The sequence below is a fragment of the Micromonospora sp. DT41 genome (genome assembly GCF_049841715.1).
Classification (GTDB): domain Bacteria; phylum Actinomycetota; class Actinomycetes; order Mycobacteriales; family Micromonosporaceae; genus Micromonospora; species Micromonospora profundi.
In genome coordinates, this window is sequence record NZ_JBNCKU010000006.1 from 284,257 (window position 1) to 338,086 (window position 53,830).

Annotated in this window: 50 protein-coding genes and 2 tRNA genes (1 of these 52 cut by a window edge); 20 read left to right on the forward strand and 32 right to left on the reverse strand. The window is 71.9% G+C overall.

The window, feature by feature from the left end; all coding sequences use genetic code 11:
- From ACLQ23_RS14195 to ftsY, 3 genes are all read right to left on the reverse strand, one after another.
- On the reverse strand, positions 1-656 hold the 5' end (the start) of the coding sequence (locus ACLQ23_RS14195) for an ammonium transporter (RefSeq protein WP_355593691.1). The gene continues 757 nt to the left of window position 1, outside the view; the window shows 656 of its 1,413 coding nt (coding positions 1-656); the start codon lies at positions 654-656; the stop codon falls past the left edge of the window.
- 289 nt (positions 657-945) lie between these two features.
- On the reverse strand, positions 946-1,809 hold the full coding sequence (locus ACLQ23_RS14200) for an aminoglycoside phosphotransferase family protein (protein WP_192580334.1): 864 nt from the start codon (positions 1,807-1,809) through the stop codon (positions 946-948).
- A 6-nt stretch (positions 1,810-1,815) separates the two neighbouring features.
- Positions 1,816-3,006 (reverse strand): signal recognition particle-docking protein FtsY, encoded by a 1,191-nt coding sequence (gene ftsY, locus ACLQ23_RS14205; RefSeq protein WP_355593689.1) that lies wholly within the window; start codon positions 3,004-3,006, stop codon positions 1,816-1,818.
- Between the two features lie 83 nt (positions 3,007-3,089).
- Here ftsY and ACLQ23_RS14210 point away from each other — a divergent pair, with 83 nt between their 5' ends.
- From ACLQ23_RS14210 to ACLQ23_RS14230, 5 genes are all read left to right on the forward strand, one after another.
- Positions 3,090-4,802: an alkaline phosphatase D family protein gene (locus ACLQ23_RS14210; RefSeq protein WP_355593687.1), complete on the forward strand. Its 1,713-nt coding sequence runs from the start codon at positions 3,090-3,092 to the stop codon at positions 4,800-4,802.
- A 26-nt stretch (positions 4,803-4,828) separates the two neighbouring features.
- Entirely contained in the window at positions 4,829-5,269 is a 441-nt protein-coding gene (locus ACLQ23_RS14215; protein ID WP_355593685.1) for a MarR family winged helix-turn-helix transcriptional regulator, read from the forward strand.
- A 134-nt stretch (positions 5,270-5,403) separates the two neighbouring features.
- Positions 5,404-6,993 (forward strand): MDR family MFS transporter, encoded by a 1,590-nt coding sequence (locus ACLQ23_RS14220; RefSeq protein ID WP_355593683.1) that lies wholly within the window; start codon positions 5,404-5,406, stop codon positions 6,991-6,993.
- A complete protein-coding gene (locus ACLQ23_RS14225; RefSeq protein ID WP_355593681.1) occupies positions 6,990-7,484 on the forward strand; it encodes a universal stress protein in 495 nt (164 codons plus the stop codon). Before ACLQ23_RS14220 ends, ACLQ23_RS14225 begins: the two co-directional genes overlap by 4 nt.
- A gap of 43 nt (positions 7,485-7,527) precedes the next feature.
- A complete protein-coding gene (locus tag ACLQ23_RS14230) occupies positions 7,528-8,049 on the forward strand; it encodes a DinB family protein (RefSeq protein WP_355593679.1) in 522 nt (173 codons plus the stop codon).
- A gap of 7 nt (positions 8,050-8,056) precedes the next feature.
- On the opposite strand, the gene ACLQ23_RS14235 is transcribed toward ACLQ23_RS14230, so the two are convergent.
- From ACLQ23_RS14235 to ACLQ23_RS14245, 3 genes are all read right to left on the reverse strand, one after another.
- Positions 8,057-8,677 (reverse strand): HAD-IA family hydrolase, encoded by a 621-nt coding sequence (locus ACLQ23_RS14235; protein WP_355593677.1) that lies wholly within the window; start codon positions 8,675-8,677, stop codon positions 8,057-8,059.
- Positions 8,677-12,291: a chromosome segregation protein SMC gene (gene smc, locus ACLQ23_RS14240; protein WP_355593675.1), complete on the reverse strand. Its 3,615-nt coding sequence runs from the start codon at positions 12,289-12,291 to the stop codon at positions 8,677-8,679. Before smc ends, ACLQ23_RS14235 begins: the two co-directional genes overlap by 1 nt.
- A 347-nt stretch (positions 12,292-12,638) precedes the next feature.
- A complete protein-coding gene (locus tag ACLQ23_RS14245) occupies positions 12,639-12,833 on the reverse strand; it encodes a hypothetical protein (RefSeq protein ID WP_007456482.1) in 195 nt (64 codons plus the stop codon).
- A 371-nt stretch (positions 12,834-13,204) separates the two neighbouring features.
- Between ACLQ23_RS14245 and ACLQ23_RS14250 the strand changes: the two genes are divergently transcribed.
- Both ACLQ23_RS14250 and ACLQ23_RS14255 read left to right on the forward strand, forming a co-directional pair.
- Positions 13,205-14,278 carry a CAP domain-containing protein gene (locus ACLQ23_RS14250; protein ID WP_355593673.1) on the forward strand — a complete coding sequence of 358 codons (1,074 nt, stop codon included), beginning with the start codon at positions 13,205-13,207 and terminating at the stop codon, positions 14,276-14,278.
- 114 nt (positions 14,279-14,392) lie between these two features.
- Positions 14,393-15,235, forward strand: coding sequence for an endo alpha-1,4 polygalactosaminidase (locus tag ACLQ23_RS14255; RefSeq protein WP_355593671.1), 843 nt, complete (start codon positions 14,393-14,395; stop codon positions 15,233-15,235).
- Between the two features lie 47 nt (positions 15,236-15,282).
- On the opposite strand, the gene ACLQ23_RS14260 is transcribed toward ACLQ23_RS14255, so the two are convergent.
- The 9 genes from ACLQ23_RS14260 to rsmD all read right to left on the reverse strand — a co-directional run bounded on the left by ACLQ23_RS14260 (position 15,283) and on the right by rsmD (position 23,266).
- Entirely contained in the window at positions 15,283-17,502 is a 2,220-nt protein-coding gene (locus ACLQ23_RS14260) for an MMPL family transporter (RefSeq protein ID WP_355632879.1), read from the reverse strand.
- Positions 17,503-17,723: 221 nt separating this feature from the next.
- Positions 17,724-18,581, reverse strand: a complete 858-nt coding sequence (gene mutM, locus ACLQ23_RS14265) for a bifunctional DNA-formamidopyrimidine glycosylase/DNA-(apurinic or apyrimidinic site) lyase (protein WP_355593667.1) — start codon at positions 18,579-18,581, stop codon at positions 17,724-17,726.
- The gene (gene rnc, locus ACLQ23_RS14270) at positions 18,574-19,503 is read right to left on the reverse strand and encodes a ribonuclease III (protein ID WP_355593665.1); all 930 of its coding nucleotides are present in this window, start codon (positions 19,501-19,503) and stop codon (positions 18,574-18,576) included. Before rnc ends, mutM begins: the two co-directional genes overlap by 8 nt.
- Complete coding sequence (locus ACLQ23_RS14275; protein WP_355632882.1) at positions 19,500-20,465, reverse strand: phosphate acyltransferase PlsX; 966 nt, start codon at positions 20,463-20,465, stop codon at positions 19,500-19,502. The genes rnc and ACLQ23_RS14275 overlap by 4 nt, the downstream gene beginning before the upstream one ends.
- A gap of 135 nt (positions 20,466-20,600) precedes the next feature.
- Positions 20,601-20,774 carry a 50S ribosomal protein L32 gene (gene rpmF / locus ACLQ23_RS14280; RefSeq protein ID WP_030335284.1) on the reverse strand — a complete coding sequence of 58 codons (174 nt, stop codon included), beginning with the start codon at positions 20,772-20,774 and terminating at the stop codon, positions 20,601-20,603.
- A 5-nt stretch (positions 20,775-20,779) separates the two neighbouring features.
- Positions 20,780-21,343: a YceD family protein gene (locus tag ACLQ23_RS14285; protein WP_355593663.1), complete on the reverse strand. Its 564-nt coding sequence runs from the start codon at positions 21,341-21,343 to the stop codon at positions 20,780-20,782.
- Positions 21,344-21,453: 110 nt separating this feature from the next.
- Positions 21,454-21,951 (reverse strand): hypothetical protein, encoded by a 498-nt coding sequence (locus ACLQ23_RS14290; RefSeq protein ID WP_210906964.1) that lies wholly within the window; start codon positions 21,949-21,951, stop codon positions 21,454-21,456.
- Between the two features lie 272 nt (positions 21,952-22,223).
- Positions 22,224-22,706 carry a pantetheine-phosphate adenylyltransferase gene (gene coaD / locus ACLQ23_RS14295; RefSeq protein ID WP_355593661.1) on the reverse strand — a complete coding sequence of 161 codons (483 nt, stop codon included), beginning with the start codon at positions 22,704-22,706 and terminating at the stop codon, positions 22,224-22,226.
- Entirely contained in the window at positions 22,703-23,266 is a 564-nt protein-coding gene (rsmD, locus tag ACLQ23_RS14300; RefSeq protein ID WP_355632876.1) for a 16S rRNA (guanine(966)-N(2))-methyltransferase RsmD, read from the reverse strand. The genes coaD and rsmD overlap by 4 nt, the downstream gene beginning before the upstream one ends.
- Before the next feature lie 304 nt (positions 23,267-23,570).
- Between rsmD and ACLQ23_RS14305 the strand changes: the two genes are divergently transcribed.
- The gene (locus tag ACLQ23_RS14305) at positions 23,571-25,079 is read left to right on the forward strand and encodes a cell wall anchor protein (RefSeq protein WP_425880719.1); all 1,509 of its coding nucleotides are present in this window, start codon (positions 23,571-23,573) and stop codon (positions 25,077-25,079) included.
- Between the two features lie 322 nt (positions 25,080-25,401).
- Entirely contained in the window at positions 25,402-26,370 is a 969-nt protein-coding gene (locus ACLQ23_RS14310) for an LPXTG cell wall anchor domain-containing protein (RefSeq protein WP_355630969.1), read from the forward strand.
- 350 nt (positions 26,371-26,720) lie between these two features.
- On the opposite strand, the gene recG is transcribed toward ACLQ23_RS14310, so the two are convergent.
- Both recG and ACLQ23_RS14320 read right to left on the reverse strand, forming a co-directional pair.
- Positions 26,721-28,919 carry an ATP-dependent DNA helicase RecG gene (gene recG, locus ACLQ23_RS14315; RefSeq protein WP_355630966.1) on the reverse strand — a complete coding sequence of 733 codons (2,199 nt, stop codon included), beginning with the start codon at positions 28,917-28,919 and terminating at the stop codon, positions 26,721-26,723.
- The gene (locus tag ACLQ23_RS14320) at positions 28,916-30,529 is read right to left on the reverse strand and encodes a DAK2 domain-containing protein (RefSeq protein WP_355630964.1); all 1,614 of its coding nucleotides are present in this window, start codon (positions 30,527-30,529) and stop codon (positions 28,916-28,918) included. The genes recG and ACLQ23_RS14320 overlap by 4 nt, the downstream gene beginning before the upstream one ends.
- A gap of 297 nt (positions 30,530-30,826) precedes the next feature.
- Between ACLQ23_RS14320 and rpmB the strand changes: the two genes are divergently transcribed.
- Positions 30,827-31,018 (forward strand): 50S ribosomal protein L28, encoded by a 192-nt coding sequence (gene rpmB / locus ACLQ23_RS14325; RefSeq protein ID WP_011905179.1) that lies wholly within the window; start codon positions 30,827-30,829, stop codon positions 31,016-31,018.
- Between the two features lie 127 nt (positions 31,019-31,145).
- Here the strand turns inward: rpmB and ACLQ23_RS14330 are convergent, their stop codons facing one another.
- Both ACLQ23_RS14330 and ACLQ23_RS14335 read right to left on the reverse strand, forming a co-directional pair.
- Complete coding sequence (locus tag ACLQ23_RS14330; RefSeq protein WP_355593649.1) at positions 31,146-31,607, reverse strand: GNAT family N-acetyltransferase; 462 nt, start codon at positions 31,605-31,607, stop codon at positions 31,146-31,148.
- A gap of 29 nt (positions 31,608-31,636) precedes the next feature.
- Positions 31,637-32,569 (reverse strand): thiamine-phosphate kinase, encoded by a 933-nt coding sequence (locus ACLQ23_RS14335; RefSeq protein WP_425735912.1) that lies wholly within the window; start codon positions 32,567-32,569, stop codon positions 31,637-31,639.
- A 153-nt stretch (positions 32,570-32,722) separates the two neighbouring features.
- Between ACLQ23_RS14335 and ACLQ23_RS14340 the strand changes: the two genes are divergently transcribed.
- Together ACLQ23_RS14340 and ACLQ23_RS14345 are read left to right on the forward strand one after the other, a co-directional pair.
- Complete coding sequence (locus tag ACLQ23_RS14340) at positions 32,723-32,956, forward strand: Lrp/AsnC ligand binding domain-containing protein (RefSeq protein ID WP_007456453.1); 234 nt, start codon at positions 32,723-32,725, stop codon at positions 32,954-32,956.
- 9 nt (positions 32,957-32,965) lie between these two features.
- Positions 32,966-33,649 carry a DUF3515 family protein gene (locus tag ACLQ23_RS14345; protein ID WP_355593645.1) on the forward strand — a complete coding sequence of 228 codons (684 nt, stop codon included), beginning with the start codon at positions 32,966-32,968 and terminating at the stop codon, positions 33,647-33,649.
- 102 nt (positions 33,650-33,751) lie between these two features.
- On the opposite strand, the gene ACLQ23_RS14350 is transcribed toward ACLQ23_RS14345, so the two are convergent.
- A complete protein-coding gene (locus tag ACLQ23_RS14350) occupies positions 33,752-34,852 on the reverse strand; it encodes a D-alanine--D-alanine ligase family protein (protein WP_306272541.1) in 1,101 nt (366 codons plus the stop codon).
- 161 nt (positions 34,853-35,013) lie between these two features.
- The gene (locus ACLQ23_RS14355) at positions 35,014-35,232 is read right to left on the reverse strand and encodes a hypothetical protein (RefSeq protein WP_355593643.1); all 219 of its coding nucleotides are present in this window, start codon (positions 35,230-35,232) and stop codon (positions 35,014-35,016) included.
- A gap of 276 nt (positions 35,233-35,508) precedes the next feature.
- On the opposite strand from ACLQ23_RS14355, the gene ACLQ23_RS14360 reads away from it, so the two are divergent.
- Positions 35,509-36,354 carry a helix-turn-helix domain-containing protein gene (locus ACLQ23_RS14360; protein WP_355593641.1) on the forward strand — a complete coding sequence of 282 codons (846 nt, stop codon included), beginning with the start codon at positions 35,509-35,511 and terminating at the stop codon, positions 36,352-36,354.
- Between the two features lie 5 nt (positions 36,355-36,359).
- A complete protein-coding gene (locus tag ACLQ23_RS14365) occupies positions 36,360-36,560 on the forward strand; it encodes a DUF397 domain-containing protein (RefSeq protein ID WP_355593639.1) in 201 nt (66 codons plus the stop codon).
- A gap of 165 nt (positions 36,561-36,725) precedes the next feature.
- On the opposite strand, the gene ACLQ23_RS14370 is transcribed toward ACLQ23_RS14365, so the two are convergent.
- The 5 genes from ACLQ23_RS14370 to ACLQ23_RS14390 all read right to left on the reverse strand — a co-directional run bounded on the left by ACLQ23_RS14370 (position 36,726) and on the right by ACLQ23_RS14390 (position 41,700).
- Positions 36,726-37,775, reverse strand: coding sequence for an ROK family protein (locus ACLQ23_RS14370; RefSeq protein ID WP_355593637.1), 1,050 nt, complete (start codon positions 37,773-37,775; stop codon positions 36,726-36,728).
- 264 nt (positions 37,776-38,039) lie between these two features.
- A complete protein-coding gene (locus ACLQ23_RS14375) occupies positions 38,040-38,828 on the reverse strand; it encodes a putative protein N(5)-glutamine methyltransferase (RefSeq protein ID WP_355630958.1) in 789 nt (262 codons plus the stop codon).
- A 4-nt stretch (positions 38,829-38,832) separates the two neighbouring features.
- Positions 38,833-39,951: a cystathionine gamma-lyase gene (locus tag ACLQ23_RS14380; RefSeq protein WP_425735896.1), complete on the reverse strand. Its 1,119-nt coding sequence runs from the start codon at positions 39,949-39,951 to the stop codon at positions 38,833-38,835.
- A 7-nt stretch (positions 39,952-39,958) separates the two neighbouring features.
- Positions 39,959-40,966: an NAD(P)H-dependent glycerol-3-phosphate dehydrogenase gene (locus tag ACLQ23_RS14385; RefSeq protein ID WP_355630953.1), complete on the reverse strand. Its 1,008-nt coding sequence runs from the start codon at positions 40,964-40,966 to the stop codon at positions 39,959-39,961.
- Positions 40,963-41,700, reverse strand: coding sequence for a lysophospholipid acyltransferase family protein (locus tag ACLQ23_RS14390; protein WP_355593629.1), 738 nt, complete (start codon positions 41,698-41,700; stop codon positions 40,963-40,965). Before ACLQ23_RS14390 ends, ACLQ23_RS14385 begins: the two co-directional genes overlap by 4 nt.
- 127 nt (positions 41,701-41,827) lie before the next feature.
- Between ACLQ23_RS14390 and cofC the strand changes: the two genes are divergently transcribed.
- The 5 genes from cofC (at position 41,828) to ACLQ23_RS14415 (ending at position 47,512) form a co-directional block, all read left to right on the forward strand.
- Positions 41,828-42,475: a 2-phospho-L-lactate guanylyltransferase gene (gene cofC / locus ACLQ23_RS14395; protein ID WP_355593627.1), complete on the forward strand. Its 648-nt coding sequence runs from the start codon at positions 41,828-41,830 to the stop codon at positions 42,473-42,475.
- A 22-nt stretch (positions 42,476-42,497) separates the two neighbouring features.
- On the forward strand, positions 42,498-42,695 hold the full coding sequence (locus tag ACLQ23_RS14400) for a cold-shock protein (RefSeq protein ID WP_355593625.1): 198 nt from the start codon (positions 42,498-42,500) through the stop codon (positions 42,693-42,695).
- A 285-nt stretch (positions 42,696-42,980) separates the two neighbouring features.
- Positions 42,981-45,101: an RNA degradosome polyphosphate kinase gene (locus ACLQ23_RS14405; RefSeq protein ID WP_425735911.1), complete on the forward strand. Its 2,121-nt coding sequence runs from the start codon at positions 42,981-42,983 to the stop codon at positions 45,099-45,101.
- A 24-nt stretch (positions 45,102-45,125) separates the two neighbouring features.
- Positions 45,126-46,646 carry a CHAD domain-containing protein gene (locus ACLQ23_RS14410; RefSeq protein ID WP_425880720.1) on the forward strand — a complete coding sequence of 507 codons (1,521 nt, stop codon included), beginning with the start codon at positions 45,126-45,128 and terminating at the stop codon, positions 46,644-46,646.
- A complete protein-coding gene (locus ACLQ23_RS14415; protein WP_425880721.1) occupies positions 46,634-47,512 on the forward strand; it encodes an NUDIX hydrolase in 879 nt (292 codons plus the stop codon). The genes ACLQ23_RS14410 and ACLQ23_RS14415 overlap by 13 nt, the downstream gene beginning before the upstream one ends.
- A gap of 78 nt (positions 47,513-47,590) precedes the next feature.
- Here the strand turns inward: ACLQ23_RS14415 and ACLQ23_RS14420 are convergent, their stop codons facing one another.
- The 4 genes from ACLQ23_RS14420 to leuC form a co-directional block, all read right to left on the reverse strand.
- A complete protein-coding gene (locus ACLQ23_RS14420; protein ID WP_355630947.1) occupies positions 47,591-49,516 on the reverse strand; it encodes an endonuclease/exonuclease/phosphatase family protein in 1,926 nt (641 codons plus the stop codon).
- Between the two features lie 143 nt (positions 49,517-49,659).
- The gene (locus tag ACLQ23_RS14425; protein WP_355593615.1) at positions 49,660-50,352 is read right to left on the reverse strand and encodes an HU family DNA-binding protein; all 693 of its coding nucleotides are present in this window, start codon (positions 50,350-50,352) and stop codon (positions 49,660-49,662) included.
- Between the two features lie 172 nt (positions 50,353-50,524).
- A complete protein-coding gene (gene leuD, locus ACLQ23_RS14430) occupies positions 50,525-51,112 on the reverse strand; it encodes a 3-isopropylmalate dehydratase small subunit (protein ID WP_355593613.1) in 588 nt (195 codons plus the stop codon).
- 14 nt (positions 51,113-51,126) lie between these two features.
- On the reverse strand, positions 51,127-52,572 hold the full coding sequence (gene leuC / locus ACLQ23_RS14435; protein WP_355593611.1) for a 3-isopropylmalate dehydratase large subunit: 1,446 nt from the start codon (positions 52,570-52,572) through the stop codon (positions 51,127-51,129).
- A 49-nt stretch (positions 52,573-52,621) separates the two neighbouring features.
- Between leuC and ACLQ23_RS14440 the strand changes: the two genes are divergently transcribed.
- Positions 52,622-53,308, forward strand: coding sequence for an IclR family transcriptional regulator (locus tag ACLQ23_RS14440; RefSeq protein ID WP_053652407.1), 687 nt, complete (start codon positions 52,622-52,624; stop codon positions 53,306-53,308).
- A gap of 165 nt (positions 53,309-53,473) precedes the next feature.
- Here the strand turns inward: ACLQ23_RS14440 and ACLQ23_RS14445 are convergent.
- Together ACLQ23_RS14445 and ACLQ23_RS14450 are read right to left on the reverse strand one after the other, a co-directional pair.
- A tRNA-Glu gene (locus ACLQ23_RS14445) sits at positions 53,474-53,546 on the reverse strand.
- Positions 53,547-53,754: 208 nt separating this feature from the next.
- Positions 53,755-53,827 (reverse strand) — tRNA-Glu (locus ACLQ23_RS14450).
- Between the last annotated feature and the right edge of the window lie 3 nt (positions 53,828-53,830).

The window sequence follows — 53,830 nt, forward strand, 5'->3', positions numbered from 1 at the left end:
GCGCCGAGCGCGACCAGCGGGATGTTGTGCGGCTTCATGCCCTCCCGCGGCCAGCCCAGCCGCTTGCCGAGCACCAAGGCCACGGCCAGGGCTGCCGCACCGGCGTTGATGTGCACCGCGGTGCCACCGGCGAAGTCCAGCGCGTGGATGTCACCGCCGATGATGCCGCCGCCCCACACCCAGTGGGCGACGGGGAAGTAGACAAGGGTGGCCCAGCCGAAGGCGAACAGCAGCCAGCCGGCGAACTTGGCCCGGTCGGCGATGGCACCGCTGATCAGCGCGACGGTGATCACCGCGAAGACCATCTGGAAGGCCATGAACACGTAGAGCGGAACCCCGATGCCGCTGGGGTTCTCGGCCGTGGCACCCCACAGGTCGGTCTCGGCGAGGAAGGTCTTGGTGCCGAGGTACGCGCTCGGGTCGCCCCAGAATCCGTTCACGTCGGTCCCGAAGGCGACGCTGAAACCGTAGAACCACCACAGAATAGAGATGAGCCCGATGGCGGAGAAGCTCATCATCATCATGTTGAGTACGCCCTTGGCCCGGTTGAGGCCGCCGTAGAACAGCGCCAGTCCGGGGGTCATGAGCAGCACGAGCGCGGTCGAAACCAGCAGCCAAACGGTATTGGCGCCGTCGATCGTCGGTGCTTCAGGCACGCTGGCCTCCTAAAGGTGAAGTCCTCCTTCGCGGCTTTCCGGGGCAGCGTCGCCCGTAGGCCGGTTGCGCGGAAGCTTCGCGGCCGGCTGTTTCACGCAGGGTCTCGTGGTGGTTTCCGTTTCGTGACGGGTTGTTTCGTACGTGTCACGGAGTCTGCACAGTCGTCGGCATGGACGGTGGTGGATCATCCGGACGGCGGATGTCGATGGCCGACCGGCGACGCCCATCGACCGACGCGCCCGCCGAGACCGGCCGGGCATCGACCGGCCGGCGCTCAGCGGCTGACGGTCAGCGGAGCGCGTTCTCCAGGGCGTGCCGCTCGTAGTCGAGCAGCCGCAGGTCGCGCATCGGCCGGCGCAGGTGCCCCTTGTGCACGATCCGCACGAACGCCGGCTCACCGGCGGCGGCCATCCGGCGGATGCCCTCGACGTGGTCCACGATGCGCTTGCGGATGGTCCGGATCAGCCGGTGCCGGTCACGGGGGATCAGCCCGTACGCGTCGGCGAAGAGTCGCAGCCGGCGCGGACGGTCCGGACGCTTCCAGCCCAGCGTGATCGAGTCCCGGTCCGCGAAGATCGGAACCCAGGTCCACGCCGCGTACGCCACGTCGTAGATCCGGGCGCCGGGCGAGGCGAGGTCGAAATCGATGAGCCCGAGCGTGCCGTCCGGCCGCCAGATCACGTTGTGTGGCGCGGCGTCGTGGTGGCAGATCACCTCGGTGTCCGGTGGCGGAGGGCCGAACGAGCGCCAGACCGCGCCCGGTGGCGGGGTGAAGCCGTACTGCGCGTCGTGGAACATCCGCAGCATCGTGGCGACAGTGACAAGCGCCTCGTCGGTGACCCAGTGCGGGGCCAGCGGATACTCTCCGCACTCCCCCTCCAGGTACGACAGCACCTCACGGTTGCGTTCGTCCATGCCCAGGGCCCGGGGTGCGCCGGTGAACCCGACGTACTCCAGGTGCCGCAGCAGGGCGTGCACGGACGGGGTCCACGGCCCGGCGTTGCGGCGGACCGTGTCCCCGACGCGGACGACGGTGCTCACGTTGCCGCCGTGCAGCGGGATCTCCTGCGAAGTCACGTACGGTCTCCCGAGGCGCTGCGAGGGGTGGCCGGGGTCACGCCAGCCCGCGTACGCGCGATCGTCAGTGGTCACCCGAGACTACGCGTCCCGTCCGGCCGGCTCGGTCCCCAGCAACGCGTCGACGAACTGCGCCGGGTCGAACGGGGCGAGATCGTCCTTGCCTTCGCCGAGCCCGACGAGCTTCACGGGGATGCCGAGCTTGCGCTGCACGGCGATCACGATGCCGCCCTTCGCGGTGCCGTCGAGCTTTGTCAGCACGACGCCTGTCACGTTCACCACCTCGGTGAAGACGCGTGCCTGTTCCAGGCCGTTCTGGCCGGTCGTGGCGTCCAGGATGAGCAGTGTCTCGTCGATCGGGCCCTGCTTCTCGACCACCCGCTTGACCTTGCCCAGCTCGTCCATCAGGCCGATCTTGTTCTGGAGGCGGCCGGCGGTGTCGATGAGCACGGTGTCCACGCCGGTGTCGATGCCGCGCCGGACGGCGTCGAAGGCGACGCTTGCCGGGTCGGCGGCCTCCGGGCCGCGGACGGTCTCCGCGCCGACACGCTCGCCCCAGGTCTGCAACTGGTCGGCAGCGGCGGCCCGGAAGGTGTCGGCGGCGCCGAGCAGCACGGTACGGCCGTCGGCGACGAGCACCCGGGCGATCTTGCCGCAGGTGGTGGTCTTACCGGCGCCGTTGACGCCGACCACCAGCACGACCGCCGGCACGCCGTCCTTGGGGGCGGTACGCAGCGACCGGTCCATGCTCGGGTCGAGGGCGTTCACCAGCTCGGCGGCGAGCAGCGCGCGCAGCTCACCGGCCGAGCGGGTGCCCAGCACGCGGGTGCGCTCGCGCAGCCTGTCGACGATGTCGCGGGTCGCGTCGACGCCGACGTCGGCGGTGATCAGGCTGTCCTCGATCTCCTCCCAGACGTCCTCGTCGAGGTGGTCGCGGGCGAGCAGGCCGAGCAGGCCCTTGCCGAAGACGTTCTGCGAGCGGGACAGCCGGGAGCGGAGCCGGACCAGCCGCCCGGCTGTCGGCTCGGGCACCTCGACGGTGGGCGCGGGCGCCTCGATCACCGGCGGTGGCTCGACCAGGACGCCGGTGGACAGATCGGACTCCGGTGCCTCGACCGGCGGGCCGGCGAGATCCTCCTCGGCGCGTGTGTCGACCTCGGTGCGCGGCAGCGGTGGCTCGGGCCTCCGGCGCAACCGGGGCACGACCAGCCCGACTGTGCCGGCGATCAGCACACCGAGCAGGACCAGAGCGAGGACGAGATATTCGGCCATGCCGGAATCCTGTCAGATGCCGGCGGCGGCGTCCCAGCCACCGCACCCGGCTGCTTTCACGAACCGGCGGTAGGCTCGGCCGCATGCCCGCCGCACACCTCCTGATCGGCCCTCTGCTGCGGCGCGTGGTGGACACCCGGGCGACGGTCTGGGTGGAGACGGCGGCGCCCGCCGTGGTCACCGTCCGCGCCGCAGACGGCGCCACCGGCTCCGCACCCACCTTCTCGGCGTACGACCACCACTACGCGCTCGTGGTGGTGGAGGGTCTCACCCCGGACAGCACGACGACGTACGAGGTGCTTGTCGACGGCGAGGTGGTCTGGCCGGTGCCGAGCAGCGGCTTCCCGCCGAGCGTGATCCGCACCCGGGCGGCCGACGACCGGGACCAGCCCGTCAACCTGATCTTCGGCTCGTGTCGGGAGACCACCCAGCACTCCACCACCCGCAAACTGCCGCCGGACGCTCTTGACGCGTACGCCCGGCGGTTGATGGCCGACCCGGAGTCGAATTCGCTGCCGGACCTGCTGGTGCTGCTCGGCGACCAGGTCTACGCCGATGTGACGTCGCCGACTGTGCGCCGGCTGCTGCGCCGTCGCCGGCGTCGTCCGAAGGGCGCTCCGGCCGACCAGGTGGTGAGCTTCGACGAGTACACGAAGCTCTACCTGGAGTCCTGGCGCGATCCGGAGATCCGCTGGCTGCTGTCCACCGTGCCGAGCGTGATGATCTTCGACGATCACGAGATCATCGACGACTGGAACACGTCCGCGTCGTGGCGGGCGGACGTGCGCGAGCAGCCGTGGTGGGCCGAGCGGATCGGCAGCGGGCTCGCCTCCTACTGGGTCTACCAGCACCTGGGCAACCTCTCCCCCGACGAGATCGCCGCCGACCCGGTCTTCGCCAAGGTCGCGGCCGCCGAGGACGCCACCGGTGTGCTCCGTGAGTTCGGTGCCCGGGTCGACAAGGAATCCGACGTGGCGCACGACACCGAGCGCTGGCGCGCGGTGCAGTACCAGTGGAGCTACGCGCTCGACCTGGGCCGGACCCGGCTGGTCATGCTGGACAACCGGTGCAGTCGGGTGCTTGAGCCGGGCAAGCGGGCGATGCTGCCGCCCGGTGAGTGGGCGTGGTTCCTCGACCAGGCGCACGGCGTCTACGACCACCTGGTGGTCGGCAGTTCGCTGCCGTGGCTGCTGCCGCAGGGCATCCACCACATCGAGGCGTGGAACGAGAAGCTTGCCGACTCGCGCCGGCCGTGGGTGGCACGCGGAGCGGAGAAGCTGCGCCGGGCGCTCGACCTGGAGCACTGGGCGGCCTTCCGCCGCTCCTTCGAGGCGCTCGCGGAGACGTTCGCCCGGATCGGCACCGGCACGCCGAGGAAGTCCGGAGCGCGGGTCGGCGCCGGCCCGGCGTACGCCCCACCGGCGTCGATAAGCGTGCTGTCCGGGGACGTGCACCATTCGTACGTGGCGCGGGCGCGGTTCGCCGACCCGGCGGTGATCACTCCGGTGCATCAGCTCACCTGCTCGCCCATCCACAACCAGGTGCCCGCCGGGATCCGCCCGTTGATGCGTCTGGGCTGGTCGTCCGGCCCGGCGGGGGCGACCCGGGCGCTGGCCCGCTCGGCTGGCGTCCGTCGTCCGGGCGTGCGCTGGCGCAAGCTGGCCGGGCCGTACTTCGGCAACGCCGTCGGCACCCTGACCCATCAGGGTCGCCGGGCCGACGTCGTCATCGAGGGCACCACTGGCGAGGGGCACCTGCGTCGGGTGATGAACCGGCGGCTCTCCGGCGACGGCTGATCAGGCCCCGCCGTAGTCTCTAGCCCGTGGACGAGCACCTTCCGGAGCCGATCCGGGCAGTCGAGCACGAGTTGACAGCCCTGCTGCGTCGAGGTCGGGCGGTCTCCTGGGAGATCGCCCGGGAGGTGCACCCGAACCTCGAACCGAACACGTACGGGCTGCTGCTCTGGCTGCGGCGCAGTGGCTCGATCCGGTTGACCGAGCTGGCGGCGCGACTCGGTGTGGGAAAGGGCACGCTGAGTCGGCAGATCAACGGGCTGGAGGCGCTGGGTCTGGTCCACCGCGACCCCGACCCGAGTGATCGGCGGGCCGCGCAGATCAGGTTCACGGAGGAGGGTCGGCGCCGGTTCGACGCCGCCCGGGCGGCCCGCGTGGGCGAGTTCCTGCGCACCCTTGACGACTGGCCGGCCCGGGACGTCGAGGAGTTCGCCCGCCTTCTCGGCAAGTTCAACGACTCCTGGCAATGACCTCCGCGGGTGGAGGAATGACGCTCACGCCTGACAAGTTGTTGCTTGAGGCAACCATGACATCGGGTTGCTTCAGGCAACCCTCCGAGGCGGGCGAGCCCCGGTGACCCCCACTCCGCATGGAGGCAACAACGATGAGCCAGGCGACAGCGCCGACAGCGGCGCCCGGCGTCGTGGACATGACCCACCGGCAGATCCTGGAGGCTCTCTCCGGCCTGCTGCTGGGCATGTTCGTCGCGATTCTCTCCTCAACTGTGGTGTCGAACGCACTGCCGCGGATCATCACCGAACTGCGCGGCGGCCAGTCCGCGTACACCTGGGTGGTCACCTCTGCCCTCCTCGCGACCACCGCAACAACCCCTATTTGGGGCAAACTTGCCGATCTGGTCAGCAAGAAGACACTCGTCCAGTTGTCGCTGGTGATCTACGTACTCGGCTCCGTGCTGGCCGGGGCGGCGCAGGGCACCGGCGAGCTGATCGCGTGCCGGGTGCTGCAGGGCATCGGCGCGGGCGGTCTCACCGCACTGGCCCAGGTGATCATGGCCACCATGATCGCGCCGCGTGAGCGTGGTCGCTACAGCGGCTACCTCGGTGCGGTGATGGCGGTCGGCACCATCGGCGGCCCGCTCATCGGTGGCGTGATCGTCGACACCTCGTGGCTCGGCTGGCGCTGGTGCTTCTACGTCGGCGTGCCGTTCGCCATCGCCGCGCTCGTCGTCCTCCAGAAGACGCTGCGCCTGCCGGTGGTCAAGCGCAAGGCCCAGATCGACTGGTGGGGCGCCACGCTCATCACGGCGGCCGTCTCGGTGCTGCTGATCTGGGTCTCGCTCGCCGGCAACCAGTTCGCCTGGGCCTCCGGGCAGAGCGTCGTCATGGTGCTCGGCGCCCTGGTGCTCGCCGCGCTGGCGATCCGGGTGGAGACCCGGGCCGCCGAGCCGATGATCCCGCCACGGCTGTTCCGCAACCGCACCATCGTTCTCGCCGTCGTCGCCAGCATCGCGGTCGGCGTGGGCATGTTCGGCGCCTCGGTCTTCCTCGGCCAGTACTTCCAGATCAGCCGCGGACAGAGCCCGACCATGTCCGGCCTCATGACCCTGCCCATGATCCTCGGCCTGCTTGTCTCCTCGACGCTGAGCGGCCGGATCATCACCCGCACCGGGCGCTGGAAGCGGTTCCTGGTGCTCGGCACGGCACTGCTCACCGCCGGTTTCGCGCTGATGGGCACCCTGCGGGCCGACACCAGCTTCACCCTGCTCTCCGTCTACATGGCGTTGATCGGCATCGGACTGGGCATGACCATGCAGAACCTGGTCCTCGCCGTGCAGAACACCGTCGACCCGCGCGAACTCGGCGCGGCCAGCTCGGTGGTGGCGTTCTTCCGCAGCCTCGGCGGCGCGATCGGCGTCTCCGCGCTCGGCGCGGTGCTCGCCCACAAGGTCAAGGACTACACGGCAGCCGGCCTGTCGCAGCTCGGCATCCCCGCGTCCAGCTCCGGCAGCGGCGGGAGCCTGCCCGACGTGCACGCCCTGCCCGGCCCGATCCGGCTCGTGGTGGAGAGCGCGTACGGCCACGGAGCCGGCGACATCTTCCTGGCCGCCGCCCCCTTCGCGCTCATCGCGCTGATCGCGGTGACCTTCATCAAGGAGGTGCCGCTGCGGCAGCACAACAGCTCACCGACGACAGGCGACGTGGAGCGGGAGCCGACTGTGGAGGTGGCGGCATGAGCGTGGGAGCACCGGACCGCGAGGAGTTCGGCCCTCGGACCCGTCCGCTGCCGTTCGAGCGGGGCACGGACGGGCCCCGGGTCGTCCTGGTCGGCGTGGACGGCACCCGCACCTCCGAGCGGGCCGGCGCGTACGCCGCCGGCCTGGCCCGCCGGCAGGGCGCTGCCCTCGTGGTGGTCTTCGTGAGCTCGCCCAGCGGGTTGACAGCCCTGGTGCCCGGAATGGACGCCGCCGCGGTCCAGCGCACCCACGACGAGCTGGCCGACGAGTTGCGCCGCGAGTGCCGGCGCGGAGCCGAGGAGTGGAAGCTCCCGGTGACCTTCCTGTGCCGGCGCGGCGACGCGTACGCCGAGCTGTGCGCGGCGGCCGACGAGTGCCAGGCCGACATGGTCGTGGTGGGCGCCTCCGAGCAGGCCGGTCACCGGCTTGTCGGCTCGGTCGCGACCCGCCTGGTCCGCACCGGCCGCTGGCCCGTCGTCGTGGTGCCCTGAAAACCCGTCGCGGCTGTCGGCCGTACTAGGCAGGATGCCGCGCATGACCTGGACCGCACCGGAGATCACCCGGACCCCCGAACCGTACGTCGGCGACGAGCGCACCATGCTCGAAGGCTGGCTCGACTACCACCGGCAGACGCTGCTGCTCAAGTGCGCCGGGCTGACCGAGGAGCAGTTGCGCACGCCCAGCGTGGAACCGTCCACGCTGACCCTGCTCGGCCTGGTCCGGCACCTGGCCGAGGTGGAGGCCTGGTGGTTCCGGGAGAGCTTCGCCGGGCAGCAGGTCGACTACCCGTACTTCACTCAGGAGAATCCGGACGCCGATCACGACGTCAGCGCCGCCGACGCCGAAGCGGACTTCGCGATCTTCCAACGCGAGGTGGCGCTTGCCCGGGAGGCGACCGCCGGTCGTTCCCTCGACGAGACCTTCGTCGAGATCGGCTCCAAGAAGCGCACCTTCAACCTGCGCTGGGTCTACGTGCACATGATCGAGGAGTACGCCCGGCACAACGGGCACGCCGACCTGATCCGGGAAAGGATCGACGGCGCCACCGGCGACTGACAGGCGCTCAGTAGTCCAGGGCCGCCCGCAGGTAGCGCAGGTCGGCGTGACCGCCCCAGCGGTGCGCCGACAGGCCGGCCGCGCGGGCGCCCCGGATCGCCCAGTCCTCGTCGTCGACGAACAGGACCCGGGCCGGCGGGGTCCGGACGGCCACGCACGCCGCCTGGAAATACTCCGGCGCGGGCTTGTGCACGCCGAGCGTCGAGGAGTTGACCACCACGTCCACCTCGTCGGCGAGGTCGAGCGCGGCGAGGTCGGCGTCGAGCAGGTCGGTGGCGTTCGTGGCCAGACCGACCCGGATCCCTGCGGCGCGCACCTCCCGGACGAAGTCGAGCACCTCGGTGTCCACCTCACCCCGGTAGCGCTGCCACTGCTCCACTGCCGCGCGAGCCCGGTCGGGGCCACCGGCCGGCTCGGTGAGCGCGTCGGCCACGCTGCTCATCCAGTCGGCGTGGCTGACCTGCCCGGTGAGCACCGGCTGGAGCCGACCCCACTGCATCGCGATCTCGCTGAGCACACCGTCGGCAAGGCCGTACTCCCGTTCCACCCCGGCGGCGACCGCCGGATCCCACCGGCGCAGCACGCCATCCAGATCCAGCAGGAGCGCCGTCGCGCGTTCCCGAGCCACTACCCGTTCTCCTCGCCGCGGCTGTGCCGCTGGTCGTCCTCGTCGGCCCGGTTGAGCCGTTGACTGATCACCTGGGTGACCCCGCTGCGCATGGTCACGCCGTAGAGCGCGTCGGCGATCTCCATGGTCCGCTTCTGGTGTGTGATGACGATGAGCTGGCTCTTCTCCCGCAACTGTGCCAGCAACGTGATCAACCGGCCCAGGTTGACGTCGTCCAGGGCCGCCTCCACCTCGTCCATGATGTAGAACGGGCTGGGCCGGGCGCGGAAGATCGCCACCAGCATGGCCACCGCTGTCAGCGACCGCTCGCCACCGGAGAGCAGGGACAACCGCTTGATCTTCTTGCCCGGCGGGCGGGCCTCCACCTCGACACCTGTGGTGAGCAGGTCGTCGGGGTCGGTGAGGATCAACCGACCCTCGCCGCCGGGAAAGAGCACTGTGAACACCTGCTCGAACTCCCGCGCCGTGTCGGCGAACGCGCTGGCGAAGACCTCAAGGATCCGCTCGTCCACGTCCTTGACCACCGTGAGCAGATCCCGCCGGGTGGCCTTGAGGTCCTCCAACTGCTCGGAGAGGAACTTGAAGCGCTCCTCAAGCGCGGCGAACTCCTCAAGGGCCAGCGGGTTGACCTTGCCCAGCAGGGCCAGCTCCCGTTCGGCCTTGGCGGCCCGCTTCTCCTGCACCGGCCTCTCGTAGCGGACCGGCTCGGGCACCGGCAGGCCGTCGCGTTCGGCTGTCGCGACGTCGACAGGGGTCGGTGGGACGGGCTGGGTCGGCCCGTACTCGGCGACGAGGGTCTCCACGTCCAGCCCGAAATCCTCGGCCGCCTTCGCCTCCAACTGCTCGATGCGCAGCCGCTGTTCGGCGCGGGCCACCTCGTCGCGGTGCACCTGGCTGGTCAGCCGCTCCAGCTCCGCGCCGAGTCGCTTGGCTGCCCCGCGTACCTCCTGGAGTTCCGCCTCGCGGGCGGCCCGTTCCCGCGCCACCTCGTCGCGGTGCTCCTCGGCCGTAGCGATCGAGGTGGTGAGCCGGGTGAGCGCCTCCCGGGCGCCACCGGCGACGGCGCGGGCGATGCCCGCGCCCCGGGTGCGCGCGGCCCGCCGGGCTGCGGCGCGCTCCCGGGCGGCGCGCTCCGCGGTGGCCTGCCGGGCCAGCGAGTCGGCCCGGCCGGCGATCGAGGAGACCCGCTCCTCGGCGGTACGCACCGCGAGCCGGACCTCCATTTCGTTCTGCCGGGCCTGCGGCACCATGGCGGCGAGCTGGTCCCGCTCCTCGGTGGAGGGCTCGGCGTCGACGGGCGTCTCCTCGGCCAGGCGCAGCCGCTCCTCCAGCTCGGCGAGCGCTTCGAGGTCCCGCTGTCGGGCCGCCTCGGCGCGGGCCCGGGACTCGCCCAACCGGTCGGTCTCCGCCTTCGCCGAGCGGGCCGCCGCGCCCAGCTCGGCCAGCCGGCGGGCGGCGGCGTTGCGGTGGCTCTCCGCCTCGCGCTTCTCGGCGGCTGCGTGCTGCACTGCCTCCTTGGCGGCGGTCACCTCGGCGCGCGCCTCGACGAGTTGCTCGCGCAGCTCGGCACCGGAGCGTTCGGCGGCGAGCCGGTTGGTACGCGCCTCCTCGACGGCCGCCTGCACCTCGATGTAGCTCGGCGCCTTGGCCGACCCACCGGCCGCCGCGTACGCCCCGACCACGTCGCCGTCGGGGGTGACCGCGCGCAGCTCGGGGTTGCCGGCGACCAGCTCGGCAGCGGCGGCGAGGTCGTCGACGAGCGCCACGTCGCGCAGCGCCCGGTGCACAGCGGGGCGCAGCTCGGCCGCGCACTCGACGAGGTCGGGCGCCCAGCGGGCACCGTCGGGCAGCTTCGGGCGCAGCGCGTCGGCGGAGCCGGTCATGCCGGGCCCCGCCGGGCTGCCGACGAGCAGGCCTGCCCGCCCGGCGTCGGAGATCTTCAGCAGGCGCATCGCCTCGACGGCCTCGTCCACACCGCTGATGGCGACCGCGTCGGCGAGCCCGCCGAGCGCTGCGGCAAGCGCGGCCTCGTGCCCCGGAGCGACGGTGAGCAGCCCGGCGAGGCTGCCGAGCAGGCCCGGTACGTCCCCGGCGCGGGCCAGCAGCGCGCCGGCGCCGTCCTTGCGCCGCAGACCGAGTGCCAGCGCCTCCTCCCGGGCCTTCCAGGTGGCGGCGTCCTTCTCGGCGGCCCGCTCGGCGTCGGCGAGCGACCGGACGCCTGCCTGCGCCCGCTCCTGCACCGCGACGGCCTCGGCGTGCCGGGCGTCCAGGTCGGCGTTGTCCCGGTCCGCCTCGGTGGACTGCGCGGCCACCGCGTCCAGGTCGGCCTGTGCCTTCTCGGCGCGGCCCAGCGCGTCGGCGTGCGCCACGGCGAGCCGTTCGATCTCCTCACCGGCGCTCGTGGTGCGGGCACGGGCCGAGTTGACCTGGCCGGTGAGCCGGGCCATGCCCTCGCGCCGGTCGGCGATGGCCTTGGCGGCGGCGACAAGCTCCCGCTCGGCGGCGGCGAGCTGCCGTTCCAGCTCCTGACGGTGCTCGACGGCCTCGGCCAGCCGGATCTGGTCGTCGGTAAGTGCCGCGCGCAGCTCCTCCTCCTGCTCGCGGACCCGCTCCGACTCGGCCTCCAGCTGGTCCGGGTCCCGGCCGGGGCGCTCGTCGTCGCCGGTGGCGCTGAGGTGCCGCAGCCGCTCCCGGGCCAGCTGTTCGATCGAGCGGAAGCGTTCCTGGAGGGCGGACAGCTTGTACCAGGTGTCCTGGGCGGCGGCGAGCAGCGGAGCGTCCTCGGCCAGCGCCGCCTCCAACTCGCCGAGCCGGCCCTGCACCTCGGTGTGCTCGCCCTCGATCTGCTCGCGCCGCTCCCGCAGCGCGGTCTCGTCGGCGATCTCCCGGTCGAGGGTGGTCCGCAGGGTGGCGAGGTCGTCGGCGAGCAGCCGGAGCCGGGCGTCGCGCAGGTTGGCCTGGATGGCGGCGGCACGGCGGGCCACCTCCGCCTGGCGGCCCAGCGGCTTGAGCTGGCGGCGCAGCTCGGCGGTCAGGTCGGTCAGGCGGTTGAGGTTGACCTGCATGGCGTCGAGCTTGCGCAGCGCCTTTTCCTTGCGCTTGCGGTGCTTGAGGACGCCTGCCGCCTCCTCGATGAACGCGCGGCGGTCCTCCGGCTTGGCGTGCAGCATGCCGTCGAGCCGGCCCTGGCCGACGATGATGTGCATCTCCCGGCCGATGCCGGAGTCCGACAGCAGTTCCTGGATGTCGAGCAGCCGGCAGGAGTTGCCGTTGATCTCGTACTCGCTCTCGCCGGAGCGGAACATCCGGCGGGTGATCGAGACCTCGGTGTACTCGATTGGCAGCGCGCCGTCGGTGTTGTCGATGGTGAGGGTGACCTCGGCGCGGCCCAGCGGCGCGCGACCGGCGGTGCCGGCGAAGATCACGTCCTCCATCTTGCCGCCGCGCAGCGCCTTGGCGCCCTGCTCGCCGAGCACCCAGGCGATGGCGTCCACGACGTTGGACTTGCCGGAGCCGTTGGGGCCCACCACGCAGGTGATCCCGGGCTCCAGCTTCAACGTCGTGGCGGAGGCGAAGGACTTGAAGCCCCGCACCGTCAGACTCTTGAGATACACCTTCTCGATCCTCGTCCGGTGGCCGCCGTACCGTCGCCGGCTGCGGGGACCTGGGTGAACCCGCAGACTAACCCGATGGCGGGAGCCGTTCGGCACGCGACCCGCCCCGGGTCGTGCCGGCAGTGGGCCGGACCGCCTCTGCGGCTGTGACCGGAAAGACAAAGCGCATTCATGATCAGCCCGCTGGTACGCGTATTTCCGGAAACCGACCGGGTGGATGACGCGGCACCGAATACAAGATCACGAATCATCGGCAGTGGAAAAGGGGCCGGACAGCGTTGCGCGCCGGCACGGAGGTGTCGGCGCGCATTTTTGCGGTGGTGCGATTCAGTTTTCCGACCCGGAGATCAGGTCAGCGCCGGCTCGGCGAGACGAAGCAGATCGTCCGCTTCCGCCGCTGCCGCCGCGAGCCGATCATTGTCGGCACGCAGACGCGTGATCTCGAACTCCAGTGCCTGAACCCTGGCACGCAGTCGGGTGACCTCGTCGAGCAGACGCCGGTCGGGCGCTGCACCTACGTGGCCGTAGAGGGCCTTCGCCATGCTGACTCCTTGATATGCGCTGCCGGAAAGGCCGGCCAACGCGCGCCCATTTGTACGCGGCTGCCATTCCAGGTGTATCTGGGCATGACCGGGCGCGACTGGCGACACCTATATATTGAGCCGCTAACCCCTCGTTCGTCAAGTTCTCGCAGGCCGTAGATCATCTCCACGTCGACCTGTCCACTTGTCGGGGGGGCTGCCACAAGGCACGGACACGCTCTGTCCGGACACCTTTACTGTACGCCCGGATTCCCGGAAGTCCGCCCCTCGGCGTCCGACTTCCCCTTAACTCTTCCTTAGCCACGTTGCCGCAGCTCGTTGGCGAGTCGTAGCGTCACCCCGGCCAACAACCGACCCCGTGGAGGCATGGCGTGCACGGCTGGACCGACCCGATGGACCCGAACGGCGCACCCCGGCGCGCCGAGCGGCCGACCGACGAGCCGGACTGGCTGAGAGATCGCCCGGAGCCCCGCTCGGCCTACCTCTTCGGCGACGACCCCGACCAACCCGGCGACGATTGGCACCACGCGGAGCCCACCGCCCGGTGGCAGCCGGCGCCCATGGAGGAGCCCACCGCCGCGGAGGCCACCGGCGGCTGGGCGGCACCGACGAGCGCCGTGCCCATTGACGCGGAGACAAGCGGCGATTGGCGGACCGGCACCGGCGACGAGGGCCGGGCCGGCGAGGGCCGACACCGCTCGCCCCGGCGCTGGCGTCGCCCGCTGCTGATCGGCGGCGCCGCCGCGGCCGCCACCCTCGTGGTGAGCTTCGGTGTGGGCGCGCTCGCCCTGCCCGGCGGGGACGGGTCGACAGTTGAGCCGACCGCTGTCGACGACACCGTCGCCGCCGCGCCCGCCGAGCAGGCCGAGGAACTGGCCGGCGACACCCTTGTCGCCCCCTCCCCCACCGCCACGCCCAGCACGGCACAGCCGGCCCCGACGCCGAGCAAGGTCGTCAAGCCCACCCCGGCGCCGTCGCGCTCCACCGCCGCGTCACGGCGTACCGCCCCGCGCAGCACCGCGCCGAGCAGCACCGGCGGCTCGGGCGGCGCCTCCGGCACGGTGAGCGCCCAGGCTCGCGAGGTGGTGGACCTGGTGAACGCCGAGCGGGCCAAGGCCGGCTGCAACGCGCTGAGCATCGACGACAAGCTGATGACCGCCGCGCAGCGGCACAGCCAGGACCAGGCCGACCACAAGAACATGTCGCACACCGGCAGCGACGGCAGCAACCCCGGCGTCCGGCTGGACCGGGTCGGCTACGCCTGGCGCACCTACGGCGAGAACGTGGCCTGGAACCAGCAGTCGCCGGCCAGCGTGATGAGCGCGTGGATGAAGAGCACCGGCCACCGGAAGAACATCCTGAACTGCGCGTTCACCGAAATCGGCGTCGGCATCGCCAGCAGCAACGGCCCGTACTGGACGCAGGTCTTCGCGGCGCCGCGCTGACCGCGCGTCGTCCGCGCCCCCGCGCTCGTTTGACCCGGTGAGGTACGTCGGGCCGGAGCGCGGGGCGGCGTACCGGCCGGCGGCGACGGGCCGCCCAGGACCCGGGAGCTGCCGATGCGGATCCGGCCGCGGCGACGAACCGCCGTACGCCCGCTGCGTCGGATCGTGTCGGCAGGCGTCGCGCTCGTCCTGGTGCTACCCGTGTACGGCTGCCGGGCCGAGCTGACCCCGCCCGGTGCACCAACCCCGTGGCCGGCCGGGCAGGCCCGCCACTGGCAGTGGCAGTGGCAGCTCAGCGGCCCGCTCGACCCGACAGTGGAAGCGGACGTCTTCCTGCTCGACCCCGTGGCCACCACCGCCGCGCAGACCGCCGAGCTGCGCTCGCGCGACCGCCGGTTGATCTGCCAGGTGTACGTCGGCTCGGTGCGTTCGACCGACCCGGACGCCAGCCGGTTTCCCGCCGCCGTACAGGGCTCGGCCGCACGCCGACCTGACAGCCGGTGGCTGGACGTACGGGGATGGGACGCTCTGGAGCCGGTGCTTGCCGACCGGTTCCGGCTCTGCCGGGGCAAGGGCTTCGGCGCTGTGGCGTTCGCCGACGCCGACGGGTACGAGCACCGCACCGGCTTTCCCCTCGGCTTCGACGACCAACTGCTGTTCAACCGTCGGCTGGCGCAGCTGGCCCGGTCGCTTGACCTCTCACCCGGGCTGACCAACGCAGTGCCGCAGCTCGCGGCGCTTGCCCCCGACTTCGACTTCGTCGTGAACGAGGAGTGCGTCCGGCTGGACCAGTGCGCCAAGCTGCTGCCGTTCGCCGACGCGGGTAAGCCTGTCTTCCACGTCGAATACACGGGCTCGACCGACGACTTCTGCGTCACCACTGTCGGCTACGGCTTCGCGTCGATCCGCAAGGAACGGACGTTGAACGCCTGGCGGGAGGCGTGCGCGCTGCCCTGACACGGTCGGCCGGGCCACAGTCGTGGCCCGGCCTACTCGCGCCTGGGTCAGGGCACCGCCACCAGCTCCGGCGCGGCTGCCGGCGGATCGGCCGGGGCCGGCTTCGGACGCGGGCGCCGGAAGCGCGGCGCCCACCAGTTGGCGTCGCCGAGCATGGTCATCAGCGCCGGCAGCACCACGGCACGGATGATCGTGGCGTCCAGGAGGATCGCCGCCGCCAGGCCGATGCCGAGCTGCTTCATGTCGATGGTGCTCAACGTGGCGAAGATCGAGAACACGCCGACCATCACGATGGCCGCGCTTGTCACCACCCCCGCCGACGAGGTGATGCCGTACGAGACCGCATCCCTTGTGGACATGCCGGCCAGGACCCCCTCACGGATCCGGCTGACCACGAACACGTGGTAGTCCATCGAGAGGCCGAAGAGCACCACGAAGAGGAACAGCGGCAGCCAGGACACGATCGCGCCCATCGACGTGAAACCGAGCAGCCCCTCGGCCCACTCACCCTGGAACACCAGCACGACAAGCCCGTACGCGGCACCGGCGGAGAGCAGGTTCAGCAGGATCGAGCTTGCCGCCACCACCACCGACCGGAAGGTGAACACCATGACGAGGAAGGTGAGCACCAGCACGAACCCGATCACCAGCGGCAGCTTGCTCTTGATGTGCTGCGCGTAGTCCTCGCTGTCGGCAACGCTGCCGCCCACCGCGTACTCGATCCCGGGAATGCCCCGCAGCTCGGCCGGGACGAGGTCGTCGCGCAGCTTCTCCAACGACTGCACCGACCGGTCGTCCCGGCTGGCGTACGGGGTGGCGATGTCCAGCACCGACACCTGCCGGTCGGCCGACACCTCGATCTTCGGGCCGTCCGCCTCGGCGGCGGCGAACAGCGGGTCACCGGCGGCACGGCCGGCCAGGCCGGTGAGCGCGGCGTGGACCCGGTCGGCCTGCTCGGCAGGCGCGCGGACCGCCACCACATGGTTGGTGCTGGTGCTCGGGAAGGCCGCGGTGAGCCGGTCGTACGCCTGCATCGCCGGCGTGGTTCGCGGCAGGTCCTCCATGCCGGGGAACTTCAGCTTCATGCCGAGCGCGGGTGCGGCGAGCGCGAGCAGCAGGCCGACCGAGATGACGAGGGTCGCGACCGGTGCGCGCAGCGCGGGCCGGAGCACCGCCGGCCAGAGTCGGGGCGCGCGGGGTGCGCCGTTGCGGTCGGTACGCGGCGCGGTCAGGCGCCAGAGCAGCGGCACCCGGGGACGGTCGACCCAGCGACCGAGCCTGGCCAGCAGGGCCGGCAGCACTGTCAGCGAGCCGATCACCGCGACGGCGACCACGAGGATCGAGCCGACGGCCAGGGACGAGAAGACCACGTCGCCGGCGAGCAGCAGCCCGGCCATCGAGATGATCACCGCAAAGCCGGAGACCACGACGGCGTGCCCGGAGGTCTCCGCGGCGATCTCGACAGCGTCCAGGCCGGAACGACCCTTTGCCCGCTCCTCGCGTTCCCGGCGGATGTAGAACAGCGAGTAGTCGACACCGACAGCCATGCCGATCAGCAGGATCACCGGTGCGGTGGTGTCGGTGGCCGGCACCAGGTGCGAGGCGAAGGTGGACAGACCCATCGCGGCGGCGACCGAGGAGAGCGCCAACAACACCGGCACGCTCGCGGCGATCAACGCGCCGAACGCGATGATCAGGATGGCAAGTGTGACAGGCAGGCTGAGCAGCTCGGCGCGCTTGAAGTCCTTGCCCAGGGTGTCGTCGAGGGCCTGGTTGATCGACGGGCCGCCGACCTGCTCGACGCGCAGCGCCGGATGCGCGCCCTGCACCGTCGCTGTCGCGTCCCGCAGCGGCTGCACCCGGTCCGACGCGGTCCCCGGATCACCGGACATGGTGATCGGCAGCAACACCGCCGACGCGTCCCGCGCGGTGACCGGTTGGCCGACCCCGGCGACCCCCGGGACGGTACGCAGCCGGGCCGCCGCGTCGTCGGCCGCCGTCTTCGCAGCCACCAGGTCCAGGGACCCGTCCCGGGCGGTGATGAGTACGTTCTCCACGGCCGGGTCGTCGAAGGCTCCGGAGTCGACGATCACGCCGGCCCGCCCCGCCTCGCCGATCGCCTGGTCGTTGTTCGTCGCCTCGTTGAGGCCGACGGCGTTGCCGCCCACGAAACACACCGCCACGAACACGGCCCACAGCGCGATCGCCCGCCACGGATGCTCGGCGCTCCACCGCGCCATCCGCACCGTCACCGGTCTTGCGCCCATCTCGGGTCCCCCTGTCACGTCAGCCCTTGTCAACGGTGCTGACGCTAGGGACGGGACGGGACGATCACATCGGGGATCGGCCCCGGCCTGCCCCGGAGTCCCTCCACGATGGGTGGTGGGCCCTCGGGGTCGGTGTCAACCCCCCACCCGGTCCCCTAATCGGGGGACGATCCGGGGAGCCGGCCGCAACCCGCCGACGCCGACCCGGAGGCCGCTCCGGGTCATCCCCGAAGGGAGCCCCTGGGCCGGGGCTGACAACGCGGGCAGCTGTACGAGGAGCGGTTCATGAACGCCTCTCGGCGGACGGGCGTGCCACACCGCCGGCACGGCTCGCCCTCGCGGCCGTACACGTTCAGCTCCCTGTCGAAGTAGCCGCTCTCGCCGTTGACGTTGACGTAGAGGGCGTCGAAGCTGGTGCCACCCTCCTTGATCGCCTCAGCGAGCACGTCGCGGACGTGGCCGAGCAGGCGCTGGGCTGCCGGGCCGGTCAGCGCGTCGGTGGGCCGGACGCCGTGCAGCCGGGCGCGCCAGAGCGCCTCGTCGGCGTAGATGTTGCCCACCCCGGAGATCAGCGTCTGGTCGAGCAGGGCGCGCTTCACCTCGGTCCGCCGACGGCGCAGCGCGGCGACGAAATCCGTGTCGGAGAACTCCGGGTCCATCGGGTCGCGGGCGATGTGCGCGATCTCCGCGGGCAGCTCGGCGCCACCTTCACTCACCGAGAGCCCACCGAACGTGCGCTGGTCGACGAAGCGCAGCTCCGGCCCGTCATCGGCGAACCGGAACCGGACCCGCAGGTGGGTCTCGTCCGGAGTGCCGGGCGGCTGGAGCAGCAACTGCCCGGACATGCCGAGGTGCCCGATCACCGCGTCGCCGCTGTCCAGCGGAAGCCACAGGTACTTGCCGCGGCGGCGGACGTCCAGCACGGTCCGGTCGGCGAGCACGTCGGCGAAGTGCGCCCCACCCGGGACGTGCCGCCGGACGGCGCGCGGGTGACGGACCTCGACCGAGGCGATCCGCCGACCGATCACCCACTGGGCGAGCCCCTGCCGTACGGTCTCCACCTCAGGCAACTCAGGCACGGCGTACACCGGTTTCGTGGCCGTCGGCGCCCCCGGCCGGCATGGACTGCGCCAGGTGGTCGGCCTGCTCGCTCTGTGCCGCCCGCTCGGCGCGCTCCAACGGCCCGAACGACCCGTCCCCGTCGGTCAGGTCGGTCGGCTGGTCCCGGTGGTCGGCGCTGGCCTGCCCGTTCGGGCTGTCCTGGCTGTCCTGGCCTTCGTCGTCGGGGCCGTCCTGCTCGGCGAGCGTCCGCCAGGCCGCCTCGGCAGCCCGCTGCTCGGCCTCCTTCTTGCTGCGCCCCTCGGCGCCGCCGTACCGGTTGCCGGCCACCACGACCCAGGCGGTGAACGTCTTCAGGTGGTCCGGACCGGTGCCCTCGATGCGGTACTCCGGAACGCCGAGCCCCAACGCCGCGGTCAACTCCTGGAGGCTGGTCTTCCAGTCCAGGGCGGCGCCCCGGCCCGCCGACTCGGCCATCAGCGGGTCGAAGAGCCGGTGGATCACGATCCCGGCGGTGTCCAGCCCGTACTGGAGATAGATCGCGCCGAGCAGCGCCTCAAGCGTGTCGGCGAGGATGCTCGCCTTGTCCCGCCCGCCGGTGGTCTCCTCGCCCTTGCCGAGCAGCAGGTACGCGCCGAGGCCGTCCGGCCCCAGCCCGCGCGCCACGTCGGCGAGCGCCCGCATGTTGACCACGCTGGCCCGCAGCTTGGCCAACTGGCCCTCGGGCAGGTCGGGGTGGTTGTGGAACAGCGCCGTGGTGATCACGACGCCGAGCACCGAGTCGCCGAGGAACTCCAGCCGTTCGTTTGTCGGCAGGCCACCGTTCTCGTACGCGTACGAGCGGTGGGTCAGCGCCCGTTCCAGCAGGTCCGGCTCGATGCTGACGCCAAACGCGGCTTCCAGGTGACCGACGGACGCCCGCCGCCGCTTGTCGTTGCTCATGATGTACGTACCTCGGTGTCGGTGGAGCGGTCGGAGCGATCGGCCACGGCGTCGCCGTCGAGCAACGCGGAAACCAGGTCGGTGGCGCGTCTCCGCCACAGGTGGGCGGCGAGGGCGATGCCGGAGGCGACGTCGTCGGCGCCGGCGGAGCCGTGGCAGACGACCACCGTTCCGGCGACGCCGAGCAGAGCGGCGGCACGGGGCGCGCCGCCACCGACGGGCGGGCCGCCGGCCATCGCGTACGCGCCCTCGATCGCCTTGAGCAGCACGTTACCGGTGAAGCCGTCGGTGACCACCACATCGGCGCGCGCGCCGAGCGCCACGTCGTACCCCTCGACCATGCCGACGTAGTGCGCGCCGCCGGGCAGCGGCTCGACGGCGAGCAGGGGGTCGGTGGCGCGGCGTACCCGGTCGCCCTTGCCGGCCTCGGTGCCGACCGAGAGCAGGCCGACCCGGGGCGCGGGGATCGAGTGGGCGACCGCGGCGTACGCGGCGCCGAGAACGGCGTGCCGGGCGAGGGTCGCCGGGCGGGGCTCCAGCGTGCCGCCGACGTCGAGCAGCACTACCGGGCCGGCGACCGCGGGCAGGGTGGCGACCAGGGCGGGTTGGCGGATCTCGGGCCAGCGACCCAGGCCGAGCACGGCGGCGGTGACAGTGGCGCCGGTGGCGCCTGCGGAGACCAGCGCGTCAGCGGTGCCGTCGCGGACGGCGGTGACGACGGCCCGGACGGTGCTCTCCGCGCGGGCAGCGCTTGGATGGTCGGCCATGCCGACGGCATCGCGGACCGGCCGCACGGTGATCCGGGCCCGCTGGGCCGGGCCGAGGGCAGCGATCAGCTCGTCGGCGACCTCGGTCGGGCCGACGAGCAGCAGGTGCAGGTCAGGGTCGGCGCGCATGGCCCGCAGAGCGCCGTCAACCACGACGGCGGGAGCGTCGTCCCCGCCGAGGAGGTCAACGGCGATCCGCGCGGTGCCCCGCTCCGCCGGAACACCGGCCGGGTTGGGCCGGCCGGTGTCGGAGGGAGCCGGGGCACCGGGCGAATGCCAGGGTGCGCGCGCCGCCCGACCTGGGGTCGGGGGCGTCACTCGGCGTCCAGGTCAGACCTCGAGAACCTGGCGGCCGTTGTAGGTGCCGCAGACGGAGCAGGCGGCGTGCGGCAGCTTCGGGGACTTGCACTGCGGGCACGCGACGGTCGCGACCACGGTCGCCTTCCAGTTCGCCCGGCGGGACCGGGTGTTGCTGCGCGACATCTTGCGCTTGGGGACGGCCACGGTTCTTACTCCTCTGTACGGGTCAGTTGCGACAGGCCCGCCCAACGCGGGTCGATCTGCTGGTGACTGTGGTCGGCCGGCAGATCGTCCCAGTGCGCCCCACATTCGGGGCACAGTCCTGGGCAGTCCTCCCGGCAGCGCGGGTTGGTCGGCAGCGTGAGCACCAACGCGTCCCGCAGCGCCGGCTCCAGGTCGATCAGATCGCCCTGCATCCGGCCCACCTCGTCCTCGTCGGTCGTGGCGTCCGTGGTGCTGTTCTCGTACGCGTACAGCTCCTGGATCGTCACGGCCATCGAGTTGTTGATTTCGCGCAGGCAACGCCCGCACTCGCCCCGGACGGGACCGGTGATGGTCCCCGAGACGAGCACACCTTCGGACACCGACTGCAACCTCAGATCGAGGGTGAGGTCCGCGCCCTCCGGCACGCCGATCAACTCCACACCGAGGTCCGCCGGTGCCGGCACGACCCGCTGGACCTCACGCAACGCGCCAGGGCGGCGCGGCAGGTCCCTCGTGTCGAGGACCAGCGGCGACCTGGGGTCGAGTGTCGATGGCGAGTGCTTGGGCATAGTCAGACTCCGGCCGGTGAGAGGCCGACAAAAAAGGTTACCTGGGCGACCGCCGGACCGTCGAACCGGGGGCGACGCCCGCCCTTGAGTGTCGGCTGGTGAGGTGCCGCTCAGAAGGGTAGCGGGCGTTCCGCCTCATCCCCACCGAAGGTGCCGATCTCCCGCAGCGCGTGCATCTTGTCGCGGCCACGCTCTATCGAGGCGAGCGCCCGGGTGAGGAACTGCTCGAAGTTGGCAAGGGCCGTGTCGACGTAGTCGTCGACCTCCTCGCGCAGACGCTGCGCCTCGGCCCGCGCTTCGGCGATGATCCGGGCCCCCTCGTGCTCGGCCGACACGGTGATCTCGTTCACCGAGACCAGGCGGGCGTGTTCTGCCTCACCCTCGCTGATGATCCGGTCCGCCTCGCGCTTGCCCGCTTCCATGATCTTGTCGCGCTCGTCGAGGAGCGCGGCGGCGCGGCGCAGGTCGGCGGGCAGGTCGGCACGCATCTCATCGAGAGCGGCGATCATCTCACCCCGGTCGACCATGCAGTTGTTGCGCGACATCGGGACGGAGCGGGCCTGCTCCACCATGGCGATCAGTTCGTCGATGCGATCGAGCGGGTCCACCGGTACCTCACTCCTGTCGTTCGTCGGCCGACCTCCATGATGCGGGCTACGGCCGGTTCCCTGCTCCACCAATCATGTCGTGCCCGCCCCACCCACGCCCCATCCACCCCAACCCGGCGCGTCGCGCCCTCATCGCGCTCCGCGATCCTGGCACCGCCGAAACCCGTCGATCTTGCACTTTCTGCCTCGACAATTGCCGCACCTACGCACATTCCCGCGACCACAACTGCAAGATCGCGGGAGTGGAAGGCGGGGTGCGGGGTGGGGGCGGGCTAGGGGTGGGGGGTTAGGCGGGCTTGTAGGGCTTCTCGCACTGTGTCGGGGACGTGGGCGGAGATGTCGCCGCCCCACTTGGCCACGTCCTTGACGAGGCTGGAGGAGAGGAACGAGTAGAGGGGGTTGGTCGGCATGAACAGCGTCTCAACCCCGGCCAGCCCGATGTTCATCTGGGCCATCTGCAACTCGTAGTCGAAGTCGCTGACCGCCCGCAGGCCCTTGATCAGCACACTCGCCTGCTGGGCCCGGCAGAAGTCGACGAGCAACCCCCGGAACGACTCCACCCGCACGTTGCCGTACGAGGAGGTCACCTCGCGGAGCATGTCGATCCGCTCCTCGACGGTGAACAGGCCACTCTTCGACTGGTTCACCAGCACGCCGACGATCACCTCGTCGAAGAGCCGGCTGGCCCGACCGATGATGTCGAGGTGACCGTTTGTCACAGGGTCGAACGAGCCGGGACACACCGCGCGTCTCATGATCGGCGACCGTACCAAAGCGTGGTCTCGCCGTAACGGCGGCTACGCCCGGGGGTGATGCCCTCCACCCAGTCGAACTGCCTGGTCCGGCTGGACCGCTCCACCACCACGAGCGCGTCGGGCGCCAGCCAGCCGCCGTCGACAAGCGCTGTCAACAGCGCGGTGATCTCCGCGTCCGGCACGGCGTACGGCGGGTCGGCGAAGACCACGTCGTACGGTCCGCCGTCCGGGCCGGCCGCCAGCGCTGTCGCCACCTTGCCGGCGACCAGTCGGACGGCCGCACCGGCCCGCAGTGTCGCCACGTTCTCGCGAATCACCCGGGCAGCCCGGGGATCGGACTCCACGAGCAGGACGTGCCGGGCGCCCCGGGACAGCGCCTCCAGCCCGACCGCGCCGGAACCGGCGTACAGGTCGGCGAAGCGCACGCCGTCGAGGTCGACCTCGGCCTGCACGGCGCTGAAGAGCGCCTCGCGGACCCGATCCGATGTGGGTCGGGTGCCCGCACCGGGTGGTGCGGCGATCCGCCGGCCGCCGAGTGTCCCGGCCACGATCCGGGTCATCGCCTCCTCCTGCTCATGGCCCCGACGCTACGCGACCCGCCGAGGGCGGCAACCGACACGGTAGGTATCGACACGATGATCACGTGATCACTTCTCGTATATCAATGATCTCAAATTCATATCATTAGCCTTAGTGAATCCTGAGGCCTGTATCACTCGCGGCGATCTCGCTAGGGTCTGCCGGGTGCCGGCGGCAACCCACCGGCCCACGGCATCGGGAGGGCGCTTCACCGTCCGGACGTGCAGCGACCGTCCACCGTCCCCCCTGCCACACCCCTGACGCTTCAGCACTCCAGGAGTACCCGTGATCCGTCCCAAGCTGTCGCTACGGCGACCGCTGGCCGTCCTGGGAGCCGCCCTCATCGGCCTCGCCGGGGTCGTCGCGGTGGCCGCCCCAGCCAGCGCGCACCACACGACCATCACCGCCACCGCCGACTGCGACAAGCGCACCGGCGAGCGCGTGATCACGTGGAAGGTGGAGAACAGCGAGCGCGACAAGGCCGTGACGCTCAAGACTGTGACCTCCGAGCCCGCGACCGAGGTGACAGTGCCCGTCCGGGGCGCAACCTCCGTACCCCTTCAGGGTTACGTCATCGAGAAGCGCGGCTCCGTGCAGGCCGTCCAGCGGGTGCCCGGTGACACCGCCACCGCCAAGCTGACGGTGTTCGGCAAGTGGCAGAAGAACGGCAAGGAAGCCACCAACAACGGCAGCATCAACCTTGCCGCCGACAGGTCCTGCACGCCGGCGCCGAAGTGCATCGACGCCAGCAAGGCCAAGTACAGCCACAAATTCGACGGCCCGAAGGGCACCGCCACCGTCAAGCTCGACGGTGACCTGCCGCTGTGCGGCGAGGGCAAGCAGTGGTTCACGCTGGTGTCGTACTTCGCGCCGCGGCCGCAGTTCGCCACCCCGCAGTACGTGTACGGCACGCCGGACAGCGACTGGATCGGCGGCACCCAGACCGAGATCGAGCTGAACGTCGAGATCCCGGACTGCCACACCCAGGTCGACCTGATCTGGGGTGACGGCGAGCAGGTCATCGACCCGCTGGTCGAGGGCGGCAAGCGGTACGACAACAAGAAGCTCGGCTCGCCGGGCGCGCCGGGCAACCGGTCCAAGGGCGTGCAGGGCTGGTACAACGGCGGAGACAAGAGCTGCACCACCCCGGCGTCGACCTTCGCGTCCAACTGCGACGGATCGGTGGCCGTCTCGCTGAGCAACGACGGCAAGATCAGCAAGTACCCGGTCGAGTTCGAGGTCAAGGGCGAGGACGGCTGGTCCAAGAAGGTCTCCGTCGAGGCGGGCAAGGCCGACAACAGCATCGTGGTGCCGGCTGCCAACGCCGGCAAGATCGAGGTGCTTGTCGACGGCAAGGTGGTGGAGAACGGCACGTACTCGTGGCAGCGCCCCGAGGACTGCCCCCTGCCGGCCGTCACCACCGAGGCCGACTGCAAGAACTTCGCGCTCACCGTGACCAACCCCGAGGGTGGTCTCCCGGTGAAGGCCACCTTCACCTACGGCGACAAGACCGAGACCCGTACGGTGGCCGCCGGCGGCTCGGAGAAGGTGACCTTCAAGGCCGGTAAGGCCGAGTCGGCGCTCGTCACCCTGCCGGAGATGGACCTGGAGCTGGAAGCCATCTACACGCCGGAGGAAGACTGCGGCGGCGGTGGCGGTGGCGGCGACGAGCCGGGTCTCCCGGTCACCGGTGCGGCGGCCGGCGGCATCGCCGCCGGTGCGATCGCCCTGCTGATCGCGGGCGCGGTGTTGTTCGTCATCGCCCGGCGGCGTCGGGTGACCTTCACCGCCTGACCTTTTCGGCCCACGGGCGCGTCGACCAACCGGTCGACGCGCCCGTGGCCTGTTCGGGTCCACTTCGGAAGGGGCGACGCCGGGCTCGACAGTGACCGGACGAACACGTATCGGCGATCAATGATCACGAATCAGTTAAGTTGCCTTCCGGCAATGATCTGAACTCCCCAGATTCACCATTGATCAGTACAGTCACCCTCTGTTCCCGCCTCGCGCGGGAGCATCCCGCGTCGCGACGCCCCGTTGAGCAGACGACCCGCACAGGCGTCCCGCCTCCCGGCCTCCCGCACGCGATCCGTACTCCCCCTCACCAGGAGCCTGCGTGAACCCTCCCAAGTCTCCGTTGCGGCGCATCGCGGCCATCGCCGCCGGCGCGCTGATCGGTCTCGTCGGTGTCGGCGCCCTCGCCGCGCCCGCCAGTGCGCACCACCCCGAGCCTTCCGGCACCTACTGCCTGGCCGCAGACGGCCTGACCACTGTGACGTGGAAGGTCGGCAACAGCGAGAACATCACTGCCGAGGTCACGGCGCTCAAGTCCAACGTGCCGAACGAGTTCAGCGGCAACCTGGCCGTCGGCGCCACCCTTCCGAAGAAGGGCGAGGGTTTCCTCACCGCCACCCAGACCCACCGCTTCAAGGAGCGGAAGCCGAAGATCGAGCTGATGGTCGAGGCCCGGTGGGTGCGCCCCAACCGGATCGTGACCGAGCACCGGACGGTGGCGGCAAAGCCGGCCGGTAACTGCGCGGCCCAGCCCACCACGCCGCCGGCCAGCCCGACGCCGACCGCCACGCCGACCGTGAGCGCGTCGCCCACCCCGAGCGTGCCGGCGTCGCCCAGCCCCAGCGCGACCACTGTCTCCCCGACGCCGACCCAGAGCCCGTCGGAGACCCCGACGGCTCCCTCGGTACCGGTCGAGCCGGTGGGCACTGTCGAGTCGACCTGCGACAAGCTCACCTTCACGGTGGAGAACCCCGCCGACGGTGAGACCGTCACCCTCACCCTGACCCCGAACAAGGGCGAGGTGAAGACGCTCACCGTCAAGCCGGGCGAGACCGGCTCTGTCTCGTTCCCCGCGACCGAGGGCCTCACCGTCACTCCGGCCGCCGATGGTCTCGACGACACCGAGCCGATCGCGTGGGAGAAGCCGGCCGAGTGCGACGGTCAGGGCGGTGGCCTGCCGCTCACCGGCGCGAACACCACCATGATCGCCGGCGGTGCCGTCGTGCTGCTGGCCGCCGGTGCTGGCCTGTTCGTGATGGCGCGCCGTCGCCGGCTCCGCTTCACCGTCTGAACCGAACCGCGCTGAAACCCGAGGGCGCGTCGACCACCCGGTCGACGCGCCCTCGGGCATTTCCGCCTCGGCCCGCAGTTCGGCTCAGCCGCAGTTCGGCGCCTCTCGCGGTCAGCGCAGTGACCGGCGGCGACACCGAGGACAGGTCTCATGCGCGTCCTTTGCTCTGCTTAACTCGACGCAACGGTCGCTGTCCGCATACCGGACGTTGCCTGTTGCGTCCGTTGAAGCAGAGCAAAGGACGCGCGGAGGTACCACCGCCGGGCAGGCATGACGGCAGGCAGACGTGACGATCCAACCCAGCCCATTTCGACCGCCACGAGAAGGTGCGGCAGAGCCTTTAGACGCAGTCAGCCCTTTTCCAGGTACTCGGCGCGGTCCTCGTCGACAAGGGCCGCGACCGACGCGGCAAGCGCCGGATTACCTGTCAACTCCGGGTCGTCCTCGATCAACGTGATCGCCTCAGCGCGAGCGTCGCGGATCAGGTCGGCATCGCGCCGCAGCGACAGCAGCCGCAGGTGCGAGCGGTGTCCCGACTGGGTGGCACCCAGCACGTCACCTTCGCGGCGCTGCTCCAGATCGAGCTCGGCGAGCTTGAAGCCGTCGCTTGTGGATGCGACCGCGTCCAGCCGTTCGCGCGCCGGCGACCCCTCGGCCGCCTCGCTTACCAGCAGGCAGAGCCCGGCGGCGGAGCCCCGGCCGACCCGGCCCCGCAACTGGTGCAGTTGTGAGACACCGAACCGGTCGGCGTCCAGCACGATCATCACTGTCGCGTTCGGCACGTCCACGCCGACCTCGATGACAGTGGTCGCCACAAGCACATCCAGGTCACCGGCGGCGAAGGAGCGCATCACCGCGTCCTTCTCGTCGGCCGGCAGGCGGCCGTGCAGCACCCCGATCCGCAGCCCGTGCAGCGGCCCGTCGGCAAGCAGCGGGGCCACCTCGGTCACGGCGAGAGGCGGGCGACGGCCGTTGTCGTCAAGCGGCGGTTCCTCGTCCTCCGACGTCGGGCCCTCCCCGATCCGCGGGCACACCACGTACGCCTGATGGCCTGCGGCCACCTCCTCGCGCAGCCGGCGCCACGCCCGGTCCAGGAAGGCCGGCTTCTCGGCGGCCGGCACCACGTGCGAGGCGATCGGCGACCGCCCTCGGGGCAGCTGGGAGAGGGTGGACACCTCCAGGTCGCCGTAGACGGTCATCGCCACAGTGCGCGGGATCGGGGTGGCCGTCATCACCAGCACGTGCGGCGGCTGGGCGGCCTTTGCCCGCAACGCGTCGCGCTGCTCCACGCCGAAGCGGTGCTGCTCGTCGACCACCACCAGACCCAGGTCGGCGAAGTCCACCCCCTCGTAGAGCAGGGCGTGGGTGCCGAGCACGATGCCGGCGTTGCCGCTGGCCACCTCGCCGAGCGCCCGGCGTCGGGCCGCCGCACCAAGCGACCCGGTCACCAACTCGACGCGTGTGGCGTGCTCGGCGGAATCCAGCTCGCCGGCCCGGCCCAGCGGCCCGAGTAGGTCGAGCATGCCGCGGTGGTGCTGCGCGGCCAGCACCTCGGTGGGCGCCAGCAACGCGGCCTGCCCACCCGCGTCGACCACCTGGAGCATCGCCCGCAGCGCCACCACCGTCTTGCCCGAGCCCACCTCGCCCTGCAACAGGCGGTGCATCGGGTGCGGTGCGGCCAGGTCCTCGGCGATCTCCACGCCGACGTCACGCTGCCCGGCGGTCAGCTCGTACGGCAGTCGGGCGTCGAACGCGTCCAGCAGGCCGCCGGCGCGCGCCGGACGGGGGCGGGCCGGCCAGTCGGCGGCCCGGTGTTTGCGCTGCACAAGGGTCAACTGGACGGCGAACGCCTCGTCCCACTTGAGGCGCCGCCGCGCCCGGTACAGCTCCTCCTTGCTGGACGGCCGATGGATCTCCCGCAGGGCGGCGCCCAGGCCGACCAGGTTGCGGCTGGCCCGCACTGCGGCCGGCAGCGGGTCTTCCGGTGGGGTGAACGTGTCCAGTACGACACGCACGCAGCGGGCGATGACCCAGGTCGGAACGGCAGCGGCAGCCGGGTAGACGGGGATCAGCGCGCCGGCGAACTCCTCGATCTCGTCGCTGACCGCCGCCTCGCCTTCGCCGCCCTCGCCGAGCAGGACGTACTCCGGGCCGTTGAGCTGTCGTTTGCCCCGGAACTCGGTGACCTTGCCGGCGAACAGGCCCCACCGGCCCGGACGCAGCTCACGCTCGCGCCACGCCTGGTTACCGAAGAAGGTGAGCGTCAGCATCCCGCCGGAGCCGTCGCCGACTGTCACCTCCAGCAGGTTGCCCCGGCGCTGGCGCATGGGGCGTACGGCGGTGCGCTGCACCTGGGCCAGCACGGTGACCTGCTCGCCGACGTCCAGCGAGCGGATGTCGGTGTGCTCGCCGCGCTCGTCGTAGCGGCGCGGAAAGTGGTAGATCAGGTCACCCGCGGTGTGCAGGTCGAGCTGGGAGGCAAGGGCCTTGGCCGTCTTGTCGCCCACGAGCTTCTTCAGCGGAGTGTCCACCGTGGCCGGCTCACTCATTCGACCCCCACCAGGAGCGGATAGAACGGCTGGCCGCCCGGGTACGCGTGCACCTCGACGAACGGCCAGCGCCGCTCGACGTGCGCCCGGACGGCGTCGGTAAGCCCGGGAGGCGCGTCCACACCGGCCAGCAGTGTGACCATCTCGCCGCCGCCGCCGAGCATCTGGTCGACCACCGCGGCGCACGTGTCGGTGAGGTCGGCGCCGATGAGGTGCACCTCCCCTTCGACAAGTGCCAGCACGTCCCCCGGGCGGCACGGGCCGGCGACTGTCAACGCGTCGCGGCTCGCGTGGCAGACCTCGGCGTAGCGGCAGGCGCCGGCCGCCTCGGCCATCGCGATCACGTCGTCCTCGAAGCGGCGGGTGCCGTCGCGGACTGCGAGGGCCGCGAGAGCCTGCACCGGTGAGCGGGTCGGCACCACGCTGACCTTGATGCCGTGGCGGTGTGCCTCGCGGGCCGCCGCGCTCGCCACCGCCCCGGTGTTCGGGTTGTTGGGCAGCACCACCACACGGGCCGCGCCGGTGCCGCGTACCGCCTCCAGCAGTTCACCGATGGACGGGTTGCCCGGCACGACTGTGGCGCCCTCGGCGGCGAACAACTCGGCGATCCCCGCTCCGGTGGCGACCACAACTGCGGCACGACCGGCCTCGACCGGAACAGGGGGCGGCTCCGGCTGGTCGGCGAAGCGGGTCACCGAGATCCGGTACGGGCGGCCGGCAGCGACACCCGCCTCGATCGCCGCGCCCACGTCGTTGACGTGCACGTGCACGTTCCAGGTGGCGTCCGGCTCGCGCCCGTCGCCGACCACGACGAGCGAGTCCCCGAGCGTTGCCAGCGTCCGACGCAGCACGGCCACCGCGTCGGCCGGGGCGTCGAGCAGATACTGCACCTCGTAGGCGTACTCCTCGGAGCCGGTCTCCCTGGCGACCGCGGCGGCCGGCCGGGCGGTGCGCGGCGCCGGCGCGGGCCCGGTGGCGGTCTCCCCGGTGAGGACCTCGACCAGGGCGTCGAGCAGGACGCAGAGGCCCCTGCCGCCCGCGTCGACCACGCCGGCGCGGGCCAGGGCCGGCAACTGCTCCGGGGTACGCGACAGCGCCTCGGCCGCCGACCGCGCGGCGAGCCGGGCCACCGCCGGTAGGTCGTCGCTGTCGGCCCGCTCGGCTGCGGCGGCTGCCGCGGCGACCACCGTGAGGAGGGTGCCCTCCACGGGCTGGCCGACAGCGGCGTAAGCGGCGGTGGTCGCGGACCGCAGCGCGACGGTGAGGCCCCGACCGCGCACCGCCGGCACCGCGGCCACGGCGTCGGCGAAACCGCGCAGGATCTGCGAGAGGATCACACCGGAGTTGCCCCGCGCGCCGAGTAGTGCGCCCTGGGCCATCAGCCGCAGCGCGTGCCCGTGCGCGGTCGGGCCGCTGTCGGGGAGGGTGTCCAGGTCCATCGAGAGGGCCTGCTGGGCCGAGGTGAGGGTGAGCACCAGGTTGGTGCCGGTGTCGCCGTCGGGCACCGGATAGACGTTGAGCTGGTCGATCTCGCCCTGGTGACGCTTCAACGCGGCCAGCCCGCTCGCGCACCAGCGGCGGACCGCGGCGGCGTCGAGGGTGTCCAGCACGGCCAGAAGCCTACTGGCGCACACCGACACGCGTCGGACTCGCCGGGTGTGTCCGTCCGCCCACCGCCTCCGCCCACCGCCTCCCGCCCACCGCCGTCCGGCCGGGGCGGAGCGCTCCGGTACCGTTGCCGCCGGACCGGCCGCCACCAGGCGGACGGCCCCACCGGCAGGCCGGCCGCGAACGCCCGCTCGACCGGGCCGGTTCGCCGGGCCGGTGGGTCATCGGGTAACCTGACCAGGTTGCCCGCGCAGCGCCTGCCGGCGACCTCATGAACGTTTCAATCCCAGGAGTATCCCGTGGCTAGCGTGTGCGACGTCTGTGGCAAGGGGCCGGGCTTCGGCCACAACGTGTCCCACTCGCACCGGCGGACCAACCGCCGCTGGAACCCGAACATCCAGTCGGTGCGTACCCCGGCCGGTGGTGGCAACACCAAGAAGTTGAAGGTCTGCACCTCGTGCATCAAGGCCGGCAAGGTCACCCGCGCCTGACGCGGCGGCACCACCTCTTCTCGTTCGGCTCAGCCGGCGGACCCAGCGGTCCGCCGGCTGAATCGTGTCCGAGTCCTGAGCTGCCCCGCTGGTCGGAGCCCGCGCGGTCGCCGGGCTGCCCGGCCGGTCAGAGCGCCCGGCCGAAGGACACGCAGCCCTCCGAGTCCTTGTAGAAGCCGAAGTTCGGGATCCGGTCGTAGCCGGCGGACGTGTACATGGCGATCGCCTCGGGCTGGCGGTCCCCGCACTCCAGGATCATCCGCTTGCGGCCCTGGTCACGGGCCGACCGTTCGACCGCCGCGAGCACCATCCGCGCCACGCCGCGCCCACGGGCCGCAGGCGCGGTGTACATCCGCTTCAACTCCGCTGTGTCCGGGCCGTGGGCGCGCCAGCCGCCGCAGCCGACCGGCTCGCCGCCCAGGTAGGCGATGACGAACGCACCGTCCGGCGGCTCGAACTCGGAGGCGGCCACCGGGGTGTCGTCGCCGGTGCCGCCGTAGCGGGCCCCGAGGTCGGCAAGCGCTTCCTTGATCAACTGCTGCGCCACCGGCGCGTCGAACCGCGCCAACCGGATCTCGATCTCACTCACGGCGTCCAGGGTACGGCCGGCGCGGGGCCTCACCGGAAGTGGTCCCAGCCCCTCGGCCCGTCGTAGGCGCCCCCGTCCACGGTCACCCCGGCACCCGCAGTGACCAGGCCGATCGGCCGCCACTCCGGCGGCAACGCCACCTCCGGGGGGAAGGTCGCGGCAAGCGCGTGGTCCTCGCCACCGGCAAGGATCCAGGTGTACGGGTCGACGCCGAGCGCCCGCGCCGCGTCGGCCATCTGCCGGGGCACCTCGAACACCTCCCGGCGTACGTCGATCGCCACCCCGCTGGCCTTCGCCACGTGCCCGAGGTCGGCGAGCAACCCGTCCGACACGTCGATCATGGCGGTGGCGCCGAGCACTGCGGCCTGCGGCCCGGCCGCGTACGGCACCTGCGGCCGCCGGTACGCCTCGACGAGCAGTCGGGGCGTACGGAAGCCACGGGTGAGCACTGTCAGCCCGGCCGCCGCGTACCCGATGCGCCCGGCCAGGGCCAGCACGTCCCCGGGACGCGCGCCGGAGCGCACCACCGGCGCCCGGCCACCGAGGTCACCAAGCGCTGTCACCGCGATGGTCAGGGTGGGGCTTGCCGACATGTCCCCACCGACAACGCTCGCGCCGACCGTCGCCGCCTCGGCGGCCAGCCCGTCGGCGAGCCCTTCCGCCCAGCTCGTCTCCAGCTCCGCCGGCATGCAGAGGGCCACCAGCAGCGCGGTCGGGGTGGCGCCCATCGCCGCGATGTCGGCCAGGTTGGCCGCCGCCGCCCGGTGACCGACGTCGCACGCCGAGCACCAGTCCCGCCGGAAGTGCCGGCCATCGACGAGCACGTCGGTGGAGGCTGCCACCCGGCCGTCCGGCGCGGCCACCACCGCCGCGTCGTCCCCCGGGCCGAGCACTGTCGTCGGGCCCATCGCCAACCGGGCGGTGACCCGCCCGATCAACCCGAACTCGCCGATCCCGGCCACGCTGGCGCCACCGCCGGCGTTCCGCCCGTCCTGCCCGGCACCGCCGTGCTCGCTCACCGCTGCTCCTTGACCACCGATAGGGATCAGACCTGGTCCGTAAGGTAGTTTCACCCTTCGGGCCGCCCCTGGGCGGCGACGGACGGAGGTCGAGTCGTGGTACAGGCGTACATCCTCATCCAGACCGAGGTCGGCCGCGCACGTGACGTGGCGGGTCTCATCGCGGACATCGCCGGCGTCGTACGCGTCGACGCCGTCACCGGGCCGTACGACGTGGTCGTCCTCACCGAGGCGAACACCGTCGACGAACTCGGCAAACTCATCGTCAGCAAGGTGCAGATGGTGCCCGGCATCACCCGCACCCTCACGTGTTCGGTGGTGCGGCTGTAAGTGGACGAGATGACGACCTCCTCGGCTGCTCTCGACGACGACGGCACGCGCGACGCGGCCGACGGGACATCCGAGCGGGGTGACGGTAACCGCGCGAGCGACGACCCGTCTGCCGACGCGCCGGCCGGCCGGGACCGGACCACCCGTAGCGCCGCACTGCTTGCCACGCTGATCGCGATTCCGGTCACGCTGCTGGTGGCCGTACTGGCCTTCACGAAGCTCACCCCGGACACGCCGGCCGCCGCGCCGAGCCCGTCCGCCACGGCCCCCCGGGCGCAGTCCACCGCCCCTGTCGAGATGGCCGCCCCGGCGCTGGCCACCCGCCCGGCCACGGTCTGCCGTGCGCTGCTCTCCCAGCTGCCGCAGTCCATCCGCGACCTGGCCCAGCGCCCGGTCACCGCCGGACCGGAGCAGAACGCCGCATACGGCGATCCCGCACTCACCGTTGCCTGCGGGGGCGCGGAGCCGAACTTCCCGGCCACCGACGAGGTCTGGACCGTCAACCGGGTCTGCTGGCATGCCTCCGAGCAGTCCGACGCGACGGTGCTCACCACCGTCGACCGGGAGACGCCGGTGACGGTACGCGTCCCGCGCTCCTACGAGCAGCCGTTGCAGTGGGCGGCGCCGATCTCCGACGTGATCGTGGCCTCGGTGCCCTCCGGCGGGGCCATCCCCTCCGGCTGCCAGCGCTGATCGGGCCGGACCGCCGTTCGGTACGCCGGACGGCCGGCGCCGGCATGCTGCCTGCCGGTCGGCGAGGGCCGACAGTGCTGACTGCCGACCGTCCGGTGGGCCTCAGTGCAGGCCGACGCCGCGCCGCTGGGCGGTACGGATCAGGCGGTTGACGAGCTTCGGATACTCCAGCCCGGAGGCCGCCCACATCCGCGGGAACATCGACGTCGGTGTGAACCCGGGCATCGTGTTGATCTCGTTGAGGTAGACGTCCAGCTCGGGGGTGACGAAGAAGTCGGCCCGGGCCAGACCGGCGCAGTCCAGGGCGGTGAACGCGCGGACGGCGTACTCCTGCACCTGGCGGGTCACCTTCTCCGGCAGACCGGCCGGAATGTCGTACTCGCAGGAGTCGTCGAGGTACTTCGCCTCGAAGTCGTAGAAGTCGTGGTCGGCGACGACCCGCACCTCGGCCAGCACGGACGCCTCGGGCACGCCGCCGGCCTCGCCCTCCAGCACGCCACACTCGATCTCGCGGCCGACGATCCCGGCCTCGATGATGACCTTCGGGTCGAACTGCCGGGCGGTGGCGACCGCCTCGTCCAGCCGCGCCCAGTCGGTGACCCGGGTGATGCCGAACGACGACCCGGCCCGGGACGGCTTGACGAACACCGGCAGGCCGAGACGCTCCTTGTCCTGCTCGCTGAGCGTCATCCCGTTGCGCAGCACCGTGTACGGGCCGACCGGGATACCCTCGGCCGCGCAGAGCTTCTTTGTGAACTCCTTGTCCATGGCGGCGGCGGAGGCGAACACGTTCGCCCCGACGTACGGGATGCCTGCCATTTCCAGCATTCCCTGGATGGTGCCGTCCTCGCCGTACGCGCCGTGCAGGACGGGGAAGACCACATCGACGTCGGCGAGCACCCGGGGGCCCTCGGTGGGGTCGAGCACCATGAGGCCGTTGCCGGTGGGGTCCGCACGCAGAACGATGTCGTCGCCGGACTCTGCGGTGATCTCCGGGAGCTGGCGGGCATTGATGGCGAGCTGGGCGGGGTCGCCGCTTGTCAGCACCCACTGGCCGGCGCGAGTGATGCCCACCGGCACCACCTCGTACTCGTCCGGGTCGAGCGCACCGAACACGCTGCCGGCGCTGACGCAGGAGATGCCGTGTTCCGGGCTACGGCCGCCGAAGACGATCGCCACGCGGGTCTTGCCTGGGGTGGTCACTCCGGTCACCTCTTCGTACGCGACTGCGGCTGGTCGTGCTCGCCGGTGGCGCTCACCCGGTTGACCTTACTGTGCGTGGCGGTAGGGCGAGGCGATACCCGGCGAGCCACGAAGCGACGCGGCAATCGGTCAACAGAGGTTATACGGTGCGTTACGGGCGATCAGTTCCGCGCGTGCCGACGGCCGACCGCGATGACCTTGACCCGCTGGCGGCCGGCCCGCACCATGCCCAGGGCCATGAACGCTCCGGCGATCCGGTCGGCGGCCTCCCTGCTGCTGGCGCCGACCACCTGTCGTCGCCGCTCGGGGGCGATGCGCTCGTTGCGGTCGATGCCCTCGACTGGACGCACGTCGGTGAGCACGACCAGGAATCGGGTCATCTCCTGCCGTCCGGGGGAACGGCGAGGCACTCCGGGCCGGTATGCACGTCGTCTCCTTCCGGCAGGCCGAAATGACGGCGGCACGCGACGATCGGGTACGGGGGAGAAACCCGATCGCCGCGCGCCCTATCCCCTCCGGTCACTCACCACCACCGTCGCCACGACAACCGGCAGTGAGGACGTGGTGACAGCGTGACACGTACATGGCCGTGAATGCAACTCTCATCGGCGCGGTCCCATACACACATTCCCGCAAATGTGTGCGACCATCGATGCATGCCCCCCAAGACCGCTCGCGCCCGCCGGCTCGGCATCGCCCTCCGCCATCACAGGGAGGCCGCCGGGCTGACACTGGAAACCGCCGCGGACGAGATCAACAGCACTCGGAGCACCCTCTCCCGCTACGAGAACGCCCAGACGCTGATCAACCCGGCCACCGTGCGCGCTCTGCTCACCTCGTACGGGGTGAGCGCCGAGGAGGTGGCCGCAGCGGTGCAGCTCGCCAAGGACGCCCGCAAACCGGGCTGGTGGGTGTCGTACTCGTACGTGCTGGACCCCCGCACCATCGACTTCATCGCCCTGGAGGCGGAGGCCACCGCCATCGCCAACTTCGAGCCCTCGGTGGTGCCCGGCCTGTTGCAGACGGCCGACTACGTACGCGGGGTGATGCGCGGGGGGCCGCACACCCTTGTCGACGACCTGGTGGAGCAGCGGGTCAAGGCCCGGCTCGACCGCCAGCAGCGAATCACCGGCGACGATCCAGCAATCTTCGACGCAATCATCGACGAGGGCGCACTGCTGCGCCCCGTCGGCGACCAGTCGGTGATGGACGGGCAGCTACGACACCTGGTCAAGATGGCCGAGCTGCCCAACATCACCGTCCAGGTGATCCCGCTCTCCGCCGGTTACCACCGCGGCACCCGGGGCTCGCTGCACATCCTGGAGTTCGCCGACCCGGAGGACCCGATCATCGCCTCGGTGGAGACCGTCGCCGGTCAGATGATCCTCGACCGGGCGGGCGAAACGCGCACCTGCACCAAGATCATGGAGCATCTGCGGAGCGTGGCGCTCAGCCCCGCCGACAGCCGCAAGCAGCTCCTCTCACTCCTGAAGGGACGGTAGGAACGATGACACCGACGATCACCGCGGCACTGGCCGCGGCGACATGGCGCAAGAGCAGCCGCAGCGGTGACCAGGGCGCCTGCGTGGAGGTCGCCTCGATCCCACGCCTGGTTGCCGTCCGCGACTCCAAGGACCCGGCCGGTCCGGCCCTCCTCTTCCCCCCGACGGCCTGGGCTGCCTTCGCCCAGGCTCCGCCCCGCCACTGACCGACCGTCGACCACGGGCCCGGCGCGCGACCGACAGCGCCGGGCCCGTGCACGGTCGGACCAGACGCGGGCAGCGGGTCGGGCGACAAGCGGGCTCAGGTCCGCCAGAATCCCGCCCATGCGCGGCCGGGCCACGATTGCGCGGTGGATCGATGACCTGCGGGCTCAGGCGACAAGCGGGCCGGGTTCCGGCGCGGCGCGCAGCGCCTCCAGCGCGGCGATCGCCACGCCACGGGCGCCCGCCATGTCCCGGTCCGGCACCAGGGCGAACGTGGCGTGCGCCGCCTGCTCCTGTCGGAGCACTGTGTGCTCGCGGACCGTCGCCAGGAACCAGTCCCGGAACTCCGGCGCCGCCTCCACCACGCCGCCACCCACGAAGTACGCGTGCGGGTCGGTGAAGTTGGACGCCACAGTGAACAGCCGCCCCAGCGCCATCGCCTGCTGGGTGAACAGGTCCCGGGCCAGGGCGTCGCCCCGCTCCCCGTAACCCCGGACGAGCTTCGCCGCCCGGGCCACCGGCTCGGCGGTGAGCGGGTGGTCGGGATAGCGGGTCAGCCAGTACGGCAGCAGGTTGCGCTCGATGCCGGTAAGCGACGCGACGCTCTCGACGTCGCCGGTGAAACCGCAGGCGCAGGTCGGCTCCGGCTGCCCCGGGCCGAGCAGCCCGTTCAACGGGATGTGCACGTGGCCCAACTCCCCAGCCATCCCGGCGGCACCGGCGATCACCCGACCACCTTCGACAACGCCACCACCGAGCCCGGTGCCGACGATCGCGGCGACCGACGACCTGGTCATCGCCTCGTCGCCGAAGTACACGTGGTGGGCGTAGAGCGCGGCGGCGTTGCCGTCGTTGTGGTAGATCACGGGCAGGCCGAGGCGCCGCTGAAGCGCGCCCCGTACGTCGAAGCCCCGCCACGCGGGCTGGGAGAAGTTTGTCGAGCCCCGCGACGAGATGACACCTGTGGCGCTCGCCGGGCCGGGAGTGTCCAGGCCGACGGCGCGGACCAGCTCGCGCGGCACGCCCGTGTGGGCCAGCGCACCGTCAAACGCGCGGGCCAACGCCTCGATCGCGGCCTCCGGCCCGGCGCGCACCTCGCTGGGGATCTCCAGCAGCCCGTCCACGAGGAACCGGCCGTCCACCGTCAGCACGGTGGCGTTGTTGCTGGTGCCGCCGTTGTCCAGGCCGACGACCACCGGCACCCCTGCGCTGCCCACCGAAACCCCCCTCCCGACGACTGGATGTGAGCCGAGGCTAGTGCCCAGTCCCCTCCCCCGCCATGCCGATCACCGCAGGACATGTGGAAGCCCCGACATCCGTCGGTAAGGACCCACGTCCCAGACCGCCCGGACGTTCGCGAAGACCCCCGGGTGACGTTCGGGATGGCCCCTGGAGGCTGTCGCGCGTCCTTTGCTCTGCTTCAACCGCCCAGGCGCGGCAGCAGCGGCGCGGTGGCGGTGGCGGTGGCGGTCAGTGCGGGGTCAACCGGGACGGCGGGCGATCACCGCGGTCGCGTCCAGGTCCTCATCCTGCCGGACGGTCGGCACCAGCCCGACCGCGTCGAGGGCCCCGCAGAGCGCGTCCGCCTGGACGATGCTGACCTCGACGACCAGGTGGCCGCCCGGTGCGAGCCATTCGGCCGCGCCGGCGGCCACGCGGCGCAGCACGGCGAGCCCGTCCGGCCCACCGTCGAGCGCGACCGGTGCCTCGTGCAGCCGTGCCTCGGCGGGCATCAGCGCCACCGCGTCGGTCGGCACGTACGGAGCATTGGCGACCACCAGGTCCAGGTGGCCCCGCCAGCGCGGTGGCAGTGGGGCGAACAGGTCGCCCTCGTACACCTCGGCGGTCAGCTCGGCGAGGTTGCGTCTGGCGCACGCCACGGCCGCCGGGTCGATGTCGGCGGCGGCCAACCAACGCGGCGCGAGCCGGTGCGCGAGCGCGACAGCGGTGGCCCCCGAGCCGCAGCACAGGTCGACAACTGCCGCCGCCGCGCCGGTCACGGAGGCCGCCGCCTCGACCAGCAGGGCGGTCCGACCACGCGGCACGAAGACGCCCGCGTCGACCGCGATCCGCAGACCGCAGAACTCCGCCCAGCCGAGCAGGTGTTCCAGCGGTTCGCCGGCCACCCGGCGGTCGGTCAGCTCCGTCAACGCGGCGGGAGACTCGGCGGCTGCCAGCAGCAGATCGGCCTCGTCCTCGGCGTAGACACAGCCGGCGGCACGCAACCGGCCCACGAGAACGGACCGGTCGACGGGAGGCGCGGCTGTCACGACCTCAGGCCGGCCCGGCTGCGTCAAGCGCGGCGGAGATGTCAGCCACCAGGTCGGCCGTGTCCTCCACGCCGCAGGAGAGCCGGACGAAGCCGGGCGGGGTGTCGTCGCCCCACTGTGCCCGCCGGTCGGCACTGGTGTGCGTGCCACCGAAAGAGGTGGCTGCGGCCACCAGCCGGGAGGCGGTGAGGAAGCGGCCGACCCGGTCGGCGTCGCCCAGATCGAACGAGAGCACGCCGGGCATCCGCCGCATCTGCGTCGACGCCACCGGGTACGCGGGATCGCCCGGCCGCCCCGGCCAGCGCAGACCTGTCACGTCAGGCCGGCCGGCCAGCAGGTCGGCGATCGCTGCGGCGTTGGCGCTCTGCCGGGCCAGCCGCAGGTCGAGCGTGGCTATCGACCGGTGGGCCAACCAGGAATCGAAAGCGCCCGGCACCGAGCCGGTGACCGTGCGCCAGGACGTCACCGCCCCGACCAGATCGGCGGACCGGCTGGCCAGGTAGCCCAGCAGCAGGTCGGAGTGGCCGGTGAGCGCCTTGGTGCCGGACGCGACCACCAGGTCGGCGCCGAGATCCAACGGGCGCTGCCCGAGCGGGGTGGCTGTGGTGTTGTCCACAGCGAGCAGAGCGCCTGCGGCGTGCGCGCGCTCAGCCAGGGCCGCCACGTCGACCACGTCCAGGCCGGGGTTGGCCGGGGTCTCCACAAGCACCAGGCGTACGCCCTCAAGCGACGGGTACGGCCCTGCGGTCGGTACGAAGACCACCCGCACACCGATGGTTTCCAGCACGTCGGTGGCGAACGCCCGGACGGGGAAGTAGCCGTCGGCGGGCAGCAGCACGGTGTCCCCCGGGCGGAGCACCGCGAGCAGCAGGCCGGTGATGGCAGCCTGACCGGTGGCGAAGACGCGGCAGTCACCGCCCTCCAGCTCGCCGATGGCGGCCTCCAGCAGCCGCCGGGTCGGATTGTCGGGGCGGCCGTAGCCGTTCGGCGACGAACCCTGGCCCTGCCACGGGTCGAGGTGGTACGGCGCGGCGAACACCGGCCCCGGCAGGAACGGGTCACCCGGTACCGGCTCGGGCAGCCCGGCGTGCAGACAGCGCGTGCCGTCTCCCAGGTCGGTCATCGGATCCTCACTCGTACGACTCGGGCTTGGCGGTCCGGCTCATCAGAGCCTGCACGGCCAGGCGTGGGTCCATGCCCTCGTGGCAGATCCGCTCGACGTGTTCGGTGATCGGCATTTCCACACCGTGCGCGCGGGCCAGGTCGCGGATCGCCAGGCAGCTCTTCACGCCCTCGGCGGTCTGCCGGGTCGCGGCCTGCGCCTGCTCCAGGGTTTCGCCCCGGCCCAGGTGCTCGCCGAAGGTGCGGTTGCGGGCCAGCGGGGACGAGCAGGACGCCACCAGGTCGCCCATGCCCGCCAGGCCGGCGAAGGTGATCGGGTCCGCGCCGAGCGCCACGCCCAGGCGGGCCGTCTCGGCCAACCCGCGGGTCATCAGCATGGCCCGGGTGTTGTCGCCGAAGCCCATCGCCGTGGCGATGCCGTACGACAGCGCGATGACGTTCTTGACCGCCCCGCCCAGCTCGCAGCCGATCACGTCGTCGTTCGTGTACGGGCGCAGGTAGGGCGTCCGGATCGACGACTGGACGAGAACGGTGCGGTGGTGGTTGGTCCCGGCGACCACAGTCGCGGCCGGCTGCTCGGCGGCGATCTCCGGGGCGAGATTCGGGCCGGAGACGACAACCACCCGGTCCGCGGCGACCCGGGCGGTCTCCACGATGACCTCGCTCATCCGCTTGGTGGTGCCGAGTTCGATGCCCTTCATCAGCGACACCAGGGTGGAGTCCGGGTGCAGGTGCCCGGCCCACTCGGCGAGGTTGCCCCGCAGGGTCTGCGACGGTACGGCCAGCACCACCAGCTCGGCGTCGGTGATCGCCTCGATGGCGTCGGCGGTGGCGGTGACCCGATCCGGCAGCAGCAGATCCGGCAGGTACTCGGTGTTGCGCCGCTCGGTGCGGATGCTGTCGGCCACCGCGGCGCGTCGCGCCCACACCGTGACGTCCCTCCCGGCGTCGGCGAGGATCTTGGCGAACGCGGTGCCCCAGGAGCCGGCGCCGAGAACCGCGACGTGGCCGGTCACGCGACACCTCCGTGTTGCTGGGGTTCGGCGGAGGGTCGGACCGGCCGCGCCCACAGCGGTGGCGGCGTTCCGCCCCGGATCTCGGCGAGCATGTCCCGCAGGCGCAGCATGATGGCGTCCGTCATCTCCTCGAGGGTGGCCCGGGTCGGCGGGGCGTCCGCCCACCGGGTCAGGTCGACCGGGTCGCCGGCGACCACGGTAACCGGGATCCGCGGGCGCGGGTTGAACCGGTTGGTGCGCGGGTCGAAGATCCGCTCCGGCCCCCACATCACCAGCGGCACCACGGGCGCGCCGGTGGCCAGCGCCAGCCGGGCCGCGCCGGTCTTGGCCTTCATGGGCCACAGGTCCGGCTGTTTGGTGGTGGTGCCCTCCGGGTAGATCACGACCGCGCCGCCCTGGTCCAGCGCTTCCACCAGGGCGTCCAGTGAGCGGACCGCGTCCACGCTGCCCCGCTCCACAGGGATCTGCCGGCACTGGCGCAGGATCCAGCCGACCACTGGCACCCGGAACACGCTGGCCTTGCCCAGATACTGCGGCCAGCGGCCCGACTCGTAGATGAAGTGCGCGGAGACCAGCGGGTCGGCGTGCGAGATGTGGTTCGCCACGATGATCACGCCGCTGTCTCCGCCGAGGTGCTCGCCGCCCCGCCACGTACGTCGGGTCCACACGAGCATCACCGGTTTGACCAGCACCACGGCGAACCGTCGCCAGAACCCCAGCCTCCGCCGTGCCACCTGTGCCTCCTCGTCGCGCCCCGCACCGCCACGGGTCCGGCCCACGACACCCGCAGCGGAAATCATGCCTGCTCGCCCCCCGTACGGCCAGGGAGGGTCCCGCCGCCCTGCTGGCAGGATTGCGGGCGTGAGTCAGCCGAGGTGGGCCGTGGTGGTGCCGGTGAAGCGTCTGTCGGCAGCCAAGAGCCGGCTGCGGGGCGCACTGCCCGGCGTACCCCATGAGGAGCTGGCGCTGGCCCTGGCCGCTGACACGCTCCGCGCGGTGCTTGCCTGCCCGGCGGTCGCCGAGGCTCTTGTCGTCACCGACGACGCCCGCGTGGCGGCGGTGGTCCGCGCCGCCGGAGCGCGGGTACTTCCCGACGAGCCGGACGCCGGCCTGAACGCCGCCTTCCGGCACGGCGCGGCGCACGCCCGCGACATGTGGGTGGCCGGGCTGACCGCCGACCTGCCGGCGCTGCGCCCCACCGAGTTGGCCGGCGCGCTGCTCGCGGCCCAGGCCGGCGACGACGGGGTACGCCGGTTCGTGGCGGACGCGCCCGGCGTCGGTACGGTGCTGCTCGCCGCGCCGCCAGGAGTCGACCTCGAGCCACGTTTCGGGGTGGGTTCGGCGGCGGCGCACACGGCGAGCGGCGCCCTGCCGCTGCCCGGCGACTGGCCCAGCCTGCGCCGCGACGTGGACACCGCCGACGACCTGGCCGCCGCCGCCCGGCTCGGCCTCGGGCCGCGCACCGCCGCGCTGGTGGCCGCCGCCTGCCCGGCGCGCTCCGCGAGCTGACCCCCCGGTGTACGGTGCCAGCATGCAGGGCACGGTGGCCAGCTACGACGCGGCGACACGCAGCGGGACGCTGCTGCTCGACGACGGCACCGAACTGGGTTTTCCCGCTCGGGCGTTCGACGCCTCCGGGCTGCGGCTGCTCCGGCTCGGCCAGCGGGTGCGCATCGACACCGATCCCGACGGCGAGGTCGTCCGGGTGACATTGCCGACGATGATCTGAGCCGGCGGGGCCAAGTTCATTTTGCGTTAACCGTAATCGGGTGATTATGAGCGGGTGAGCACCCCTCGCGAGCACCCGGCCAGCCCGTCCACCACCGATCCCCTCAACGGCGTCCCCGCCCGTGGCACCGACGGCCGGTTTCGGCCGTCCCGGGCCGAACGTGCCGGTGCCGCCCGCGCCGACACCCTCGCCGACGACCCGGGCGCGGCCTCCTCGGGGCTCGACGAGGTCCTCGAATCCGCCGCCCCGCCCACCGAGACGGACGGGCCGGCTGCCGGTGGCGCCCTGGCCACCACAGGCTCCCCCGCTGACGGCGACGAGGACGACAGCCCGGCGGCTCCCCCGCTGCCGGACGACCGCTTCCTCAACCGGGAGCTCTCCTGGCTCGACTTCAACGCGCGGGTGCTGGCGCTCGCCGAGGACCAGCGCACCCCGCTGCTGGAGCGGGCCAAGTTCCTCGCCATCTTCGCCAGCAACCTCGACGAGTTCTACATGGTGCGGATCGCCGGGCTGAAGCGGCGGCTCTCCGCCGGCCTGCCGGTCCGTGGCGGGGACCGGCTGCCCCTGCGTACGCAGCTGGACCTGATCGCCGAGCGGACCGCCGCACTTGTCGCCCGGCACGCCGCCTGCTTCGTCGGCGACGTGCTGCCCAAGCTCGCCGGGGAGGGTATCCGCATCCTGCGCTGGGCCGAGCTGGGCGACCCTGAGCGGGAGCGGCTGCGCACCTACTTCCGGGAGCACATCTTCCCGGTGCTGACCCCGCTGGCGGTCGACCCGGCGCACCCTTTCCCGTACATCTCCGGGCGGTCGCTCAACCTCGCCGTCGCGGTCCGCGATCCGGACGGCGGCTCCGAGCTGTTCGCCCGTGTGAAGGTGCCGAACAACGTGCCCCGCTTCGTGCGGGTGGACCGGGACCAGCCGGGCGTGCGGATGCTGCCGGTGGAGGACCTGATCTCGGTGCACCTGGGTCAGCTGTTCAGCGGCATGCAGGTGGTCGAGTGCCACCTGTTCCGGGTCACCCGCAACGCCGAGGTGGAGGTCGACGAGGACCGCGACGAGGATCTGCTCCAGGCGCTGGAGCGGGAGCTCGCCCGCCGCCGTTTCGGCCCACCGGTGCGGTTGGAGGTCGCCGCCTCGATCTCCGACCACATGCTGGAGCTGCTCGTCCGTGAGCTGGACATGGACGACCAGGACGTGCTCCGGGTGCCCGGCCTGCTGGACCTCTCGGCCCTCTGGCAGGTGTACGGCGAGGCCGACCGCCCCGATCTGAAGGACCCGCCGTTCGTGCCGGCCACCCACCCGCGGCTCGCCGAGGGCGAGGTGCCGCGCAGCGTCTTCGCGACCCTGCGGGACGGGGACATCCTCGTGCACCACCCGTACCACTCGTTCGCCACGAGCGTGCAGCGCTTCATCGAGCAGGCCGCCGCCGACGAGAACGTGCTCGCCATCAAGCAGACCCTCTACCGGACCAGCGGTGACTCGCCGATCGTCGACGCGCTCGTCGACGCGGCGGCAGCCGGCAAGCAGGTGGTGGTTCTGGTCGAGGTCAAGGCCCGCTTCGACGAGGTGGCGAACATCGGTTGGGCCCGCACCCTGGAACGCGCCGGCTGCCACGTCGTGTACGGCCTCGTGGGCCTCAAGACGCACTGCAAGACCGCACTGGTGGTCCGTCAGGAGGGCAACCAGATCCGCAGGTACTGCCACATCGGCACCGGCAACTACCACCCCAAAACCGCCCGCCTGTACGAGGATTTCGGCATGCTCACCGCCGACCCGGAGATCGGCGCGGACCTCACCGACCTGTTCAACGTGCTTACCGGCTACAGCCGGCAGACCGCGTACCGGCGGCTGATGGTGGCCCCGCAGGGCATCCGTAGCGGCCTCATCGAGCGGATCGAGCGGGAGATCGCGCACGTCCGGCTCGGCATGCCCGGCCTGGTCCAGTTCAAGGTCAACTCACTGGTCGACGAGGGCATCACCGACGCGCTGTACCGGGCCTCGCAGGCCGGCGTCCACGTCGACCTGCTCATCCGCGGGATGTGCACGCTGCGTCCGGGCGTTCCGGGGCTCTCGGAGAACATCCGGGTCCGCTCGATCCTGGGCCGGTTCCTTGAGCACTCCCGGGTCTTCCGGTTCGGAAACAACGGCGAGGCCGAGTTCTGGATGGGCTCGGCGGACCTCATGCACCGCAACCTGGACCGACGGGTGGAGGCGCTGGTGCAGGTGAGCGACCCGGTGGCCCGCGCCGAGTTGGACCACGTGCTCACCGCAGCGATGGGCCCGGACGTCGACGCGTTCGAGCTGGCCAGCGACGGCTCCTGGACCCGACGGACAAGCGACGGCGAGGGCGCCCGGGTGCATCTACAGGAACTGCTGCTGCGCCGTGTCGGTGGCACGGCCCGCTGACCGTTCGCGGCATAGGCTGAGTGGATGGTCGAGGAGGAGCAGAAGTACGAGGTGGACGACACCTACGTGCTACCGGACCTGTCCGCCGCGGCCCCGGCCGGCGGTCAGGTCCGGGCGCTGCCACCGGTGACGCTTGTCGCCCGCTACCTCGACACTGTCGACCTGCGCCTGTCCCGGGCCGGCGCCTCGCTGCGCCACCGCCGGGGCGACGAGTTGCCGTGGACGGTGAAGCTGCCCACCGGCACGCCTGGCGTCCGGCACGAGATCTCCCGCCCGGGGCCGGCCGGGCAGCCGCCACCGGAGCTCGTGGAGCTGGTCACCGCCCTGCACCGGGGCGCAGCCCTGGCACCGGTGACTGTCGTACGGACCCTCCGGCACGCCCACGAGGTGTGCGACGAGGCTGGCGCGGTGCTGGCCGAGGTGGTGGACGACCAGGTGACGGTGCTCGACGACAACGACGCCACCACCGACACGTTCCGCGAGTTGGAGGTGGAGCTCAAGGCCGGTGACCGCACGCTGCTGGACCAGATCGGCGGTGTGCTGGGTGAGGCCGGCGCCAGGGTCGGCTCGTTCACCCCGAAGCACGTACGCGCACTGGGCACGGCTGCGCAGGCCGAGCCCGATCTGGTCGCGCCGGGCGAGCTGCCCGCCGACCCGACCGCCGGCGACGTGGTCACCGAGGCGGTCCGCACTGAGGTACGCCGCATGCTGGCGCACGACCCGCTGGTACGGCTTCGCGTTCCGGGCGGCGGCGGTGACAGCGCCGTGCACCAGATGCGGGTGGCAATCCGGCGGCTGCGCAGCGACCTGCGGACGTTCACACCGCTGCTCCGCAGGTCGTGGTCGCGTCCGCTGCGCGCGGAACTGCGCTGGCTCGCCGAAGTGCTCGGCGCCGCCCGCGACGCCGAGGTGCTGCGTGCCCGGCTGCGACGTACCGCGAACGCGGATCCGCTCAGCCCTCTCGACCAGGACGCTGTGGACCGGCTGGACAAGGCGCTGGCCAAGCGGCAGCGGCAGGCCCTCGCCGCCATCGACAAGGCGCTGCGCTCCGCGCGTTACCTGGCACTTGTGGACGCGCTGGTGCTTGCCGCCCGCGCCCCCCGGTTCACCCGCCGGGCCGCCGAGCCGGCCGCTCGGACGCTGCCCGCCCTTGTGGCCCGCCCGTGGAAACGGCTCACCGGCCCCGACGGCGTCGAAGGGCTCGACCCGCTGGGCCCCGACGACCGCTGGCACACCGTCCGCAAGGAGGCCAAACAGGCCCGCTACGCGGTCAACGCGGTCCTCCCGGCCGTCGGCAAGGACGCGCGCCGGCTGTCCCGCGCGCTGGCCCGCGTGCAGGACGTGCTCGGCGAACACCAGGACGCCGCGGTCGCCGCGGACACCTGGCTCGCCCTCGCCGCCGACCGACCGGGCGACCACAAGCTGGCGGTCGCCGCCGGGCGGCTCGCCGAGCGGGAACGCGAGACGGTCCGCCAGATGCGGGCCCGGTTTCCCGCCGCGTGGCACCGGGCCACCCGGCGACGGCGCACGAGATGGCTCCCGTGACCGGCATCCAGGCGGCCGGCGGGGTCTGCTGGCGTCCCAGCGCCGACGGCGTACGCGTGTGCGTCGTGCACCGGCCCCGCCACGGGGACTGGACGCTGCCCAAGGGCAAGCTGGAGCCGGGCGAGCATCCGATGGTCGCGGCGGTCCGCGAGGTGGCCGAGGAGGCCGACGTGCGCGGCGTACCGCAGGTGCGGCTGCCGTCGGTGCGCTACCGCAGCGAAGGTCAGGACAAGCTTGTCGACTACTGGTCGATGCGGACGGTCGCCAACGGCGGATTCCAGCCCGACACCGAGGTGGACGACATGCGGTGGCTCGCCGTCGACGACGCCATCCGGCTGGTCAGCTACCCGCACGACGCCGAGGTGCTCGCCGCGTTCGCCGCGCTGCCGCCGGTGACGGCCACCGTCGCGCTGGTCCGGCACGCGCATGCCGGCAAGCGGGCCACCTGGACCGGCCCGGACACCGGCCGCCCGCTCGACGCGCAGGGGTGGGCGCAGGCGTACGCCCTGGCCCCGCTGATCGCCGTGTTCCGGCCCGCCCGGCTGGTGTCGGCGTCGCCGCGTCGCTGCGTACAGACCCTGGATCCGGCCGCCGCACTACTCGACCTACCGATCGAGATCTGCGGCGATCTGGACGAGCCTCAGCCGGGCCAACAGCACGACGAGCAGGTGCTCGCCACCGCCGCCCGCCTGCTGGAGCTGGCCTGCGCCGGCGGTCAGGTGGCGGTGTGCAGTCAGGGCAAGGTGCTGCCGGGCGCGTTGGAACGGCTCACCGGGCACGCCGACGACGATTTCACCACGCCGAAGGGCTGCGGCTGGCTGCTCGCCTTCAGCGGCGACCGGTTGCTCGCCACCGACCGCCTCTGAGCCCTCCCGGTTTGGTCGACGTGGAGCCTCGGCACCGGAGGTCGGCGATCCGGAGTGGATCAACGCCAACCGCGTGGGTCAGAGGGGCGGCAGGGTGAGGGTCACCGCGACCGGCAGGTGGTCGCTGGCCGTGCCGGGCGGTGCGACCGGGCCGCGCGGTGTCAGACCGGGCGAGACGAAGACGTGGTCGATCTCCTGGCGCGGGTCGTCGGCCGGGCTTGTCGCCAACGGTCGCCCCGCCGCCAACGCGTCGACGAGACCGGCCCCGGTGAACTGGTCGAACGCCTCGTCGCCCGGCTCGGTGTTCAGGTCACCGCCCACCACCAGCGGGCGGCCGTCCGCGTACTCGGTGGCGAAGTCGACTACCGCGCGCGCCTGGACCACCGGACCGCCGCCGGGCGGCGGTTGCAGGTGCGTGCTGACCACTGCGCACCGGACACCGTCGCTGAAGTTCACTGTGACGGCGAGGGCCTGCGCGCCGGTGGGCGCCCCCACGGCCGGCAGCCGCAGCGTCCGCTCGTCCTCGATCGGCCAACGGCTGAGCACCGCGTCACCCCAGACGGCGTCGGCGGCGGCCCCGAACACGTACGGCATGTCGAGACGATCGGCCAGCAGGTCCAGGGTGTCGTGGCCGCCGTTGAGCAGCCAGCCGCGGTCCACCTCACTGAGCAGCACCACGTCGGGTCGCTGGCTGTCGATCGCGGTGGCCAGCGCGGGAAGGTCGAACCGGCCGTCCAACCCGAAGCCCATCCGGATGTTGTAGGCCACCACGGTGATTTCCTTCGGCGGCCCGTTTCGGTTTGTCGACACCCCCACCTTGTCGGCGAACACGGGCGCCAGCATGGCCAGCGCGGTGACCACCGCAGTGGTCGGCAGCGGCGCCAACCTCCCGGCGTGCCGCTGGCCGGCAGGCGGCCCCTCGGCGGGGCGGGAGGTGAACGCCACGGCCGCGATCAGCCCGGCGACCACCACCGGAACCGCCCCGTTGGGGTAGCCGAGGTCGTAGGCGGAGTAGTAGGCCACTGCCGCCAGCACGAAGACGAGCATGCCGGCCGCGACCGCGTACCCCCGGCGGGCCGCCGCTCGCAGGGCAGCCACCCTGGCCGCGTCGTCGGCGGGGGCCGGCCCGGCTGCGCCGGCGTCGTCGGTGAGGGCGAGGCAGGCGCCGAGACCGATTGCGGTGAGCGGGATGGCCGCGAGGAGCAGGTCGCCGTTGTCGAGGGCGAAGAGCACCGCGCCGGCAAGCACGGCCACCGGTCCCACTGCCCGACCCCACCGCCGGCTGGGCGGGCCGGCCAGCGCGGCCAGCAGGAACCCGGCGACGGCCACCGGCACCGGCGCGAGGCCGAACAACGGTGAGCTGGCCACGCCGTCGTCGGCCACCAGGTACGACATCGCGGTCTGGGCGAGCGCCGGGGCGAGGGCAACCATGCCGGCCAGCAGCAGCACCGGCCCGGCCAGCAGCCACGACCGTGCGCCACCAGGGCCGGGTGGCGCGCTCCGCGCCGCCGTGGCGAGCAGGAGCGCCCCCACCGCCACGGCACTGAACAGCCACGCCATCCAGTCGCTGCGCCAGGCCAGGTCGTAGGTGTCAAGCATCGCGTGGAGCGCCGCGTTCACCGCCAACCCCAGAGCCAGCCCTGGCACCGGCCTGTCGATTCCACCGGCGACGCCCACCAACCAGACCAGCCCGGCGAGCAGCCCTGCGGTGGCCAGCCAGAGCTGTACGCGTCCACCAGGGGTCGCGGTGAGCGCGAGCCGCGCGGCGGCCAGCAGGACGGCCGCGGTGACGGTGACGGGACGGGCGCCGACCCGGCGGACAATCGCCGGTGCCGCCGCAGCGAGGACGAACCAGCCGAGGGCGAACGCGCCCATCAACTCGGCCGGGGTGGACGCGGCCTGACCGAAGATGGTGATGATGCCGGGAAGCCATACGCGCAGCACGTCGATAAGCAGAATGACGCCCAGCGCGAGCGATCCGGTGGTGAGCTGGCGGTAGCGCACCGGCGCCCCATTTCCGTCGGCGGGCCGGCAGAAGGGGGGCCGGCACGGCGATTCTGCGCGTCCACGCCGGGCGGGTCAATGCTCCCGGTACACCACAGGGCGCCCACCGCGCGGGTGGACGCCCTGTGGGCTGTGCCTGTCGGTCAGCGCTTGCTGGCCGTCTTCTTGGCGGGAGCTTTCTTCGCGGGCGCCTTCTTGGCCGCCGTGCTCTTGCTCGCTGCCGCTGTGGTCTTCTTCGCCGTGGTGGACTTGGCCGCCGCGGCGCTCTTCTTCGTCGGTGCGGCCTTCTTGCTGGCGGCCGTCTTGGTCGCCGTGGTGCTCTTGCTCGCCTTGGCCGGGGCGGTCTTCTTGCTGGCAACCGTCTTGGTCGCCGTGGTGGTCTTGGCCGCCTTGGCCGGGGCGGTCTTCTTGCTGGCCGCCTTGGCGGCGGTGGCCTTGGTGCCCGTCGCCTTGGCGCCGGTGGCCTTGGCGCTCGCCGCCTTCGTGCCGGTGGCCTTGGCCCCGGTCGTCTTGGCCGTCGTGCTGGCGGTCTTCTTCGCCGCCACCGTGGCCTTCGGCACCTTGCCGCTGGCCACCATCTCCTTGAACCCGGCCCCGGGGCGGAAGGTCGGGACGGACGTCTTCTTGACCTTCACCGCCTCGCCGGTGCGCGGGTTACGCGCTGTTCGTGCGCCACGCACACGCTTTTCGAACGCTCCGAATCCGGTGATCGCCACCTTCTCGCCCTTGGTGACCGCCGCCTGGACCTCAGTGAGGACCGCGTCGAGCGCGGCCGTCGCCGTCTTCCGGTCCCCCAGGCGAACGGCGAGCGCCTCGATGAGCTCGGCTTTGTTCACGACTTCCTCCCGATTATGCAACTGACTCGACGCGAGCCATTCTGCGCGCACGGTATGCCCTGTGCTGCCTGGACACAAACATTCGGTAGAAAAAAGCCCTTGTGTCGTAACGGATTCGCCCCCACCGGTTGGACCGGTGAGGGCGAAATCCGATGTGCGGGTGGGCGTACGGCTATGCCACTGAGGGCAGGAACGGCAGTCGACCCGCCTCGTACGAGTCGATGTCGGCGACGTGGCGGAGGGTGAGTCCAATGTCGTCCAGACCCTCCAGCAGCCGCCACCGGCTGAAGTCGTCAAGCGGGAACGACCATGTGGCGTCCCCCGCCCGGAGCTGTCGGGCGGTCAGGTCGACAGTCACCGGAGTGGTCGGATCGGCCTCTACCAGATCCCACAACTCCTCGACGGCTTTCAATTCCAACTCGACCGGCAGCAGACCCTCCTTGAGTGCGTTGCCGCGGAAGATGTCGCCGAAGCGCGGCGACACCACGGCGCGGAAGCCCCAGTCCCGCAGCGCCCACACGGCGTGCTCCCGGGAGGAGCCGGTGCCGAACTCCGGGCCGGCGATGAGGATCGACGCACCAGAATAGGATTCATCGTTGAGAACGAATGCCGGATCTTCCCGCCACGCGTTGAAGAGCCCGTCGGCGAAGCCGGTGCGGGTCACCCTCTTGAGGTACACGGCCGGGATGATCTGGTCGGTGTCCACGTTGGATCGCCGCAGGGGCACGGCCGTGCCGGTGTGGGTGGTGAACTTGTCCATCTCCTCGGTCCCTTCTACAGATCGGCGGGTGCGGCGAGCCTGCCGACCACGGCGGTGGCGGCGGCGACCGGCGGGGAGACCAGGTGGGTGCGTCCGCCCCGGCCCTGACGACCCTCGAAGTTGCGGTTGGAGGTGGACGCGGAGCGCTCGCCCGGCTTCAACGTGTCGGGGTTCATGCCCAGGCACATGGAGCAGCCGGCGAACCGCCATTCGGCACCGGCGTCGGAGAAGACCTTGTCCAGGCCTTCGGCCTCGGCTGCCTCCCGCACGGCGGCGGAGCCGGGCACCACGAGCATCCGGACCCCGTCGGCGACCTTGTGGCCGCGCAGCACGTCGGCGGCGGCCCGCAGGTCCTCCAGGCGGCCGTTGGTGCAGGAGCCCACGAAGACCACGTCGATGGGGAGTTCCCGCAGCGGGGTGCCGGGTTGCAGGTCCATGTACTCGAGCGCGCGACGGGCGGCGACCCGCTCCGAATCGGTGACGAACTCCTCCGGGTCCGGCACTGGCGCGCTCAGCGGCGCACCCTGCCCGGGGTTGGTGCCCCAGGTGACGAACGGCGTGATCTGGCTGGCGTCGAGGGTCACCTCGGCGTCGAAGCGCGCGCCCTCGTCGGTGGGCAGCGTCCGCCACCAGGCGAGCGCCGCGTCCCACTCCGCGCCCTGCGGCGCGTTCGGGCGACCCTTGAGGTACGCGAAGGTCGTCTCGTCCGGCGCGATCATGCCGGCCTTGGCGCCCCACTCGATGGACATGTTGGCGATGGTCATCCGCCCCTCCATGGAGAGGGACCGGATCGCCTCACCGCGGTACTCCACGATGTGACCACGCCCACCGCCGGTGCCGACCTGGGTGATCAGCGCCAGCACCAGGTCCTTGGCGGTCACGCCGGGGGCGAGTTGGCCGGTGACGTTCACGGCCATGGTCTTCGGGCGGCTCTGCGGCAGCGTCTGGGTGGCGAGGACGTGCTCCACCTCACTGGTGCCGATGCCGAAGGCGAGCGCGCCGAACGCGCCGTGGGTGGCGGTGTGCGAGTCGCCACAGACGATCGTCATGCCCGGCTGGGTCAGCCCGAGCTGCGGGCCGATGACGTGCACGATGCCCTGGTTCTCGTCACCGAGCGGGTGCAGCTTCACGCCGAACTCGGCGCAGTTGCGGCGCAGCGTCTCGATCTGCGTCCGTGACGTCGGATCCGCGATGGTGAGCAGGTCACCGCGGCGGGACCGGAACGCCGGATCGGCGTACCCGGTCGGTGTGTTGTGGTCCTCTGTCGCGAGCGTCAGGTCGGTTCGGCGCACCCGGCGACCGGCGAGCCGCAGCCCGTCGAACGCCTGCGGGCTGGTCACCTCGTGCAGCAGGTGCAGGTCGATGAAGAGCAGGTCCGGCTCACCAACGGCGGACCGAACGACGTGCGCGTCCCAAACCTTCTCGGCCAGGGTCCTCGGCTCAGGAGTGACTCCCACCATCTGGACATCCTAAATTCTGGGAGGTATGTTTCGGCTTGTGGGACACAGTATGAGCGGTGTTGGCGTTCTCGACAAGGCGGTGGTCATCCTGGCCGCCTGTGTCGACGGCGCCAGCCTGGCCGAACTCGTTGAACGCACGAAGCTGCCCCGGGCCACCGCGCACCGGCTGGCACAGGCACTGGAGATCCATCGGATGCTCGTCCGGGACACCCAGGGCCGCTGGCGGCCCGGCCCCCGGTTGGGCGAGCTCGCCAATGCGGCACCGGACGTCCTGCTGACAGCCGCCGAGCCGCTGCTGGCCGCGCTGCGCGACGCCACAGGTGAGAGCGCTCAGCTCTACCTGCGCCGCGCGGACGAGCGGATCTGCGTAGCGGCGGCAGAGCGCGCCAGCGGCCTGCGGGACACTGTTCCGGTCGGCTCGGTGCTGCCCATGACCGCCGGCTCGTCCGCCCAGATCCTGCTCGCCTGGGAGCCGCCGGAGGCGGTCATGCCGCTGCTGCCACGTAGCAAGTTCACGGGCCGCACCCTTGCCGAGGTACGCCGCCGCGGCTGGGCGCAGAGCGTCGCCGAACGCGAGGCGGGTGTGGCGAGTGTCTCCGCCCCGATCCGGGACCGTACCGGCCGCGTGATCGCCTCGATAAGCATCTCCGGCCCCATAGAGCGCCTCGGCCGCCGCCCCGGCGAACGGCACGCCATGGCAGTCGTACGAGCCGGCCAACGCCTCTCCGGCCTCTAACCAACGCCGGTCCGGCCTCTAACCGGCCTCCGGCCAGCGCTGGTTGATCATGGGGTTAGCGTGGACCGGCATCGGCGTGTCACCCCGCCAACTCCATGATCACCGCGGTGGAGGTGGAACGGAGAAAGGGCCCGCCTCGCGAAGCGAGACGAGCCCTTTCTGTTGTAGCCCCGACCGGATTCGAACCGGCGCTACCGCCTTGAGAGGGCGGCGTCCTGGGCCACTAGACGACGGGGCCAGAACTTTGCTGTTCACCACCCTCGCGGGCGGTGCGGCTTGTAGTCTAGCGGCACCATCGGCCGGGGCGAGCGCGGGGTGCGGGGCCGCAGACCGGCAGGTGGCGACCCGGGAAACGACCCACGAGGTGACACGACCCGTCCCGGAACGACAGGCCCTCGACGACGAAACAGCCCGCCTCACCAGGTGAGACGGGCTGTGCACAGATGTAGCCCCGACCGGATTCGAACCGGCGCTACCGCCTTGAGAGGGCGGCGTCCTGGGCCACTAGACGACGGGGCCAGA

Coding starts and splice junctions, on each gene's coding strand:
- coaD (WP_355593661.1), bottom strand. CDS start 22,706: ATGAGACGCGCGGTGTGTCCCGGCTCGTTCGACCCTGTGACAAACGGT.
- rsmD (WP_355632876.1), bottom strand. CDS start 23,266: ATGACCCGGATCGTGGCCGGGACACTCGGCGGCCGGCGGATCGCCGCA.
- rnc (WP_355593665.1), bottom strand. CDS start 19,503: ATGAGCAACGACAAGCGGCGGCGGGCGTCCGTCGGTCACCTGGAAGCC.
- ACLQ23_RS14355 (WP_355593643.1), bottom strand. CDS start 35,232: ATGACCCGATTCCTGGTCGTGCTCACCGACGTGCGTCCAGTCGAGGGC.
- ACLQ23_RS14365 (WP_355593639.1), top strand. CDS start 36,360: ATGACACCGACGATCACCGCGGCACTGGCCGCGGCGACATGGCGCAAG.
- ACLQ23_RS14400 (WP_355593625.1), top strand. CDS start 42,498: ATGCAGGGCACGGTGGCCAGCTACGACGCGGCGACACGCAGCGGGACG.
- ACLQ23_RS14285 (WP_355593663.1), bottom strand. CDS start 21,343: ATGCCCAAGCACTCGCCATCGACACTCGACCCCAGGTCGCCGCTGGTC.
- ACLQ23_RS14410 (WP_425880720.1), top strand. CDS start 45,126: ATGGTCGAGGAGGAGCAGAAGTACGAGGTGGACGACACCTACGTGCTA.
- leuD (WP_355593613.1), bottom strand. CDS start 51,112: ATGGACAAGTTCACCACCCACACCGGCACGGCCGTGCCCCTGCGGCGA.
- ACLQ23_RS14415 (WP_425880721.1), top strand. CDS start 46,634: ATGGCTCCCGTGACCGGCATCCAGGCGGCCGGCGGGGTCTGCTGGCGT.
- ACLQ23_RS14440 (WP_053652407.1), top strand. CDS start 52,622: ATGAGCGGTGTTGGCGTTCTCGACAAGGCGGTGGTCATCCTGGCCGCC.
- leuC (WP_355593611.1), bottom strand. CDS start 52,572: ATGGTGGGAGTCACTCCTGAGCCGAGGACCCTGGCCGAGAAGGTTTGG.
- ACLQ23_RS14220 (WP_355593683.1), top strand. CDS start 5,404: ATGAGCCAGGCGACAGCGCCGACAGCGGCGCCCGGCGTCGTGGACATG.
- ftsY (WP_355593689.1), bottom strand. CDS start 3,006: ATGGCCGAATATCTCGTCCTCGCTCTGGTCCTGCTCGGTGTGCTGATC.
- recG (WP_355630966.1), bottom strand. CDS start 28,919: ATGAGTGAGCCGGCCACGGTGGACACTCCGCTGAAGAAGCTCGTGGGC.
- ACLQ23_RS14225 (WP_355593681.1), top strand. CDS start 6,990: ATGAGCGTGGGAGCACCGGACCGCGAGGAGTTCGGCCCTCGGACCCGT.
- ACLQ23_RS14230 (WP_355593679.1), top strand. CDS start 7,528: ATGACCTGGACCGCACCGGAGATCACCCGGACCCCCGAACCGTACGTC.
- ACLQ23_RS14345 (WP_355593645.1), top strand. CDS start 32,966: ATGACGACCTCCTCGGCTGCTCTCGACGACGACGGCACGCGCGACGCG.
- ACLQ23_RS14245 (WP_007456482.1), bottom strand. CDS start 12,833: ATGGCGAAGGCCCTCTACGGCCACGTAGGTGCAGCGCCCGACCGGCGT.
- ACLQ23_RS14260 (WP_355632879.1), bottom strand. CDS start 17,502: ATGGGCGCAAGACCGGTGACGGTGCGGATGGCGCGGTGGAGCGCCGAG.
- ACLQ23_RS14255 (WP_355593671.1), top strand. CDS start 14,393: ATGCGGATCCGGCCGCGGCGACGAACCGCCGTACGCCCGCTGCGTCGG.
- ACLQ23_RS14380 (WP_425735896.1), bottom strand. CDS start 39,951: ATGACCGACCTGGGAGACGGCACGCGCTGTCTGCACGCCGGGCTGCCC.
- ACLQ23_RS14210 (WP_355593687.1), top strand. CDS start 3,090: ATGCCCGCCGCACACCTCCTGATCGGCCCTCTGCTGCGGCGCGTGGTG.
- ACLQ23_RS14360 (WP_355593641.1), top strand. CDS start 35,509: ATGCCCCCCAAGACCGCTCGCGCCCGCCGGCTCGGCATCGCCCTCCGC.